This window comes from Pseudaestuariivita sp., assembly GCF_052825805.1.
In genome coordinates, this window is the sequence record NZ_JBRBVB010000001.1 from 56,223 (window position 1) to 110,635 (window position 54,413).

Below are 54,413 nucleotides of genomic sequence, written 5' to 3' on the forward strand. Positions count from 1 at the left end.
TGTCCGCGGCAAGCCAATTGTCGAACCGGTCGCGTACGGCGCCCTCGACCAGACGCTGCGCCTCCACGGTGGCGAGGCGGTCCTTGGTCTGGCCGACAAATTCAGGCTCGCGGATGAAGCACGACACCAGCGCGCAGCCGCCCGTCAACAGGTCGTCGCGCGTGATCTGCGCCGCCTTGCGGTTGTTGGCCAGCTCGCCATACGCCTTGATCCCCTTGAGGATCGCCGCCCAAAAGCCCGCCACATGCGTGCCGCCTTCGGGCGTCGGCACGGTGTTGCAATAGGACTGGATGAAGCCGTCGCGCGCGGGCGTCCAGTTGATCGCCCACTCGACCTTGCCCGGCACGCCGAACTTTTCTTGAAACTCGACCGTGCCGTTGAACGGCGCATCGGCATATGTGCTGGCGCCGCCCAGCGTCTCGACCAGATAGTCGCTGAGCCCGCCGGGAAAGTGGAACGTCGCCTCCGTCGGGGTCTCGCCATCTTCGATGGCCGATTTCCAGCGGATCTCGACACCGGAAAAGAGGTACGCCTTGGATCGCACCATCTTGAGCAGGCGGGCCGGCTTGAAGCGGTGTTTGCCAAAGATCTGATCGTCCGCGTGGAACGTGACGCGCGTGCCTTTCCAGTTGTTCGCCGCGCCCACCTTTTCGACGCCGCCTAAGGGGTGACCGCGGGAGAATCGCTGCTCGAACGCCTGCCGGTCACGGGCGACCTGCACCACCATGGAGTCCGAAAGCGCGTTGACAACCGACGCACCCACGCCGTGCAGACCGCCGGAGGTCTGGTACGCCTTGCCCGAGAACTTCCCGCCTGCGTGCAAGGTGCAGAGGATGACTTCGAGAGCGGATTTGCCGGGAAATTTTGGGTGCGGGTCGATCGGGATGCCGCGCCCGTTGTCGCGGACGGTCACGGCGTAATCGGCGTGCAGCTCGACCTCGATCCGGGTCGCGTGACCGGCGACGGCCTCGTCCATCGAGTTGTCGAGGATCTCGGCCACCATGTGGTGCAGCGCGCGCTCGTCGGTGCCGCCGATGTACATGCCCGGGCGCTTGCGGACGGGCTCGAGCCCTTCGAGCACTTCGATGGAGGACGCGTCGTAACCCGTGGGCTCGGCCGCGGTCAAAAGATCGTTGGCCATGTCTGCTGCTCTGTTTTGTTGGCTGGCACGATCATGCCACGGAGGCGCGTACGACGGAAGGGTGGATGCGCCATAGAAAAAGGCCCCGCCTTCGGGACAGAAGGGCGGGGCCTGAAACTAAATCCGGACGGGAGAGACCGGAATAGACACGGAGGGTCCGAGAACCGGGTGAAGGCGCGGCATCGTGGGACTGAAGCACCGCGCCGGAGGGATGGCCCGGCTCTCTTGGAGGGATACGAGTTCGACCCTCCGTGTGAATATGCAACTCGGTTGACCTAAGAAAGGTTCCCGAAAAACGCACTTTTTAATATTTAGCGTTTTCAAGGGGGTAGGGGTTTTGTTGGCGGTATCTGAACCTTTCCGCAAAAAATCTGCGGGAAAAATCGCCTCTGGTTCCCCCTCAGCGCACCAAAATGGCGCGAAAATCGTTCACGTTTGTCCCCGTAGGTCCGGGCGCGTGCAGCGCGTCCACGGCGGCAAAGGCGGAATAGGCGTCGTTGCGCGCAAGCGATCCGGCTGGATCGACCCCAGCGGCGCGCATACGGGCGCAGGTTGCGCCGTCGGCAAAGGCGCCCGCGTTGTCTTCGGAGCCGTCGATCCCGTCGGTATCGGCCGAGATGGCGCTGATGCCGGGCACGCCATCGATTTCGGCGGCAAAGCTGAGCAGGAATTCGGAGTTGCGCCCGCCACGTCCGCCCGAGCCACGCAGTGTCACCGTCGTCTCGCCGCCCGACAGCAGTAGTACGGGGCGCGCGAAGGGGCGGTCCTTGGCGGCGATCTCGCGGGCGATGGCGGCGTGCATCTTGCCGATGTCGCGCGCCTCTCCCTCGATGGCGTCTGACAGGATGACGGCTGGCACGCCTTCGGCGCGCGCGAGGGCGGCAGCCGCTTCGAGCGACTGAGAGGCCGAAGCAATTACCTTGACCTCGTGCGCGGCAAACACGGTGTCGTCCCGGTGTGGCGGCAGGTTCGCCTCCGAGGCGATGACCTGCGCAATGACATCCGGCAGGTCGAGCCCCCACGCCTCCACCGCGGCGCGCGCCTCGGCGCGGGTGCGGGTATCGGGCACGGTCGGGCCTGATGCGACTTGCGCCGGATCGTCGCCGGGCACGTCGGAGACCACAAGCGAGACCACCCGTGCCGGGTGGGCAAGCGCCGCCAGACGTCCACCCTTGAGCGTGGAGACCTGGTTGCGCACGAGGTTCATCACCCCGATGGGCGCGCCGGAGGCCAAAAGTGCCTCATTCAGCGCCACCTCGTCCGCCAGCGTCAACCCGTCGCAGGGCGCCGGCAGCAGCGCCGAGCCGCCCCCGCAGACAAGCGCAACCACCAGATCGTCTTTCGTCAGACCGGTCACGGCCTGCCTCAAGGCATCCGCCGCGGCCAGTCCCGCCGCGTCCGGCACGGGGTGCGCGGCCTCCATCACCTTGGCCGCGCGCGTGGCGCAGGCGTAGCCGTACCGCGTCACCACCACGCCCTCGAGCGGGCCGTCCCACAGCTCTTCGAACGCGGCAGCGAGCTGCGCTGCGCCTTTGCCGGCACCGATCACCACCGTCCGCCCCTTGGGCGGGTCCGGCAGATGCGCCGCCAGCGCACGCTTGGGGTCTGCGGCAGCGACGGCTGCGTCAAAGAGGCGGGTCAGGAAGTCTTGGTTCAGGAAGTCTTGGCTCATGGGCGCGGTCTACAGCCCCGCGCGAGCCGGGTCCATGGCACTTAGACCAAGTGGCCTTAAATCAGGGTCGCGTCTGGCCCTATTCGGGGTCTCAATTTCCACGTGATATAAGCCGTCTTGCATCGCACGCAGTTTGAGTCGGTGTGTGCAAAAGGTGGGCCCGGCTCAGGCCCGAACATATGAAAGGGTTTCCCAATGGACGGCGTTCTGAACGAAAACGACATCTCCCATGTGGTCGAAGCCGACCGCGCGCATGTCTGGCATCACCTGATCCAGCACAAGCCCTTCGAGACGAACGACCCGCGCATCATCATCGAGGGCAAGGGGATGCGCGTCTGGGACCAGAAGGGCAAGGAGCACCTCGACGCCGTCTCGGGCGGGGTCTGGACGGTGAACGTGGGTTACGGCCGCGAGTCGATTGCCAAGGCGGTCTATGACCAGCTTCTAAAGCTCAACTACTTTGCAGGCTCCGCAGGCTCGATCCCGGGCGCGCTCTTCTCCGAAAAGCTACTGGACAAGATGCCGGGCATGTCCCGTGTCTATTACTGCAACTCCGGCTCGGAGGCGAACGAGAAGGCGTTCAAGATGGTCCGCCAGATCGCGCACAAGCGCTATGGCGGGAAGAAGCACAAGATCCTCTACCGTCACCGCGACTACCACGGCACCACGATCAGCTGCCTTTCGGCAGGCGGTCAGGAAGAGCGCAACGCGCAGTACGGCCCCTACACGCCCGGGTTCGTCGAGGTGCCGCATTGCCTCGAGTACCGCGCGCAGCCCGAGTTCGACGGCGGCAATTACGGCGAATGGGCGGCCAACCAGATCGAGAAGGTGATACTCCGCGAGGGGCCTGACACGGTCGGCGCGCTTTGCCTTGAGCCGGTGACGGCGGGTGGCGGTGTGATCACACCGCCCGAGGGCTACTGGGAGCGCGTGCAGGAGATCTGCACCAAGTACGACATCCTGCTGCACATCGACGAGGTTGTCTGCGGCGTGGGCCGGACAGGTGTGTGGTTCGGCTACCAGAACTACGGCGTGAAGCCCGACATGGTGACGATGGCCAAGGGCGTGGCCTCGGGCTACGCGGCGATTGCCTGCCTCGTGACCACCGAAGAGGTCTTTGACATGTTCAAGGACGACGCGGCGGACCCGATGAACTACTTCCGCGACATCTCGACCTTCGGCGGCTGCACGGCAGGCCCGGCGGCGGCGCTCGAGAACATGCGGATCATCGAGGACGAGGACCTTCTGGGCAACACGCTCGCCATGGGTGAGCGGATGATGGGCAACCTGAACGCGCTGGCGGAAAAGCACGCGGTGATCGGGGATGTGCGCGGCAAGGGGCTCTTCCTTGGCGCCGAGCTCGTCGCGTCGCGCCAGACCCGCGAACCTGCCGACGAGAAGAAGGTGCAGGCCGTTGTCGCCGACTGCATGGCGCAGGGCATCATCATCGGGGCGACCAACCGCTCGGTGCCGGGCTTCAACAACACGCTGTGCTTCTCGCCCGCGCTGATCGCCACGGCGGATGACATCGACCAGATCACCGACAGTGTGGACCAAGCGCTCACCCGCGTTTTCGGGTAAGCGCTGCTAGACAGAGTGCCTTAACGAGTGACCGGCCCGGACGTAGAGCGTCCGGGCTTTTTTGTTGCCTTGTGAAAACTATGACAAGCCTTTCGAGATCATTTGCTTAAAGCAAGTCTCCCGCCTGACGGGCACCGTCAGGCCGCGCCGACCCGCCCCCATGGGGCGGCGCGATTGCGCCACCCCTTGGGTCGGCGCGTGAACTTCTGTTTCTGCAAAAGCATCTAAATGGCCGCCCTAAACCGGGTTCGGAACCGGCTCACCCCTCGCAAAGGCGGCCACATTGGCAACCGCCATCTTGCCCATGTCCACACGGACCTCGAGCGCGGCGGTGCCGAGATGTGGCAGGAGAACGACGTTCTCCATCGCCACCAGAGCGTCCGGCACCGAAGGCTCGTGTTCGTAGACGTCAAGCCCGGCGCCCGCGATCTCACCCGCCTGCAAGGCGCCGATCAGCGCAGCCTCGTCCACCACATCCCCCCGCGCGATGTTCACGAAAAAGGCCGAGGGCTGCATCGCAGCAAAAACAGGCGCGCCGATGATGTGACGGGTGGCAGCCCCGCCCGGGACGGCGGCGACCAGCACGTCGACAGCTGCGGCGCAGTCCGTCAGGACGCCGTGCTGGGTCGTTTCGAACGGCAGGTGTTTTGGCGTGCGGCTGAAGTAGTGCACCGACATCCCAAACCCGTGGTGGCAGCGTGCCGCGATGGCCTGACCGATCCGGCCCATGCCGACGATGCCCACGGCTTTGCCCGTCAGGTGCATCCCCAGCATCTGCGTCGGGTGCCAGCCCGGCCAGGCGCCGGCGCGCACCATGCGCTCGCCTTCACCTGCCCGCCGCGCGGCCATGAGCATCAGCGTCATGGCGATGTCGGCGGTCGCATCGGTGACCGCGCCAGGCGTGTTGGTGACGGTGATCCCCGCCCCCTTGGCCGCGCCCACGTCGATGTGGTTGAACCCCACGCCAAAGTTCGCAAGCAGCTTGCAGCGCGGCTCAGGGACTGAGGCGATGAGCTCCGCCGAGTAAAGATCCCCCAGCGTCGGAATGACCATGTCGAAGTCGCTCAACGACCGGCGCATTTCGTCCTCGGACATCGGTGCCGTCTCGGCGCGCACCTCGACCTCGATCCCGTCTGGCACCGCCGCGACGGCCGCTTCCGGCAAGGGCCGGCAGATCAACAGTTTCATGTCAGTGTAGTCTCCCCCCGTTCGGCAGGTCCTTGTCGGGTGTCGCGAGGACGATCCCGCCTGCCTCGTCGGAGAAACCTAGGACAAGCACTTCGGATTTCACCGGGCCGATCTGGCGGGGCGGGAAATTCACCACGCCCATCACCTGTTTGCCCACCAGCGTCTTGGGCGCGTAATGCGCGGTGATCTGCGCGGAGCTTTTCTTCTCCCCGATCTCGGGACCAAAATCGATCCAGAGCTTGATCGCCGGCTTGCGCGCCTCGGGGAAGGGCTCGGCCCGGACGATGGTGCCGACGCGGATGTCGACGGCGAGGAAGTCGTCGAAGGTGATCTCAGCCATTTTGCAGTTCTCTGGAGCGATTGGTGGCGGCTTGCACGGTGCGGCGCATGAGGTCGGGGAGCTCCTCCATCAGCACCTCGAGCCCGGCCTGGGTGGTGCCGTTGGGGGAGGTCACGTTGATGCGGAGTTGCTCGGCGTTCTCGTCCGACTGGATCGACAGCGCCCCTGCCCCGGCAACGGTGTGCTGGGCGAGGGTCGTGGCGAGCTCCGGCCCTAGGCCCGCTGCCTCCCCCGCTGCCGCAAGCGTCTCGATCATGTGAAAGACGTAGGCCGGCCCAGAGCCTGACACGCCCGTGACCGCGTCCATCTGGTCTTCACTTGTGAGGCGCACGACGGCGCCGATGGCCTGCATCAGCGCGTCCGTCGCGTCCAGATGCGCCTCGGTCGCCGCGTCATTGCGCACGAGCGCAGTGATTCCCTGCGCAACGGCGGCCGGCGTGTTCGGCATGGCGCGCACGACGGGCGTGTCTTGGCCGAGGATGGCGGCGTAGTTGGCTATCGTCGTGCCCGCTGCCACGCTGACAAAGAGCGTCCCGCCGCCGGCGTAGCCTTGTAAGGTGGGCAGTGCCGTCGCCATCATCTGAGGTTTCACCGCGAGGAGGGCTACCGCCGGCGCCTCCGGCAGCGCTTGGTTGATATGCACGCCCGTGCCTTTGAGCCAGTCCGAGGGGTTCGGGTCGACCACATGCACGGCGCTTGCCGGAAGGCCGCCCTTGAGCCAGCCCGCAAGCATGGCAGAGCCCATCTTCCCACAGCCCAAAAGCACGATGCCGCGCTCGGTGATACGCTCGAATATGTCCATGTAGCCGCCCCCACCTTGTGCCGGGGTGAGCCTAGTGGCTTTGCGCGTGGAACGGAATCGCTTTCACGCTTCCAAGACGCTCTCAGGCGCGCCCGTAAGCCTCGGTCATCGCGATCTCGATGGCTTGCTGCGGAGACTGATCTCCCCAGGTCACAAGCTGGAGCGCCGGATAGTAGCGCTCGGCGCTCATCACGGCGGCGTTGATCATCGTGTCGATCTGGTCGGCGCTCGGGAATTGTTCGTCCCCTGCGACGAGGCCATAGCGAAAGACCATCAGCTTTTGCTCCTCCCACCAGGTGAAGGCCCCGCACCAGCAGCGGTCGTTCACGAGGTTCAAGAGCTCGTAGAGCCCGGGAAGCTTGTCCGCGGGTGGCTCCATGTCGAAGGTGCAGACGAGCCGCAGGGTCTGGTCAAAGGCCGACCAGGCCAAAGTGACCGAGTACGTCCGCCACTGACCCTCGACCGCCATGGCGATCTGGTCGTCGCCGATCCGGTCAAAATCCCAGTCGTGATGCGACGCGAGCGTCTCCACGATGTCGATGGGATGCGTGTCTTCGTCGTAAAACTGCTCTGAAAGCGCCATGCCGCCACCTCTTTATGTGTTGGCGCTCGGGCTATGGCAGCGCCCGGCGCGTGGTGCCTGCTCGGTGCGGGGGTTTTTTGTGCCTGTCCTCCCGCCTGGGTGAGCGTGCACGGTGGGGGAGTCGGCTGTAAAGCGAATTCTTGGGGAAAACCGCTAGAAGCTGTGGATATTCATGGAAGCGTCACAAGAGATAGGCGCGTTTTTGCTTGATGGGGCGTGGCGGCACTGGCAAAGCTGACGCGTTCTCAGGGCGGGGTGGAAGTCCCCACCGGCGGTAGGTCTTCGTTTGAGGACAAGCCCGCGAGCGGCTTTTCGTTTTGCGAAAAGTGCCAGCAGATCAGGTGCGCCGCGCGCGGCAAGTCCTGAGCCGACGGTTAAAGTCCGGATGGAAGAGACGATGCGCAGCCGCGTGCGCCCTTTCGGGGGTGCGCGATGGTCTGCGTTTCAATGCCTTGGGTGACGTGTCGAACCTAAAGGAGAAGAGCCATGACACACACCCTCACCACCCCCCGCTACGCCTTTGTCAAAGCCGGCTGGCACGCGGACATTGTGGACCAGGCCCTGGCCGGGTTCTGCGAGATCATACCCGTGGCGCAGGTCGATGTCTTTGACGTGCCGGGCGCGTTCGAGCTGCCGCTCATGTCGCGTGATCTGGCTGCCACCGGGCGTTACGCCGCCGTGGCCGCCGCCGCGCTGGTCGTGGATAGCGGCATCTACCGACACGAGTTCGTGGCGCAAGCTGTGGTCGATGGCCTCATGCGCGCGGGGCTCGACACGGGGGTGCCGGTGCTTTCGGTCTCCCTCACGCCGCATGCCTATCAGGACACGCCGCATCATCGGGAAGTGTTTGGGAAGCACTTCGTTCTGAAGGGGCGTGAGGCGGCAGAGGCGGCGTTGCAGATTGCTATAAGCCGTCGGGCCTTGGCGGCTTAGGGCTCGCCAACTAGCATCGGTTTTCGTTCCGCTGCAATCAAAGCACCCGCCTGACAGGCACTGTCAGGCCGCGCCGACCCGCCCCCGTCAAACCAAAGGTTTGCCTTCGGCAAAACGGGCGGCGCGATGCGCCACCCCTCGGGTCGGCGCGTGAACTTTTGTTTCTCTATTTGAACGTCGAAGGCCAGCAGCTTAACCCGCTACTTCTTCCCCTCAAGCGCTTCGATCCGCGCCAGAAGCGCCGCGTTCTCCTCGCGGGCTTTCTGCGCCATCGTGCGCACGGCGTCGAACTCTTCACGGGTGACGAAGTCGCGGTCTGCGAGCCACCGGTCGATCATCGAATTCATGGCGGTCTCGGCCTCGGTCTTGGCCCCCTGCGCGACGCCCATGGCGTTGGTCATCAGCTGCGAGATGTCGTCAAAGACTTTGTTGCGGGTCTGCATGGCTCACTCCGTGGCGTTTGACATGTATATGGTGCGCAAGGCTTTGCCGCGCAAGGTTGACCATCCCAGCCGCGCCTTGCATGAGGGGCGCCATGCAGGCCGCGATCCCGTTCCCGTCCATCTCGCCCGAGATCTTTTCGGTCACGCTTTTTGGCGTCGAATTCGCCCTGCGCTGGTACGCGATGGCCTATATCGTCGGCATCGGGGTCGGCTGGTGGATCGCAAGGCGCGCGGTGCAGAACGCGGGCCTGTGGCCGGCGGGGAAGCCCCCCATCGACAAGGCCGCGCTTGAGGACCTGGTGACCTACATCATCCTCGGTGTGATCGTCGGGGGGAGGCTGGGGTATGTCTTCTTTTACCAGCCCGCCTACTACCTGAGCGACCCGCTCGAGATCCCCGCGATCTGGCAGGGCGGCATGGCCTTTCACGGCGGCTTTCTCGGGGTGGGCGCGGCGCTCTGGCTGTTCTCGCGCAAGCATGGCGCGCCGCTGGGTCAGGTTTGCGACATCCTAGCGGTCGCAACGCCTCCGGCGCTGCTGCTGGGGAGGAGTGCCAACTTCATCAACGCCGAGCTTTGGGGGCGTCCGACGGACCTGCCCTGGGGCGTGATCTTTCCCGGTGAGGCGGCGCAAGCCTGTGGGCAGGTCGCGGGGCTCTGCGCAAGGCATCCGTCGCAGCTCTATGAAGCGCTTCTTGAAGGGCTCATCCTCGGGCTTGTCCTCCTGTGGCTCGCCTTTCGGCGGCAGGCGTTCTTTCGCACGGGCCTCCTCACGGGCGTGTTTTTCGCCGGCTACGGCGCCGCAAGGTTTGCGGTGGAGTTCGTGCGCCAGCCCGACGCGCAGTTCGTGACCGACGGCAATCCGCTTGGACTGGCGTGGCATGTCGGGGGATACGGCCTGACGATGGGACAGCTCTTGTCGCTGCCGATGACCCTCGTTGGTCTTTGGCTGATCGCACGAGCGCGGCGGGCATGAGCCTCAAGGACAAGCTTTTGCGCCAGATCGCGGCAGACGGGCCGATGCCGCTCAACCGTTACATGGCCGCGTGCCTGGGCGATCCCGAGCATGGGTACTACGCGACGCGCCAGCCGCTAGGACAGGACTTCGTCACCGCGCCGGAGGTGAGCCAGATGTTCGGCGAGCTTTTGGCGTTGGTGCTGGCGCAGGCGTGGACCGAGCAAGGGACACTGAAGCGGATCCTCCTCGCCGAGCTGGGACCGGGACGCGGGACGCTCATGGCGGACATGCTGCGCGTGATCCGGCACGTGCCGGGGATGGCGGAGGCGGTGGAGGTGCATCTGGTCGAGACTTCGCCCGTGCTGCGCGCCGAGCAAAAGACCCGGTTGCCGGAGGCGACATGGCATGACAGTGTCGAGAGCTTACCCGAAGGGCCGCTCTATCTCGTCGCCAACGAGTTCTTTGACGCCCTTCCCATCCGCCAGTTCCAGCGTACCGACGACGCCTGGCGCGAAGTGCACGTGGGCGCAAACGGCGACGCACTTGCGTTCGGCCTTGGCGCCCCTGCCCCGATCGCCGCACTCGCGCACCGGCTCGAGGACTCCCGCCCCGGTGACATCGTAGAGACCTGCGCGCCGGCTATGGCGATCACCGAACAAGTAGCGGACCGCATCGCGCAGCACGGCGGCGGCGCACTCTATATAGACTATGGCGACTGGCGCTCCGTCGGGGACACCTTTCAGGCAGTCAAGGCACACAAACCGGTGGACCCGTTGAAGGCGCCGGGCAAAGCGGACCTGACGGCGCATGTGGATTTTGAACCGCTGGCGGAAGCGGCCAAGGCGCAGGGCCTCTGGCACTCGCGCCTGACACCGCAAGGCATCTTCCTCGAGCGGCTCGGGATCACCCAGCGCGCGCAGGCGCTCGCGAAGGGGATGGACGAGGACGCTCTGCAAACGCACATCGCTGCGCACCGCCGCTTGATCCACCCCGAGGAGATGGGCACGCTCTTCAAGGTGCTCTCCTTTGCGCAAGAGCCAATGCCGGGATTTGCAGATGACTAGCCTCTCGCCCATCACGTCAGACCTTTTGAACGGGACCAAACACGGGTTCTTCACCCGAGAGGGTGGCGTGTCGACGGGGATCTTCGCCTCGCTCAACTGCGGGCTGGGATCGGGCGACGACCGTGAAGCGCTAAAAGAGAACCGCGCACGCGTGGCAACTTGGATGGGTGTGGAGGCACACGCCCTCCAGTCCGTGCATCAAATCCACTCGGCGCGCGTGCATGCCATCACCCATCCTACGTACGCGCGCCCGGAAGGGGACGCGATGGTCACTGCGACGCCGGGGATCGCTCTGGGGATTTTGACCGCCGACTGCCAGCCCGTGCTCTTTGCCGATGAAGAGGCAGGGGTGGTCGGTGCCGCGCATGCCGGGTGGAAAGGCGCTTTGGGCGGAGTGCTCGAGGCGACGGTCGAGGCGATGGTGGGGCTTGGCGCCACACGCGAGGCGATCAAGGCGGTGATCGGTCCCAGCATCGGGCAGGCGAGCTACGAGGTCGGGCCGGAGTTCATGGAGCAATTCCTAGACGAGGACCCGGAGACGGCGCGCTACTTTGCGCAAGGACAAGGTGACCGGCTGCTTTTCGATCTGCCGGGCTTTGGTCTCAGCCGCTTGCGCGCGGCTGGCATCGCGGAAGCCGAGTGGACGCGCCACGACACCTATGCCGATCCAGAGCGATTCTTCTCCTACCGCCGCTCTGTGCACCGCAAAGAGGGCGATTACGGGCGGCTGATGGCCTGCATCCGGGTCTGATCCGGGCGAGATTGTGGCACGGGCCGGGCAAGCCGCGCCCATTTCCGTCACCGAAGGGCCGATCGCGCTGCCGCGCAATCGTCGGTACGAAAAATTAAGGTTAATTTCCAGTGCGTTAACCAAAGTGGGCAAGCTTGCCCCATTTCAGCCCCGCGCCTTGCGCGCTTTTTTGGAAAACTTGCATCGAATGCCAAAAGCTGGCCGCAAACCAATTCCATATTGGCCTCAGTCAGGAACACACCCGAGCACACGGGCAACAGAACGGAACTCAGGTCATGAAACTCAGCACCCGCTACATCAAATCGGCCATCGCAACCGCAGCCGACACCAAGACAGCTCTTCCTTGGGAGCGCGGTGCGCGTCGGGCGTCCTTCATCGCGGCTCGCAAAGCGACCAAACTGAAGTCCGCCTGAGGGCTTCTCCTCTCACAGCTTTCGGGCGCCGGTAAGGCGCTTGGCCACTCCGGGCACGCCTCGGAGTGGCTTTTGCGTTTTTTGGGCGCCGGGGTCTTTGACTTGATACCTGAGCCGTCGACCTTTCCCCCTACACATTCGGAACAGACGAGCACGCGCCGGCCCGAGGGGTGGCGGATCGCGCCGCCCCATGGGGGCGGGTCGGCGCGGCCTGACGGTGCCCGTCAGGCGGGTGCTTTGAATCGAGCGTGTGTATATCAGGTCAAAGGTCGCTTACTTCGGGTTTTATTTGTTGGCGCATCACTTAGCGCCCCAAACCAATCCCGAATCAGAATGTGGCGAACTCGTTTCGCCCCTGCGCACAATTTAGGTTTGCCGCAAATTTTAGGCGAAGTGCTCCGGCCAATCAGGTCGGAATTTTGACACAGATGTGCAAAACCGCGATTTTTGTACTCATCAAATCGCAACGAAGGTAACGGTCCTTCTGTCGTTGTCGGTGGGGGCCGGCGCGGATGTGACTACCCCAGAAAGGGGGGATCGCATGGCACACCTCGATACTCGGACACCCGAGCCCGGCACCGCGCGTGCCCTTGTTCCCATTCCGCAGGCCCAACCGGGTCCGTTTGCTCGGCAGGGACGGCTTCCTCAAAGCGCCCAGCCTCTCATGCGCAAGTATGAGGTGGCCTCCCTGCTGCCCAACCTCTCGGTCAAGACCTCACACCATATCGCGCCGGCGACGCCGCTCTTTACCGATACGGCGTCGGCCTTTGCGCATGGCACGCTGATCGACACGATTTCGGGGCCGGTGGCGGTCGAGGACCTGATCCCCGGCGATCATGTCGAGGTGCAGGGCGGAGACCCGGCGGCGATCCTCTGGATCGGCTCGACAATGATGGCGCCGAACCGCCCCGACCTGGATGGCGCGCTGTCGCAGCTGGTGCGGATCATGCCCGACACGTTTGGACTGGCGCGCCCGATGCGCAACCTGCTGCTCGGGCCCGGGGCGCGGGTCCTGCAACCCCAGCATGGCGCGGAGGGTGCAGCGCTGGTGAACATCCGCGACACGATGGACGGGATGAGCGTGATCGAGGTCACGCCCCCCTCGCCCGTACGGCTGTATCACATCGCGACCAAGCGGCATGCGGTCATCCACGCCGACGGGATCGCGGTGGAGACCTACCATCCCGGCCGGTTCAACGGAGAGGGGCTCGGGATCAACACGCGCTCGCTCTTCTTATCGATGTTCCCGCATATCACGGGCTTTGCCGACTTTGGCTCGCTTGCCTATCCGCGTAAGCTCGGAGAGGACGATCTGCACGCGGCGTGAGTGTGGCTGCTTTGATCTGATGCAATGAAAGCAGTAGTTCACGCGCCGTCCCGCGGGGTGGCGCATCGCGCCTCCCGTTTTGCCCAAGGCAAACCTTCGGTTTGACGGGGGCGGGTCATGCCAGAGGCATGCCTTTGGCATGACGCGGCCTAACCGTGCCGGTCAGGCGGGCGCTTTGAATTAAGCGCACGAATTTGGAAAAGCGGCTCGCCGCCTCACGCCGGCTGACTGAGCCTTTCCTCGAGCACATCGAACGGCACGCCGGGCGCGTCCTTGGCGCCGCGGATCACGAGCGACGTCTTGACCGACCCGACATTGTCGGCGGTCAAAAGCTCGGACGTCAGAAAGGTCTGGAAGGTCGAGAGGTCCGGCGCCACGCATTTGAGGATGAAGTCCACCTCGCCGTTCAACATGTGGCACTCGCGCACAAGCGGCCAGGAACGGCAGCGCTCCTCAAAGGCGCTCAGATCGGCCTCGGCCTGCCGCTGCAGACCGACCATGGCGAAGACCTGCACTTCGAACCCCAACGCGCGCGGATCGACATCGGCGTGGTAGCCGCGGATGAAACCCTGCTCCTCCAATGTGCGCACCCGGCGCAGACAGGGCGGCGCGGAGATTCCGACACGCTTGGCCAGTTCGACATTGGTCATCCGGCCATCGTCCTGCAACTCGGCGAGAATCCGGCGATCGATCTCGTCCAGCCGGTGATTTGACATAAGATACTCCTCCGCAGGCGGCCGCAGCACTCGGCCAACGCGACATTTTATTACGCAATAAAGCAACAATAGTTCAAGCCGGACACATTCAAGATAACAAACAAAAAGGCGCGCCTGGGACAGACACGCCGATTTGTGCTGAAATAAAGTGCTGAGGCGCGTCCGAGGGGAGCCGGCGGCGGCCTGACACGGGCATAACGCAGACAGGCAACCGTTTTATGACAACGCAGATGTGAGACGACGCGGCGGCAGAGCGCCTTTTCCCGGGCGCGGCAAGCGCGTATATGAGCCGCGTTGCCACCCAGCCCCAAAGGACAGCGCCATGGCCGAGACAAAATCCACGAAAGTGCTCATCATCGGCTCGGGGCCCGCCGGCTACACCGCCGGGGTCTATGCCAGCCGCGCGATGCTGAAGCCGGTGCTCGTGCAGGGGATCGAGCCTGGCGGCCAGCTGACGACGACCACCGAGGTGGAGAACTGGCCGGGCGACACCGAGGTGCAGGGCCCCGACCTGATGATCCGCATGCAGGAACATGCCAAGGCGATGGGCTGCGAGATCATCGGCGACATCATCACCTCCGTCGATTTTTCCAAACGCCCGTTTGTGTGTCAGTCCGACAGCGGCATGGTTTACGTTGCCGACGCGATCATCCTGGCCCCCGGCGCGCGCGCCAAATGGTTGGGCCTTCCGAGCGAGGAAAAGTTCAAGGGCTTCGGCGTCTCTGCTTGCGCGACCTGCGATGGCTTCTTTTACCGGGGGCAGGAGATCGTCGTCGTGGGCGGCGGGAACACGGCCGTCGAAGAGGCACTGTTCCTCACGAACTTCGCCTCCAAGGTCACGCTGATCCACCGCCGCGACGAGCTGCGCGCGGAAAAGATCCTTCAGGACCGCCTTTTCAAGAACCCCAAGATCGAGCCTCTCTGGTTCCACGAGATCGAGGAGGTTTACGGCACCGACGCGCCCCTGGGCGTCGAGGGGGTGAAGGCGAAGCACACCAAGACGGGCGAGATCACCGACATCCCGTGCAAAGGCTTCTTCGTCGCGATCGGGCACGCCCCCTCGAACGAACTGGTCAAGGACGTGCTTGAAACGCACATGGGCGGTTACGTGGTGACCAAACCGGACAGCACCGAAACCTCGATCCCCGGCGTTTTTGCCGCGGGCGACATCACGGACTGGCAATACCGCCAGGCGATTACCAGCGCCGGGATGGGATGTCAGGCGGCTTTGGAAGTCGAGCGGTTCCTCGCAGAGCACGGCGAGGCTGAGCGCGAGACGGTCACCGAGCCTTTGGGATACGGCGCGGAACCTGCGTAACTGGTCTTGAATTTTCCGCATAAGCTGAAATCAAAGCGCCCGCCTAACGGGAACCGTTAGGCCGCGCCGACCCGCCCCCATGGGGCGGCGCGATACGCCAGCCCGCGGGACGCCGCGTAAAATTCTGTTTCGGAGATATCAGGCTGAAATTCGCCTGTGTAACCGGTCCTAAATCAGCCATATTGTTGCGAGATTGGAAAAAGCGCCGCGGATCGGCGCTTTTTTGTTGCCGATCACAACAAGCTCCAAAGTTTGTTCTTTTCTGAACACAATTGCCATGCAATACGTTCACACGTGAACAAACCCTGAGTCGCACCTGATGCCCACTGCCGTCGCAGATACCCTGACGCCCGAAGAGGACCAGCGCTTTCGCCTGCTGCGGCAGATCGATCTTGCGCCGGATGCCTCTCAGCGCGCAACCGCGGGCGCGCTCGGCATCTCGCTCGGGCGCTTCAACGCGCTTTTGCGCGGAGCGGTCGACGCAGGATTTGTCAAAGTCTCCGGCAGCGACAGCACCGACAAGCGCCAACGCTTTGCCTATGTGATCACATCCAAAGGCGCCGCCGAAAAGGCGCGCCTCGCCGCCGGGTTTCTCGCCCGCAAACGCGCCGAATACGACGCACTTCACGCCGAGCTGACCGGCACCTCGAGCAGTCTGACCAGTACCCCAAGCAGGACCCTTCCGATGCAAAATACCCTCGCCCCGATCCCGGAGCTTTACGTCTCTTACGACTCTGCGCAAAAGCTCAAGATGGAAGCGGCTGACCTCGTCAGCTGGGACCTCACACCGCGCCAGATTTGCGATCTGGAGCTGCTGATGAACGGCGGATTCAACCCGCTCAAAGGGTTCCTCGGTCAAGAAGATTACGACAGCGTGGTCGAAACCATGCGCCTCAAGGACGGCTCGCTCTGGCCGATGCCGATCACTCTGGATGTGTCCGAAGAGTTCGCATCCAAGCTGAGCGAGGGGCAGGACATCGCGCTCCGCGACCAGGAGGGTGTGATCCTCGCCACCATGACCGTCACCGACAATTGGGTGCCGAACAAGGCGCGCGAGGCCGAAAAGGTATTCGGCGCCGACGACAGCGCGCACCCGGCGGTCAACTACCTGCACAATCAGGCAGGCGCCGTCTATCTCGGCGGTCCGGTTGTGGGCATCCAGCAGCCGGTGCACTACGATTTCCGCGCGCGCAGGGAGACCCCGAACGAGCTGCGCGCGTACTTTCGCAAGCTGGGCTGGCGCAAGGTCGTGGCCTTCCAGACCCGCAACCCGCTGCACCGCGCCCACCAGGAACTGACCTTCCGCGCCGCCCGTGAGGCGCAGGCGAACCTCCTGATCCACCCGGTCGTGGGCATGACCAAGCCCGGCGACGTCGATCACTTCACCCGCGTGCGCTGCTACGAGGCGGTGCTCGACAAGTACCCGAACTCCACCACGCATATGTCGCTGCTGAACCTTGCGATGCGCATGGCAGGTCCGCGCGAGGCGGTCTGGCACGGCCTGATCCGCGCCAACCACGGCTGCACGCACTTCATCGTCGGCCGCGACCACGCGGGTCCCGGCAAGAACTCGGCGGGTGAGGACTTTTACGGGCCCTACGACGCGCAGGACCTCTTCCGCGAGCACCAGGACGAGATCGGCATCGAGATGGTCGACTTCAAACACATGGTCTACGTGCAGGAGCGCGCGCAATACGAGCCCGCCGACGAGATCAAGGACAAGGACGACGTCACGATCCTCAACATCTCCGGCACCGAGCTGCGCCGCCGTCTGGCCGAGGGTCTGGAAATCCCCGAATGGTTCTCCTTCCCCGAGGTGGTCAAGGAGCTGCGCAAGACCAAGCCGCCGCGCTCCAAGCAGGGCTTTACCGTTTTCTTCACCGGCTTCTCCGGCTCTGGCAAATCGACGATCGCCAACGCGCTGATGGTCAAGCTGATGGAGATGGGCGGGCGTCCGGTCACGCTGCTCGACGGTGACATCGTGCGCAAGAACCTCTCGTCCGAGCTGGGCTTTTCGAAAGAGCACCGCGATCTGAACATCCGCCGGATCGGCTATGTCGCGAGCGAGATCACCAAGAACGGCGGCATCGCCATCTGCGCGCCAATCGCGCCTTACGCCACCACCCGCCGGGCCGTGCGTGAGGATGTCGAGGCGTTCGGGGCCTTTGTCGAGGTGCACGTCGCGACCTCCATCGAGGAGTGCGAGCGCCGCGACCGCAAGGGCCTCTACAAGCTGGCGCGCGAGGGTAAGATCAAGGAATTCACCGGGATTTCAGACCCCTACGATGTGCCGCAGAACCCCGAGCTGAGCGTCGAGACCGAGAACGTGGACGTCGACAACTGCGCGCATCAGGTGATCCTCAAGCTCGAATCGATGGGCCTGATTGCCGCCGAGTAGGCGCGTGCCGACGGTCTGTCTCGCAACGATTCCCGCACGCGCTCCGATCCTGGAGCGCGTGCTTTTGTCTTTGCTGCGGCAGAGCCTCGCGCCCGATCAGATCATCGTCAGCTGGTGCCGCAGGTACCGGCGGTTTCCCGGCACATTCGACGCGCCGCGCGTCCCTGACGGTATCACGCTGTTCGAGACAAAAGACCTCGGACCGCTCACAAAACTCGCGCCCCTTCCCACCCTCACCGGCACGGTGGTCTGGTGCGACGACGATTGCCTCTACAGCCCCCGCTGGCTCGAGACGCTCTGCGCAGCACGCGGCGAGATCGCGGCGGCGTCTTGTTTTGACGTGGAACGGCTCAAGCGTTTGGGGCCGGGGCTGGTGGCGCAGGGCTTTGCCGGTGTGCGTGCGCCGGTGGAGGCGTTGGCGGATGTGCTGGATGCGCCGGATGAGGCGATCTGGGCGGATGACGTGTGGATCAGTGGTGCGATGGCCGCAAAGGGGTACGAGGTGAGCGCGGTGCCGGAAGCGCGAGCCAAGGTGACGCCGCTTAAAGGCGACGCCGCTTTACAGGACTTGGGTCGCAAGGACGCCAATCAAGCGGCGGCGGAAGCGGTTTCAGCGCAGTTCGGGATTTGGCCGCCGGCGCCGTAAGGTGGGCAAGTGCCCACCCTACACCTGCGGCGTGACCCCTCCGAGCACGGTGCGAAAGACATCCGTGTCGACATTTCCGCCCGACAGGATCACCGCGACCTTCTTGCTGGCCAGCGCCTCTTTGTCCTTCAAAGCCGCCGCGAGCGCCGCGGCCCCTGCCCCTTCGGCGACGTTGTGCGTGGTCTCAAAGAGTATCCGCATGGCCGCGGCCACCTCATCCTCGCTCACCTCGGCAATCCGCGACGCGCCGGTGCGGTAGATGGCAAACGCCTCCGCCGACGGCACGCGCACGGCCATTCCGTCGGCAAAGCTGCGCGCGGCGTTGGTCTCGACCACCCGCCCGGCCTCGACGGAGAGCTTGGCGGCGTTGGCGTTCTCGGCGACCACGCCGACGATCTCGGCCTTGGCCCCGACCGCGTCCCGCGCCGCAATCGTCCCGCAAATGCCCGAGCCGAGCCCGATCGGCACGTAGACCACATCGAGGTCCGGGTGCGCCTCGAAAAGCTCAAGCCCGTAGGTCCCGACGCCCGCGACCAGCTGCGGGTGGAACGACGGCACGAAATAGAGCCCCTCCGCCTCCGCAACGCGGTGCGCCTCGATCCGGGCCTCGTCGAAATCGTCGCCATGCTCGACCAGCTCGGCACCAAAAGCCGCCATGGCCGCGTTCTTTTCCACGGAATTGCCGCGCGGGACAAAGACCTTGCAGGCCAGACCCGCCTGCGTCGCCGCGAGCGCCTGGCTTTGACCGTGATTGCCGCGCGTCGCGGTCACGATGCCGCGCACGTCCGGGTGCGCGTCCTTGAGCCAGCGCATAAACGTCACGCCGCCGCGCACCTTGAAGGCGCCGGTGGGGGCGTGGTTCTCGTGCTTGACGATGAGGTCGGTGCCAAGCTGCCGGCTCAGCAACGGCCAATTGCGCGCAGGCGTGGGCGGCACCACGGTCTGCACCAGCGCGTGCGCGCGTTCGAGGTCACGAAGAGCGATCATGGCGTGAGGAAACCCGATCCCAGCACCAAGGTCAAAGCATCAGATCGCCGGACATCAGCACATGGCCCTGGCCTGCGACCCTGACCCCGGTAATGGCGTTTGGTGGGCCCAGCACCTCGACCCGCGCTTGGCCCGGACGGCCCATGTCGTGACCTTGCTCGGCCGTGTAGGTGGGGCTGTCGATCAAACTGTGGTGCCAAAGGTAGGCCGCCGCCGCGCCGGTGGCGGACCCGGTGAAGGGATCCTCGGGCGGGCTTGGCGGCAGCATCAGGAGTCTCCCGAACGTATCCCCGGCCTCTGTCGCGCCCTCGCGCGTGATGAGGTAGGGCTCGCACATGTCCGCCGCGCCACCGGCAAAGTCGCGGGCATAGGCGTCGGCCAGATCAAGCTGCAGCCTTGCGCGCTGAATCGTCGCCCGGTCTTTGACCAGCGTGATGCAGAACGGCAGCCCGGTGGAGGTGAACTGCGGCGGATGCAGGATATCGCCCGGAGCAAGGCCCACCAGCGCAGCGACCCGGTCCGCGGGGACGGTGTCCCCGAACTCCGGCGCCACCTGCGTCATCACGATCCAGCCCTGGTCGAGTGTGATCTTGACCAGCCCCGCGCCCGTCTCGAGCGTGCAGTCGCCGGTCAGAACGCCCCGGTGCAAGCATGCGGCGACGGTCGCGATGGTCGGGTGCCCGGCAAAGGGGATTTCGCGCGAGGCGAGGAAATAGCGGACCTTGAGGTCCGCGACATCCGAGGCTTCGGTGAAGGTACACTCGACCAGCGAGGTTTCCCGGACAAAGGCCATGCAGGTCTCGGCGTCCAGCGCGGCAGCATCGTGCACCACCGCGCAGCCGTTCCCGCCAAAGGCGCGTTCTGAAAAGGCGTCTACCCAGTCGACTTGGTACGGCATGGCGTGTCCTCCTAGTCCGGAGGAAAGCAGGCCGGCGTGTCCACGTCCAGAAGGAGGACAATGACGTTTCGTGATACGTCTGATTGCAAGGGCGTATGGGTAAAGAGGTCCCGGGTCAGGCCCGGGACGCGAGGTGCAAGCGCCGACGCTCAGTGCACCGTGACAGGCGCCATGTCGTTTTGGCGAGCCAACACGAAGGCCAGCTGACGGTCCTTGACCAGCGCCAGCCGCTCGCCGCTGGCGTTGTGAACCGCGTAGATCGTCTTGGCGCCCATGGCTTGCGGGCGGATCTCGGCGGGCAGCTCGGCCACCTCGACGGGGCGCACATAGACAAGCGCATCCTCTTCGAACTGAGCGAAATCAACAGCTTGGTTCATCTTACACCCCTTTCTTGATCTGTATCGTTTGCACGATGGTCTCGGGCTTGGCCTTGGTCAGGTCGACGTGAAGCAGGCCGTTCTCCATCACCGCGTCTCCGACCTCAACGCCGTCGGCGAGCACAAAGCTCCGCTGGAACTGGCGCGCCGCAATGCCGCGGTGGAGAAAGACGCGGTCCGCGCCGTCATCCCCCTGCCGTCCGCGGATGACCAACTGCCGGTCTTCGACCGTGATCGCGAGGTCTTCCTCGGCAAAGCCTGCCACCGCCAGCGTGATGCGGTAGGAAAAATCCGAAGTCTGTTCGATATTGTAGGGCGGATAGCCCTCATTGCCGGTCTTGGCACTGCGTTCCAGCAGGCGCTCCAGCTGCTCGAACCCGAGCAAGTGGGGATGGGTCCCCAGGGTCAACTTTGTCATCGACACGTCCTCAAAAGATCAAGCGACAGTCCAGAAAGGCCCCGTCAGGCGACCTCCCTGACACAAAATATGGGACGCCCTTGGGTCCGCTGCAAGGGTGCATGAGGGCTTAACGGCAGCGGCGCGAGGCGGTATGCTCAATACGTGAGCGGGCCATGGGCGGGTCATCATCAGGACAGCCGCCCGGGCAAAGGAGTGAGCATGAACGCGCCCTCAGACCTGTCGATGAAGAGCGATGACGTCCTGCGGGTCGAACTCGAGGTCCTGCGTGAGGAGCACCGGGACCTCGACGAGGCGATCCGCGCGCTGCAGGACATGGGGCGCGACCAGCTGACGATCCAGCGGCTCAAGAAGAAGAAGCTGCGTCTGAAAGACCGCATCGCGCTGATCGAAGACCGCCTGACCCCGGACATCATCGCGTAGGACACTTCGCGTTGCGCCCCGCCTTGGTGCGCCTATAAAGCGTCACGGACGCAATCCCGGCAGGAGATACACATGACACCACCAGTCGGGATCATCATGGGCTCGCAATCGGACTGGCCGACCATGAAGGGCGCGGCAGAGGTGCTGGACGAGCTGGGCGTCGCCTACGAGGCGCGCATCGTCTCGGCGCATCGCACCCCGGACCGGCTGTGGGACTACGGACGCGGCGCCGCGGACCGGGGCCTCAAGGTGATCATCGCGGGCGCAGGCGGCGCGGCGCATCTCCCCGGCATGATGGCGTCCAAGACGCGCATTCCAGTGATTGGCGTGCCTGTGCAGACCAAGGCTTTGTCTGGCGTCGATTCGCTCTACTCCATCGTGCAGATGCCGCGCGGGTTTCCGGTGGCGACCATGGCGATCGGCGCGGCAGGTGCCGTGAACGCCGGGTTGATGGCGGCGCAGATGCTCGCGGTCGAAGACGCAGGTCTCGCGGCCAAGGTCGATGCCTGGCGCGCGGCGCTCTCGGCCTCCATCCCCGAGGTGCCGGTCGATGAGTGACGCGCTGGCGCCCGGTTCGGTCATCGGCATCCTCGGCGGCGGTCAGCTGGGGCGTATGCTCTCGGTCGCGGCAAGCCGACTGGGCTACAAGACGTGCATCTACGAGCCCGGCGGCGACTGCCCTGCGAGCCATGTGGCGAATTTCCACTTCAAGGCGGGCTACGACGACACGGAAAAGCTCGAGCAGTTTGCCAAGGCCGTCGACGTCGTCACCTACGAGTTCGAGAATATCCCGACAGACGCCCTCGACGTGATCGAGGCATTGGTGCCGATCCGCCCCGGCCGGGAGGCGCTCCGCGTGAGCCAGGATCGGCTGACGGAAAAGAACTTCCTGCAGGGGCTGGGTCTCAAGACCGCGCCTTATGCCGATGTGCCGGACGAGGCGTCCTTGACCAAGGCGCTCGAAGAAATCGGCGCCCCCGCGATCCTCAAGACCCGCCGCTTTGGTTATGACGGCAAGGGGCAGGCCCGGATCAAAGAGACTTCCGAAGCCGCCCAAGCCTTCGCCGACATGGCTGGCGCGCCCGCGATCCTCGAAGGGTTTGTGGATTTCGACCGCGAGGTCTCCGTCATCGCAGCCCGCGGAACCCAAGGCGACGTCGCCTGTTTCGACCCCGGCGAGAACGTCCACGAGGGCGGCATCCTGCGGACCACCACCGTCCCCGCCACGCTGAGCGCGTCCCAACGCACGGATGCTGTGCTGCTCGCTGCGCAAATCCTGAACGCGCTCGATTATGTGGGCGTCATGGGTGTGGAACTCTTTGTGACAAAGGACGGCCTCGTTGTGAACGAGATCGCCCCGCGCGTGCACAATTCGGGCCACTGGACGCAGAACGGGTGCCTCGTCGACCAATTTGAGCAGCACGTTCGCGCGGTCGCGGGCCTTCCTTTGGCGGATGGCGCAAGACATGCGGACGTCGTGATGGAGAACCTGATCGGCGCCGACATGGACCGTCTACCTGCGCTGATCGCGGACCCCAAAGTGGCGGTGCACCTCTATGGCAAGGCAGAGGTGAAGCCGGGCCGCAAGATGGGACATGTGAACCGGCTGGCATAAGCGCTTGATTTGCCCCGCACCGGGCGGCAGGCTCAGGCCATGACCCCTGCCCTTTCCGCCCGTATCGACGCGCTGCGCGAGGACCTGATCGCGCTGACCCAGGACCTGATCCGCATCCCGACGCTCAACCCTCCGGGTCATGCATACCTGGAGATTTGCGAGTACCTCGACCATCGGCTGAAGGGGGCGGGCTTTGCCACGCAGATGATCCGCGCCAACGGCACGCCGGGCGATTCTGACAAGTACCCACGCTGGAACATCGTTGCACGCCGCGAGGGGCGGCATCCGGGGCAGACCGTGCACTTCAACTCGCACCATGACGTGGTGGCGGTAGGCGAAGGCTGGACGATGGACCCGTTCACCGCGCCGCTCATCGACGGAAAGGTCTACGGGCGGGGCGCCTGCGACATGAAGGGCGGGCTCGCCGCGTCGATCATCGCCGCCGAGGCTTTCATCGCCGAGCACCCGGACTTTGCCGGCGCCATCGAGATCAGCGCGACGGCGGATGAGGAATCGGGCGGCTACGGCGGGGTCGCCTACCTTGCCGAGCACGGGCACTATGCCCATGTCGATCACGTCATCATCCCCGAGCCCCTGGGCCACGACCGCATCTGCCTTGGCCATCGCGGCGGCTGGTGGGCAGAAATCGAGACGAAGGGCGAGATCGCCCATGGCTCGATGCCGTTCCTCGGGGATTGCGCGGTGCGTCACATGGGGGCGGTGCTGTCGGAGTTCGAGGACAAGCTCTTTCCCGCGATGGCGCGGCGCACCACGGACATGCCGGTGGTGCCGGAGGGCGCGCGCTCCTCGACGATGAATATCAACGCGATCCACGGCGGGCAGCGCGAGCAGGAGCCGGACTTTGACGGCCTGCCTGCGCATAACGTGCCCGACCGCTGCCGCATCCAGATCGACCGGCGGTATCTGGCGGAAGAAAGCTATGATGGCGTGCGGGGGGAGATCGAGGGTCTGCTCGACGGGCTCAAGGCTTCGCGGGCCAAGTTCGACTACACGCTCGAGGAGCTGAACCACGTCGCGCCCTCGATGACCGACCGTGCCGCGCCGGTCGTCACGACGGTGCACCGCGCGATCGAGGACGTGCTGGGCCGCGCGCCGGACTACGTGGCCTCGCCCGGGACCTACGACCAGAAGCACATCGACCGGATCGGGAAGCTGCAGAACTGCATCGCCTACGGGCCGGGCGTGCTGGAGCTGGCGCACAAGCCCGACGAGTGGGTGGGTGTCGACGACATGGTGGACAGCGCCAAGGTCATGGCGCACGCGCTCAGGCAATTGTTGCTCGGGCGTTGATTGATGCGCACTGGGGGCCAGCCCCCAGACCCCCGGGATACTTCTCGCCAGAAGAAGCTTGCGGTCGCTTAGAAGGGGTCGGCTGTTGCGAGGGCGAGGCCGTCGCCGATGGCGGTCAGGGCCGCGCCGCGGTGGAGATGAGCGTTTGGGCAGAGGGCTGTCATTGCGGTCTCGACGACGGACATGAGGCTGGAGCCGCCGACGAAGATGAGATGGGTGACGTTGTCTGTAGTGTGACCGGCGCGGGTGATCGTGGCGTAGGCCTCTTCGGTGAGGCGGGTGCCTTGGTCGGCGAGACTGGCGGCGAGGGCGGCGGTGGTGAGGGGGACAGTCAGGCCCTTTTCGAACATGCCCATGTCGACCTGGCTGTCTTTGGTGTTGGCGGCGATCTTGGCGGCTTCGACGGCGAAGGCGAGGTCGTGGCCGAGTTCCTCTTCGATGGCTTGCGCGAGGCGGGTGAGTTTGGCGGGCTCCACGGCGTGGCGGGCGAGGTCTTGGGCTTGGCGGAGCGTGTCCTTGGTGTAGAGAAACGGAATCTTGGCCCACGTGGCGAGGTCGGCAAAGACCGCGTTGGGCGCTAGGTGCGTGGCATCGCCAAAGCTGTGACGGACATCGGTGCCTTTGCCGAGCTGAGGCATGACGTGGTCGAGGGAGACGAGCCGGTCGAAATCGGTGCCTCCGAGGCGGATGCCCCCGGTGGAGAGGATGTCGACGTTGCTCCCGTCACCGGTGAAGAGCGTGAAGTCGGACGTGCCGCCGCCGATGTCGACGATGAGGCCGAGGGCATCCGAGCCTAGGACTGCGGCGTTGGCGCGGGCGGCGGCGACGGGTTCGGGCACGAAGCGGACGTCTTTGAAGCCAGCAGCGGCGTAGCAGGCACGGAGGTCCTCTTGGGCCTTCGCGTCGCGGGTGGGATCGCCGGAGTGGAAGTGGACGGGGCGTCCAGACACAGCGCGGTCAAAGGTTTGACCCGTCTGCGCCTCGGCCTGCGTCTTGAGGTGGCGCAGGAAGTGTCCGATGATGTCGACGAAGGTCAGCCGCTGACCCATCAGACCGCGCTTTTCATGCATCAAAGATGTGCCGAGGATCGACTTGAGCGCGCGCATGTAGCGGCCGTAGCTGCCGTCGAAGAGCTCTTGGTTGGCGGCGCGTCCGTAGCGCACGGCGCGGGCGTCGAAGTCGAAGAAGACCGCTGTGGGCAGGGTCGTCTCCGCCCCTTCGACGGGGAGGAGCGTGGGCATCCCGTCCCGCATCAGGCCAACGGCGGTGTTGGACGTGCCGAAATCGACGCCGAGGACGCTGCCGGGCATGGGGTCTCTCCGAAAATGGTGGGAGGCGAGCCGTAACGTCGCCCGGGTCCAAGGGCAAGGGCTGCTGGTCATGCGCCGCGTCAGCCGGTATCCTGCGGCCAGCCAACAAGGGAGACACCTCATGCGCCAATTGCGTTCCTGGGTTCTGGCCACCTCCGCAACTGCCCTTTTGGCGGGCGCGGCGTGGGCCAAGGACGACATCACCGTGGGCCTTCAGCTGGAGCCGCCGCACATGGACCCGACCTCTGCCGCGGCGGGGGCGATCGACCAGGTGCTTTATTCGAACGTCTTCGAAGGGCTGACGCGCTTCATGGAGGACGGGAGCGTCGTTCCGGGGCTCGCCGCAAGCTGGGAGATCAGCGAGGATGGGTTGAGCTACACCTTTGCGCTGCGCGAAGGGGTCACCTTCCACGACGGGACGACGATGGATGCCGAGGACGTGAAGTTCTCCCTCGACCGGGCGCGGGCGGAAGACTCGACCAACGCGCAGAAGGCGCTCTTTGCCGGGATCGCGGATGTGACGGTGAATGGCCCGACCAGCGTGACGGTGACATTGTCTGAGCCGAACGGCAATTTCCTCTTCAACCTTGCCTGGGGGGACGCGGTGATCGTGGCGCCCGAGAGCATCGAGGGGATCAAGCAGCAGCCCGTCGGGACCGGGCCCTTCCAGTTTGCCAACTGGGTGCAAGGCGACCGGGTCGAGCTGAACGCCTATGACGGGTACTGGGGCGACAAGCCGGCGCTGCAATCGGCGACGTTCAAGTTCATCTCGGACCCGACAGCCGCCTTTGCCGCGATGATGGCCGAGGACATCGACGCCTTCTCAGGCTTTCCCGCGCCCGAGAACTTGCCGCAGTTCGATGCGGATCCGCAGTTCCAGGTGCTGATCGGCTCGACCGAGGGGGAGACGATCCTCAGCACCAACAACAAGCAGCCTCCGTTCGACAACGTGCTGGTGCGGCGCGCGCTGGCGCATGCGATCGACCGGCAGGCGATCATCGACGGGGCGATGTTCGGCTACGGCACGCCGATCGGCACGCACTTTGCGCCGCACAACCCGGCCTACGTCGATCTGACCGCCGGGTCGGCCTATGACCCGGACCGGGCGCGCGCTTTGCTCGCGGAGGCCGGCATGGGCGACGGGTTCGAGACGACGCTGCACCTGCCGCCGCCTTCCTACGCCCGTCGGGGCGGGGAGATCATCGCGGCGCAGCTCGCCGAGGTTGGGATCGAGGCGGAGATCATCAACGTCGAGTGGGCGCAGTGGCTGGAGACGGTGTTTCGCGGCAAGAACTTTGGCCTGACCATCGTCAGCCACACGGAGCCTTTCGACATCGGGATCTACGCACGGCCGGAGTATTACTTTCAGTACGACGACGCAGACTTCCAGGCGATGTACGCAGCTCTGAATGCCGAGACCGACCCCGACGCGCGGACCGCGATGCTGGGCGACTTGCAGACAAAGATCGCGGGTGATGCGGTCAACGGCTACCTCTTCCAGCTGGCCTCGCTGGGTGTGGCCAATGCCAAGGTGCAGGGCATGTGGGCGAACGCGCCGACGCAGGCGGTGGACCTGACCGGTGTGAGCTGGGCGGACTAAGCCGCACCTCTAACTGGACACAAAAAGTAACCGGACACAAAAAAGGCGCCGCTCTCCCGGGCGGCGCCTTCTCTATGCAGGGATCCGGTATCGGCCTCAGACGGGTCCCGCCTCCGCCACGCGGCGCGGGTCGTCCAGAAAGAGCGCCCAGCGCAGGGTCTTGATCCCGAAGTGCAGCACCAGAACGAGCGTACACACCAGCGCCAAAACAGCACTCAGTGCGAATAAGTAGTGCAACGCAACCTCGGGCAAGAACCCCAGACCGCCGGTCAGCACATACGCGCAAAGCCCGACGGTTGCGGTCAAACACCCAAACACCTTTACCATGAACAGACCCCGGAAACTCGTCACCACACGAGGACACTGTTCCCGTTTCGCGGGCGGGAGTGGAGGGGAAAAAATGCGCGAGAATTCCCCTTTAGTGGGGTGGGGCGTAGACCAAGCGCCTAAATCAAAGCACCCGCCTGACAGGCACTGTCAGGCCGCGTCATGCATATGGCATGCTTCCAGCATGACCCGCCCCCGTCAAACCGTAAGTTTGCCTTCGGCAAAACGGGCGGCGCGATTGCGCCACCCCGCGGGACGACGCGTGAACTTCTGTTCTTCATCTTTGAGACGCCGTGCTTCATTCAGCTATTCAGGTCGTCCGTTGCCGGACCTTTCACCCTCAATCCATGAGAGTCCCTAAAGCCTCCCCACAAACCGGCAACAAAACCTTTCCCGCTGGCACTGACCCGCGCCGCGCCTTACGCTCGCGGCATGGCCCGCTACGCGCTCAAACGATTGCTGTCTTTGCTGATCAGCCTTGCGGTCGCGTCGGTCGTCATCTTCCTCGTGATCGAAGTGGCGCCGGGCGATCCGGCCTCCTTCATGCTGGGGATCAACGCGCAGCCCGAGACTTTGGCCGCGCTCCGAGCAGAGCTCGGCCTCGATCAGGGCAAGCTCGCCCGCTACTGGACCTGGGTGAGCGGGCTGGTGCAGGGCGATTTCGGCACCTCTTACACCTACCGTTCGCCCGTGGCGGAGATGATTGCGGACCGGCTCTGGGTGTCGCTGCCGCTGGCGCTTTATGCGCTCGTCCTATCGACGGCGATCGCGTTCCCTGTGGGCATCTATGCCGCCGCGCGCCGGGGGAAGGCGGGAGACGTCGCGGTCATGGGCGCCACCCAGCTCGGCGTTGCGATCCCGAACTTCTGGTTCGCGATGATCCTCGTGCTCATCTTTGCCATCAACCTGCGCTGGTTCAGCGCGGGCGGGTTCCCGGGGTGGGAGGCGGGGCTTGGCGCCGGGATCAAGGCGCTGACGCTGCCCGCCATCGCCTTGGCCCTGCCGCAAGCCGCGATCCTTGCCCGCGTGATGCGTTCGTCGCTGCTCGACCGGCTGGGTGAGGACTTCATGCGGACCGCCCGGGCCAAGGGGTTGAGCCGCCGCCAAGCCCTCATCCGGCACGGGCTGAGGAACGCGCTGATCCCGGTGCTTACGATCATCGGGCTGCAATTCTCGTTCCTATTGGCAGGCGCGATTATCATCGAGCAGGTCTTCTTTCTGCCGGGGCTGGGACGGCTCGTCTTCCAGGCGATCTCCCAGCGCGATCTGATCGTGGTCGAAAGCGTCGTGATGTTGCTCGTCTTTGCGGTGATCGTGGTGAATTTCCTCGTCGATCTGGCCTATGCCGCCGTCGATCCCCGCCTGAGGGCGCGCACATGAGCCGCACGCTTTGGCTTGGTGCGGCGCTCACGGCGCTCTTTGTCGGCGCGGCTTTGCTGAGCTTTGTCTGGACCCCGCACGATCACACGGCGATGGCGATTGCGCAGCGACTGAAACCTGTCGGGACCGAAGCGCACCTTCTTGGCACCGATCACTTTGGCCGGGACATCCTGTCGATGATCATGGTCGGTGCGCGCACGTCGATTGCCGTGGCGCTTGTGGCTGTGGGGATCGGTATGGCACTTGGCGTGCCTTTAGGGCTGGCTGCAGCAGCGGCGCGGGGAGGCTGGCTCGACGAGATCATCATGCGCGGGAACGACCTGATTTTTGCCTTCCCCTCGCTGGTCATCGCGATCCTCATCACGGCGGTCTTTGGCCCGGGCGCGGTAAACGCGATCATCGCCATCGGCATCTTCAACATCCCCGTCTTTGCCCGTGTGGCGCGTGGCGCGGCGCTGAGCCTGTGGGCACGCGAGTTCATCCTCGCCGCCCGCGTCGCCGGAAAGAGCACCGCGCGCATCAGCGCCGAGCACATCCTGCCGAACATCCTGAACCTTCTGATCGTGCAAGGCACCATCCAGTTTTCGCTCGGTATCCTCGCCGAAGCGGGCCTCAGCTACGTCGGCCTTGGCGCGCAGCCACCGACGCCCTCCTGGGGACGAATGCTGGCGGACGCCCAGACGATGGTCAGCTTCGCGCCCCATCTCGCGCTCGTGCCCGGATTTGCGATCATCCTGACGGTGCTGGGGCTGAACCTTCTGGGCGATGGTCTGCGCGATGCGCTTGATCCCCGGCTGAGGCGTGCGCGATGACGCTGCAATTGCGCAACCTCTCCGTGGCGATCCATGACACGCCCATCCTGCGCGACGTCGCGCTTGAGATCGCTCTGGGCGAGATCTGCGCGATCACCGGTGAAAGCGGCTCAGGCAAGTCCATGACCGCGCTTGCCGTGATGCAGCTTTTGCCACATGGGGCGGAGGTTTCAGGCACCATCCACCTCAGCGAGACCGAGATCACCGCACAAAGCGAGGCGCAGATGTGCCAGCTGCGCGGCAACGAGATCGGGATGATCTTCCAGGAGCCAATGACTGCACTCAACCCGGTGATGTCCATCGGGGATCAAGTCGCCGAGACGCTTCTGGTGCACGGCAAGGCCACCCCCGAGGCGGCCCGCCAGCGGGCCGAAGAGGTTCTCGCCCGGGTTGGTCTCACCTTGCCGCTCACGCGCTTCCCGCACGAGCTGTCGGGCGGTCAAAGACAACGCGTCGGGATCGCCATGGCCATCGCCCTGCGCCCCAAGCTGCTGATCGCGGACGAGCCGACCACGGCGCTCGACGTAACGACGCAGGCGCAAATACTGGACCTGCTCACCCAACTTGTCCGCGAGGACGGGATGGCGCTGATGATGATCACCCATGACCTTGCCGTCGTGTCGGACATGGCCGACCGGATCGCCGTCATGCAGCACGGCCAGATCGTGGAGACCGCGCCCACGCAGACCCTGCTCGCCGAGATGCAGCACCCCTACACGCGCGCGCTCTTTACTGCCTCCTCGCACCGCGCGAGCCTGCCGCCCGCGGACCCCGGCCCGCCGGTGCTCGAAGCCAATGCCGTCACCCGAGCCTATCCGCTGCCCCGTGAACTCTTCCGGCCCCGCAAGCATCACATCGCGGTCAAGGACGTCTCCTTCACCATCGGCGCCGGAGAGCGCGTCGGCCTCGTCGGCGAATCCGGCTGCGGGAAGTCCACGCTCACCCGCGCCCTTCTTGGCCTCGAACGGCTGCAAAGCGGCAGCATCGCCGCCTTTGGTCAGCCCGTCGGCCCGGATATGCCCGCCGTGCACCGCGCCAAGGTGCAGGTGGTGTTTCAGGACCCGTACGGCTCCTTCAACCCGCGCCACCGCGTGGCCCGGCTGGTCACCGAACCCTTCCACCTTCTCCCTGACCCGCCCCAAGGCGCAGCGCGAAACGCAGCCATTGACCAGGCGCTCGAGGCCGTCGGCCTCTCCCCCAGCGACGCGGACAAGTACATCCACGAGTTCTCCGGCGGCCAGCGCCAGCGCATCGCCATCGCCCGCGCGCTCATCAACGCGCCCGAGCTCATCGTCTTCGACGAAGCCGTCTCTGCCCTCGACGTGCAAGTCCGCGCTCAGATCCTCGACCTGATCGCACGGCTCACGCGGGAGCGTGGCATGGCCTACCTCTTCATCTCGCACGACCTCAGCGTGGTGCGCGGGATCACCGACCGCGTGATGGTGATGAAGGACGGCGCCATCGTCGAAGACGGCCCCACCGCGCAGGTCCTCGAAACCCCCGCGCATCCCTACACGCAGACCCTGCTCGCCGCCGCGCCGGTACTGCCAGAGATGGAGGCGCTCAATGGGTAGCTCTCAGAAAACATCCGCCCCGGACCTGATCCGGGGCCTCGTAACAAACGGTACAAAGGTCCCGGGCCAAGCCCGGGGCGGGGGCCGCGAATGATAGCGCTTGTACCCTGGACAGACGCGCCATCGCTTGGCGACGCGTTCCACACGTACATGACCGAGATCGCGGTCACCACCACGCACGCTGACGCTTTGGACTGGGCCCAGTGCTGTATAGAGGAACCGGGCCGGTGGGCGTGGCAGGTCAAAAGCGCCGGAAAAACGGTTGGCTTCGCCCTCGTCAGGCGAGACAACCCCGGCCACATGGACTTCTCCGAATTTTGCATCGAAGCGCCCTTCCGAGGCCAAGGCATCGGGCGCGACGCCGCCCACGCCGTCCTCGCCAAATACGCAGGCCCCTGGTCCCTCGGCGCCCTCCCAAGACCGCTCGCGTTCTGGCGGCGCACGCTCGCCAGCTGCCCGGGTCTCACAAACCTGACCGAGCGCCCCTCCCCGCTCGCACATCAGGCCGCGCAATTCACATTTACGATGAAGGAGTCGTCGCCGTGACAGACACTCTCACCGACCTCTGGTTCGACCCGTCCCTGTGCCTGATCGGTGGTACATGGCGCCCCACGGAAAAGACCCTCCCGCTCGAAAACCCGTCCGACGGCAGCACCATCGGCGTGATCGCCCGCGGCACCTCAGACGACATCGACGCCGCCGTGACCGCCGCGCACGAGGCGCAGCCCGCCTGGGCCGCCATGCCCGCGTTCGAGCGCGGACGCATCCTGACGCGGCTCGGCCAGCTGGTGCTGGAGAAAGTCGACACGCTCGCAAGGATCGAGGCGCAGGACGTCGGCAAACCCCTCAGCCAGGCGCGCGCCGATGCTGTCGCCCTCGCACGCTACTGCGAGTTCTACGGCGGCGCGGCGGACAAGATCCACGGCGAGACGATCCCGTACCTGGGTGGCTACACCGTCTACACCCTCCGCGAGCCACACGGCGTGACCGGCCACATCGTGCCCTGGAACTACCCGATGCAGATCATCGGACGCTCCGTCGGCGCGGCGCTCACCATGGGCAATGCCTGCGTGCTCAAACCCGCCGAAGACGCTTGCCTGACAGCGCTCGCCTTTGCCCACCTCGCCGCCGAAGCCGGCCTGCCGGACGGCGTGCTCAACGTGGTCCCCGGCCTCGGCGCCGAAGCGGGCGCCGCCCTCGCAGGCCACCCCGGCATCCAGCACGTCAGCTTCACCGGATCGGTCGCCACAGGCGCCGCAGTGCAACAAGCCGCCGGTGCCAACGTCGTCCCGGTCACGCTCGAGCTTGGCGGCAAGTCCCCTCAGCTGGTCTTCGAGGACGCCGACCTCGACGCCGCCCTGCCTTTCCTCGTGAACGCGGGTATCCAGAACGCTGGACAGACCTGCTCGGCCTCCTCCCGCATCCTCGTCGCGCGCGCCCTGTTCGACGAGGTCACCGCCCGCATGGCCGACGCTTACCAAGCGCTCACCGTCGGCCCGGCGATGGAGGATCACCGCCTCGGCCCGCTCATCTCCGCCACTCAGAAAAAGCGCGTCTCGGCCATGCTCGAACAGGACACCGGCCTCACCTGCATAGCCAATGGCCAGATCGTAGACGGCGCGCCCGCCACCGGCCACTACATCGCACCGCGCCTCTACACCGGCACCGACCCGAGCCACGAGCTCGCCCAGGCCGAGATCTTCGGCCCCGTGCAAGTGCTCCTCCCCTTCGACACCGAAGAGGAGGCCGTGAGGATCGCCAAAGGCACCGACTACGGCCTCGTCGCCTCCGTCTGGACGCGCGACGGCGCACGCCAGATGCGCCTCGCCAAGGCGCTCGAGGCAGGCCAGGTCTTTATCAACAACTACGGCGCAGGCGGCGGGGTAGAGCTGCCTTTCGGAGGCGTCGGCAAATCTGGCCACGGACGCGAAAAAGGCTTCGAGGCGCTCTACGGCTTCTCCTCCCTAAAGACAGTGGCGGCCCTGCACGGATAGAAGAACACAGATCCAAGGGTCTGTTTCTACCCACGCCTCTCTCGACAGCACCCGCCACGCTGATCAAGATGCCACGACCCGAGCAAGGAGCCGCGCCATGACCTTCCCCGACCGCTTCGCCGGCAAGACCGCCGTCATCACCGGAGGCGCCTCCGGCATCGGCGCCGGCATCGCCTCCCGGCTCACCGCCGAAGGCGCCAAGGTCATCGTCTGGGACCTGCAAGGGGGCGGCCGCCAGATCGACGTGACCGACGCGGACGCCGTCAGCGCCGCCATGGAAGAGGACGCGCCCGACATCCTCGTCTGCTCCGCCGGGATCACCGGACCGAACGTCACCACCTGGGACTACCCGGTCGAGGACTGGCTCAAGGTCTACGCCCTCAACGTGCACGGGCTCTTCTATTGCAACCGCGCCGCCGCCCCGCTTATGGCCGCCAAGGGACACGGACGCATCGTCAACATGGCCTCCGTCGCCGGCAAGGAGGGCAACCCAAACGCCTCCGCCTATTCCTCCTCCAAGGCCGCCGTGATCGGCCTGACCAAGTCCCTCGGCAAGGAGCTCGCCACCACCGGCGTCACCGTGAACGCCGTCGCACCCGCCGCCGTCGCCACGGCGATATTCGACCAGATGAGCGAGGAGCACATCGCCTACATGAAGTCCAAGATCCCGATGAACCGCTTCGGCACAATCGACGAGATCACCGCAATGGTCTGCTGGCTGGCCTCAGACGAGGCGTCCTTCACCACCGGCTGCTGCTTTGACCAGTCGGGCGGCCGGGCAACCTACTGATCGGAAGGGAGACCATGCGCCTCGCCAACAGGACCGCCATCGTCACCGGCGCCGCCTCCGGCTTTGGCGCGGGCATTGCCCGCAAACTCGCCGCCGAGGGCGCAACCGTGATGGTGGCCGACATCAACGACGGCGCCGCCATCGCCTCCGAAATCGGCGGGATCCCGCAGCAGATCGACGTCAGCCAATCGGACAGCGTCAAGGCGATGATCGACGCCGCCATGACCGAATGGGGACGGATCGACATCCTCGTCAACAACGCCGGCGTCACGCACATGCCCGCGCCCCTGACCGAAGTCTCCGAGGACGACTTCGACCGCGTCATGGCCGTCAATTGCAAATCGGTCTACCTCACCGCCACCCACGCCGTCCCGCACATGACCCGCGGCGCGGCGATCCTCAACGTCGCCTCCACCGCCGGCGTCTCGCCGCGGCCCCGCCTCAACTGGTACAACGCCTCCAAAGGCTGGATGATCACCGCCACCCGCACCATGGCGGTCGAGCTCGCCCCAGACGGCATCCGCGTCAACGCGCTCAACCCGGTCGCCGGCGAAACCCCCCTCCTCAAAAGCTTCATGGGCGAGGACACACCCGAGACCCGCGCCAGGTTCCTCTCCACCATCCCCCTGGGACGCTTCTCGACGCCCGAAGACATGGGCAACGCCGCGGCCTTCCTCTGCTCGGACGAGGCGTCGATGATCACCGGCGTCTGCATGGAAGTCGACGGCGGACGCTGCATATGAACCCGGCAATGCGCACGCGCTCCAGCTTCATCTTCCCGGATAAACTCCCCCCGGAGGGCCGGCCTGCCACACGCGCCCCTCGCCCGACATGACACCCGGCCCCCGCAACCTCATCACCGACGTACCCGGCCTCAAGGTCGGCAATGCCGAAGACGCACGGATCAAGACGGGCACAACCGTGCTCACCGCCGACGCGCCTTTCCTCGCTTCCGTGCACGTCATGGGCGGAGCGCCGGGAACGCGCGAAACCGACCTTCTCGCTCCGGACAAAACCGTCGAGGACATCGACGCGCTTGTGCTCTCCGGCGGGTCTGCCTTTGGCCTCGACGCGGCGCAAGGCGTGGTAGACGGACTGCGCGCACAAGGCTGCGGGTTCGCCGTCGGCCCTGTCACCGTGCCCATCGTCCCGGCCGCCATCCTCTTTGACCTCATCAACGGTGGGGAAAAGGACCGGGACACCTCCCCCTACGCCCCCCTCGGACGCGCAGCTCTCGAAGCAGCCTCCGAAGACTTCTCCCTCGGCAGCACCGGCGCAGGCACGGGAGCACTCACAGCCATGTGCAAAGGCGGCCTCGGAAGCGCATCGATGGTCCTCCCGTGTGGCACAACCGTCGGCGCACTTGTCGCCGTCAATGCACTTGGCGCGGTCACGATGCCCGGCGACCGCCACTTCTGGGCGGCTCCCTTCGAGCAAGGTTCAGAATTCGGCGGTCACGGCTTTGGACACGAAACGGGCTACGGCTTCCCCCAACCCTCACGACGCGTCGCGGCCATGGGTCTTGGCACCCCCGAACAGGCCAACACGACCATCGCCATCGTCGCCACAGACGCCACGCTCACCAAGGCCGGCGCGCAACGAATGGCAGTCGCGGCGCATGACGGGATGGCCCGCGCCATCGTGCCGGCGCACACGCCCCACGATGGCGACCTCGTCTTCGCCGTTTCGACACGCGCGCGTCCAGCAGAGCAAACCGACCCGGCCCTCCTCGGCCATGTCGCGAGCCTCTGCCTCGCCCGTGCGATAGCACGCGGCGTCTACGAGGCTACCCCAGCCCCGAACGACCTGCTGCCGACCTACCAGGCGCTGAACTCGTAGGGTGGGTAACTGCCCACCTTACCTCACGCGCCTTCGTGGAAGTAATTGTAGATCGTTTCCGCCAGAGCGCCTGATACCCCGTCCACCGCCTTGAGGTCCGTGAGATTGGCGCGGCTCACCGCCTTGGCCGACCCGAAATGCGCCAGGAGCGCGCGTTTGCGGGAGGCGCCGACGCCGGGGATTTCGTCCAAAGGCGTCTTAGACACGGCCTTCGCCCGCTTCGCGCGGTGGGTGCCAATCGCAAACCGGTGCGCCTCGTCCCGCAAACGCTGCACGAAATAGAGGACCGGATCGTTGTGCTTGAGCGCAAAAGGACGGCTGCCCGGGCGGTAGAACTCTTCCTTGCCCGCATCGCGGTCGAGGCCCTTGGCCACGCCCACAAACGGCACGTCCTCGACGCCCAGATCACCCAGGATTTCGCCCACGGCAGAGACCTGCCCCGCGCCACCGTCGATCAGCAAGAGGTCCGGCCACTCGCCCTTCTCCCGGTCTGGGTCCTCCTTGAGGAGCCTCTTGAAGCGCCGCTCCAGCACCTCCTTCATCATGCCGAAGTCATCACCCGGCGTGAGGTCCTTCCCCTTGATGTTGAACTTGCGGTAGCTCGATTTGAGGAACCCGTCCGGCCCCGCCACGATCATCGCGCCCACTGCGTTGGTGCCCTGGATGTGTGAGTTGTCGAACACCTCCACCCGCTGCGGCGGACCATCGAGGTCAAAGGCCTCGGCGAGCCCGCGCAAGAGCTTGGTCTGGGTCGCTGTCTCCGCCATCTTTCGCGCGAGGCTTTCACGGGCGTTGCGCATGGCGGAGCTCACCAGCTCCGCCTTCTCACCCCGCTGCGGCACCAGTATCTCGACCTTGCGCCCCAGTTTACCCGTCAAAGCCTCCGCCATCAGGTCCACGTTCTCAATCCCATGCGACAGGAGCAGCTGCTTTGGCGGCTCCTTGGTGTCATAGAACTGCCCGATGAACGCCTCGAGCGTCTCGGCCTCGCTCACGTGCTCCCCCACGCGCGGGTAGAAATCGCGGTTGCCCCAGTTCTGGTGCGCCCGGATAAAGAAGACCTGAACACACGCCTGCCCCTTGTCGAGGTGCAGCGCGATCACGTCCGCCTCGGACACGCCCTTGGGGTTGATCCCCTGCGCCGTCTGCACCGAGGTCATCGCGCGGATGCGGTCCCGTAGGGCGGCGGCGCGCTCGAACTCCATCGCCTCGGACGCCTCCTGCATCTGAGTCGCGAGCATGGCCTGCACTTCGGTCGACTTGCCCTGCAGGAACCGTTCGGCATCCTTCACGCTGGCGGCGTAATCCTTCTCACTGATCTTGCCGACACACGGCGCGCTGCAGCGTTTGATCTGGTAGAGGAGACACGGCCGGGTGCGCGCCTCAAACTGCGAATCCGAGCAATTGCGCAGCAAAAATACCTTTTGCAGCTGGTTGAGTGACCGGTTCACGGCACCCGCGCTGGCAAAGGGACCGTAGTAAGCGCCCTTCTCCTTCTTCGCGCCGCGGTGCTTTTTGATCTGCGGGAAGGCGTGGTCTTTGGCCACCAGCACATTCGGAAAGGATTTGTCGTCACGCAGCAGCACGTTGTAGCGCGGCTTGAGCTGCTTGATCAGGTTCTGCTCGAGCAGCAGCGCCTCGGTCTCGGTCCGCGTCGTCAGGAACATCATCTGCGCGGTCTCGCGGATCATCCGCCCGATGCGCGGGCTGTGACCATGGCCGCGCGCATAATTCGACACCCGCGCCTTGAGATTGCGGGCCTTCCCGACGTAGAGCACGCGCGCCTGCGAATCGAGCATCCGGTAGACCCCGGGCGAGCCGTCGAGGGTGCGCACGTAGTCCTGGATCAGCGCCGCGCCGGTCAGTGGTGATTCGGTCTCGCTCATAGTCGATTCGCCTTGATGGCTGCTCCGCGACCGCAGGTTAATCAAGACTTAACAAATCCACCATTCATGTGGACAAGTCTGACGATAACTTATGGGCAGGCGGAAAATTTCGTTGTTTTCGGCTGGCTTGATCAGATTGCCTACTTTTTGAGCATAACTGCAAGCACTTGATTTCAAATCTTATTTTTCCAGACTTGCCACAGACTACTGAAAACACACGGCTTTTTGTAACAGGTCTGTGAAGTGCGCGGCCCGGGTGCACAACTCACCGTGGTGCTCACTCAACACCCAGCACATCCGGGGTTTGCCACGCAAGGTGCTGGCCGCCGTCGACGCACAAAAGCTGGCCAGTCACACCCGGTGCGTTCAGGAAATAATCCAGCGCGCCGGTGATGTCTTCCTGATTCGCACCGCGTTGCAAAACCGTCGCCGCGCGCTGCCGCGCAAAGTGGCTTTCGGTCTGCCGTGCGCCCTGCAAGGTGGGCCCGGGGCCGATGGCGTTTACGCGGACGCGCGGTGCCAGCGCCTGCGCCGCGGTCTGGGTGAACGCCCAGAGCCCCATCTTGGCGATCGTGTAGGTCATGAATTCCGGCGTCAGTTTGCGCACGCGCTGATCGATCATGTTGATGACAAGCCCCGTCGCGATTGGCTCGCCGATGTCGTCCACTGCATCCTCGGTCAAATGCGCCGCCATGGCCTGCGTCAGCACGAATGGCGCGCGCAGGTTCGACTCCAAATGCCGGTCCCAACTCTCCCGCGTCGCGCTCGCCAGCGTGTCGTATTCAAAGATCGAGGCGTTGTTGATGAGGCACGTGATCGGCCCGCCCAGCGCCTCCATCGCGGCAGGGACAAGCGCCTCGGTCTGCGTCTCATCGAGGAGGTCCGCCTGCAAAGGGACGCCGACCCGCTCCATGGCGCTCAGCTCGGCACAGACCTCTTTTGCGGCATCCGCCGACGACGCATAATGCACCGCGACGTCATACCCGCGCGCGCCAAGGTGCAGCGCCATGGCGCGGCCCAGCCGCTTTCCCGCTCCGGTCACAAGTGCGCGCATCGCTCCCTCCGTCAGTGCAGCACCATCCACACATAGGTCAGGTACATGACGGTCAAGGCAGCCCCCCACACGCGGGTGATGTCCTGCTTGAGGAAGACAAACGGGATCAGCAGCAGCGAGGCGCCGAGCATCACCCAGAGGTCGAACCGCAGGAACTCGGGATCGACCGGGATCGGCCCGATGAGCGAGGCGACCCCGATGATCGCCAAAAGGTTGAACATGTTCGAGCCGATCACGTTGCCCAGCGCCACATCCGCCTGCCGGCGCAGCGCCGCCATCACGGTCGTTGCCAGCTCCGGCAGCGACGTGCCGACCGCGACAAGCGTCAGGCCAATGGCCGTCTCGCTGACCCCGAAGTCGAGCGCGATGATCGAGGCGTTGCGCACCAAAAGCTCCGCCCCCAAAGGCAATCCGATCAGGCCAAGCACGAGGTACAGCGCGATCTTCTTGCCGCTCAGCGACGGGTCTGCGCCTTCGAGCTCTTCATCGTCCGCCTCCTTGTGGCGCATCGCGGCGCGCGCGGCCGAGACGAGGTAGACCCCCAAACCCGCCAGCAGGATCAGCCCCGTCCACCAGACAAAGACGCCCGTGAAACAGAGCGCGATAAAGAGCACCGTCGCCGCCAGCATCTGTAGGAACGACTTGCGCGTGTCGGTGCCGCTGGTGTGCATCACCGCCATCATCGCCGGCAGTCCCAGCACGAGCAGCACGTTGGCCGTGTTCGAGCCGACCACGTTGCCCATCGCGATGCCCGGCGCGTCTTCGATCACCGCGCTGATGGCGATCAAAAGCTCGGGCGCCGAGGTGCCGAATGCCACGATGGTCAGGCTGACGATCAGGGCGGGAATGCCGATCCTGAGGCTGAGGTTCACCGCACCTTTGACCAACGCATCGCCCGCGAACACGAGCAGCACGAGGCCAAGCCCCGACAGCAACCACGGCAACATGAAACCCTACCCTTTCTTGGAGCAGGGGCACGGACCCTTGCCGATCTTGAACCGTCCGCACTTGCGGCACTTGGCGCTGGCGAGGCGCTTGTGACCGGGGACCTTGAGCTTGCCGAACATGGCCAGCACCGCCATCCCGATCAGGAAGAATGTGACGATCTTGACGACCATCGGATCAGAGCCCGAACCGGGCGTAGGCCGCGCGCTCTTCGATGCCGGCAACAGCGTCAGAGACGAGCGAGGCGCCAAAGCGGCTGAGCAGCCCCTTGCGCTGGCCGTAGCGGCGGAAGGTGACCTTTTCGCCGAATTTGCTGCGCATCACGTCCTCGAGGTGGCCGATGCCGTCGATCAGACCCAGTTCCTTGGCCGTCTGGCCCGCCCAGAACTCCCCTGTAAAGAGCCGCGGATCGTCGGCCAGCCGCGCGCCACGCGAAGATTTCACGTGGTCGATAAAGATACCGTGCATCTCTTCGAGAAGCGCGTTCAGGCGGGCGACGTCCGACGGGTCCTCGGGTTTGAAGGGGTCGAGCTGCGACTTGCTCTCCCCGGCGGTGTAGACGCGCCGTTCGATCCCGTTGCGCTGGATGAAGTCGTGCACACCGAAAGTGGCCGAGATCACACCGATGGACCCCACGACAGAGGCGCGGTCGGCGTGGATCTCATCCGCTGCGCAGGCCAGCCAGTAGCCGCCCGAGGCCGCGACGTCCTCCACAAAGGCGTAGACGGGGACCTCGTGCTTGTCCGCCATCCGCCGGATGCGCGACGCGATCAGCGCCGATTGCACGGGCGAGCCGCCCGGCGAGTTGATCTCGAGCGCCACGGCTTTTGGCTTGCCGCGCTTGAACGCCTTGGACAGGCTCGCGGCCACGGCGCGGTCGCTCAGCGCGCCTCGTGAGCCGGATGCGATCACACCTTGCAGGCGCACGACGGCGACGCACGGCTCGGACTTCATGAACGGGATGAAACGTTTCATGGAGGGGCATGTAGAGGGGCGCCGATGCGCAAACAAGTCAAGCGCCCGGGATAATTCCGCGCCGCAGCACCCAAGGCGCTTTAATGAGACCAGTTAGCGATAACGGAGTGTTGGACAGCGTTGCGGCGGCGTATTTCCTATCCCGCCCCGGCATTGAGCCGGGGCCTCATCGGTGTGTCCCGGAGGTCCCGGATCAAGTCCGGGACGGACATTGCATGCGAAAACCCTCAGTCCCGAAGCCGCCACCCCGTCCGAAAGATCACATACACGAGCACCATGCAGAGCGCCGTGAACCCGGCAATCGCCATCAGGCTGATCCCCACCGGCACGTCCGAAATCCCGTAGAACGACCAGCGGAAGCCGGACACGAGATACACCACCGGGTTGAACATCGAGATCGTCTGCCACACCGGCGGCAGCATCGAGATCGAGTAGAACGAGCCACCAAGGAACACCAAAGGCGTCACAATCAGCAAAGGCACCAGCTGGAGCTGCTCAAAGTTCTTGGCCCAGATGCCGATGATGAAGCCAAAGAGCGAAAAGCTCGTACAGGTCAGGATCAGAAAGGCGATCATTGCCGGCACGTTCTGGATTTGCAGATCGACAAAAAACGCCGCCGTGCCGAGGATCACAACCCCGATAAACAGCGCCTTGGTCGCCGCCGCCCCGGCAAAGCCGATGACAATCTCGAGAAAGTTGATGGGCGCTGTGAGGTACTCGTAGATGGTGCCCGAGAACTTTGGAAAGAAGATCGCAAAGGACGCGTTCGAAATGCCCTGCGTCATCACGCTCAGCATGATGAGGCCCGGCACGATAAACGCGCCGTAACTGACCCCGTCGACCTCCTGGATGCGGCTGCCGATGGCGGTGCCGAACACCACGAAGTAGAGCGAGGTCGAGAGCACCGGCGAGATGAAGGACTGCGCCAGCGTGCGGAAAAACCGCATCATTTCCTTGACATAAATGGCCCTGATGGCGTGCAGGTTCATGCCGCGTCCTCCTTGACCAGACCGACAAAGATATCCTCGAGACTCGATTGCGTGGTGCTCAGATCCTTAAGCGCGATCCCCTCGGTCGAGAGCGCCGACAACAATCGCGTAATCCCCGTCCGCTCCCCCGTCGTGTCATAGGTGTAGCTCAGCGTGCAGCCGCCATCCGACAGCACCAGATTGTCGCGCTTGAGCGCCTCCGGCATCGCCTCCAAGGGCTTTTGCAGCGCGATCCGCAGCTCCTTCTGCGCCATCCGGCGCATCAGCGCGTCTTTCTCTTCAACGAGCAGGATCTCACCCTTGCGGATCACCCCCACACGGTCGGCAATCGCCTCGGCCTCTTCGATGTAGTGCGTGGTCAGGATGATCGTCACACCTTCGGCCTTGAGCTGGGCGACGGTCTCCCACATGTCCTTGCGCAGATCGACGTCCACCCCCGCGGTCGGCTCGTCGAGGAAGAGCACCCGCGGCTCGTGGCTCAGCGCCTTGGCGATCAGCACGCGGCGCTTCATCCCGCCGGACAGGTCCTTGGTGCGGGCGTCCTTCTTGTCCCAGAGGCTGAGCTGGCGCAGGACCTTCTCGATATAGGCGTCATTCCTGCCCTTCCCGTAAAGGCCACGGGTCAGCACGACCGAATTCCAGACCGTCTCGAACGGCTCGAGCGCGATCTCCTGCGGGACAAGACCGATCAGCGACCGCGCGGCGCGGAACTCTGTCCCGATGTCATGCCCACCTACGGTGATCGACCCCGATGTCGGACGGGTGATCCCGCAAATGGTGGAGATCAGCGTCGTCTTTCCCGCCCCGTTTGGCCCGAGCAGCGCGAGGATCTCGCCCTCCTCGATCCCCAGCGTGACGCCTTTGAGCGCCTGAAAGCCACCCTCGTACGTCTTGCGCAGATCGCGCACGTCCACAAATGTCGTCATCTTCGGCCTCGGTGCGCACGCGGCGCTGTCATCTCAAGAATGCGTCATCTAGCGCTTGTGCAGCCACGATCCAACAGCCGATCTCGCACAGGTGCGTTGCGCGCTGGCGCACAGAACATGTCTGGATGGCCCGCCTCTGGATAGACCGGCAAGGCCCGGCGTCAGCCGCCCCGCACCGCGTCGATCATGCGCTGCACGTTGTCCGGGTCCGCATCCGGCGTGATCCCGTGACCGAGGTTAAAGATGTGCGGCCCGCCCGAGAACGCCTCGACGATTGCGCGCGTCTCATCGACCAGCGCCTGCCCACCCGTCACCATATGCGACGACGCCAGGTTCCCCTGCACACAGCCCGTACTCTGCACATGCTCCGCCGCCCAGGTCGCCGACACCGAGTTGTCGAGCGCCACGCAATCGACGCCGGTCTTGTCGTGAAAGCCCACATAGCCCTCGCCGGCCTCGCGCGGGAACCCGATCACCGGAATGCCCGGATGCCGCTCCTTGATCGCAGCCGTGATCTTGCGGCACGGCTCCACAGCGTATTTCTCGAAATCCGCGCCCTTGAGCGAGCCCGCCCAGCTGTCAAAGACCTTCACAACCTCCGCGCCCGCTTCGATCTGCTTGCTCAGGTAGTGGATCGTGCCTTCGGTGAGCCGGTCGAGGATCCCCTCGAAGACCTCCCGATTCTCCGCCTTCAGCGCATGCGCCGGGCCCTGATCCTTGGTGCCCTGGCCCGCGATCATGTAGGTCGCCACCGTCCAGGGCGCGCCCGCAAAGCCGATCAGCGTCGTCTCGCGCGGCAGCTCGCGGCTGAGGATGCGCACGGTCTCGTAGACCGGGCTCAACACCTCGTCGATCTCCTCGACCGGCTTGAGCTTAGCCAGCTCTTCAGGCGACGTGATGGTCGAGAGCCTTGGCCCCTCCCCCGTCACGAACCACAGGTCCGCCCCCAACGCCTGCGGGAGCAGCAAGATGTCTGCAAAGAGAATCGCCGCATCGAACCCATAGCGCCGGATCGGCTGCAGCGTCACCTCGGCGGCGAGCTCGGGGTTGTAGCAGAGCGACAGGAAGTCCCCCGCCTCCGCCCGCGTCGCGCGGTACTCCGGCAGGTACCGCCCCGCCTGCCGCATCATCCAGATCGGCGGCACACTTTGTGTCTCGCCCGCAAGCGCTCTCAGTATCGTCTTGGTCATCACAGCTCCGTCCATGGCGCTAGCTTGCACTCCCGACTTGTCAAGTCAACCTGACACCTTTACGGCTGAGCACATGACACTGCCTTCCAAGACCCAGCCGCTCAAGATCGGCACCCGCGGCTCGCCCCTCGCCCTGGCGCAAGCCCACGAGACACGTCGCCGCCTCGCCACTGCGCACGACTTGCCCGAAGAGGCCTTCGAGATCGTCGTGATCAAGACGACAGGCGACCGCGTGCTCGATCGCCCGCTCAAGGAGATCGGCGGCAAGGGTCTCTTCACCAAAGAGATCGAGGAAGCGATGCTCAGCGGCGATATCCACATCGCCGTGCACTCGATGAAGGACATGCCTGTCGCCCAGCCAGACGGGTTGGTGCTCGACTGTTACTTGCCACGCGAGGACCCGCGCGACGCCTTCGTTAGCCACAGCTTTGCCGGGCTCGCAGACTTGCCGAAGGACGCCGTGCTCGGCACGTCCTCGCTCCGCCGCCGGGCACAGCTTTTGCACCGCCGTCCGGGCCAACCCATCGTCGAATTCCGCGGCAACGTGCAGACCCGCATGAAGAAACTCGAGGACAAGGTGGCTGACTGCACTTTCCTCGCCATGGCCGGCCTCAGCCGTCTTGGCCTTCTGGACCAAATCCCGGCCACCGCCATCGAAACCGAGGACATGCTGCCCGCCGTCGCCCAGGGCGCAATCGGCATCGAACGCCGCGAGGACGACGACGCAACCGCCGCCCTCCTCTCCGCGATCCACGACATGCCCACGGGTCAGCGCCTCGCCGCGGAACGCGCCTTCCTCGCCGCCCTCGACGGCTCTTGCGAGACCCCCATCGCGGGCCTTGCCACCCTCGACGGAGACACACTCACCATGCGCGGTGAAATCCTGCGCACGGACGGCAGCGAAAGCCTCAGCGGCACCCGCACCGGCCCCATCGCCAACGGCCCCGCCATGGGACAGGCCCTCGCCGAAGAGCTGACCTCCCAAACCACCGATGACTTCTTCGACTGGAAAACCGCCTAAGACACCAGAGCCCCAAGTTCTTCTGGCCAGAAATATCCCGGGGTCTGGGGCAGAGCCCCAGTCCTGCCCTATAAGCCCGGAATGACCTTCCCCGGGTTCATGATCCCCTGCGGGTCAAGCGCCTCTTTCACCGACCGCATCACTTGCAACGCCACGGGGTCCTTCCTCCGCGCCATCGACGCGAGCTTCGTCAGCCCGATCCCGTGTTCTGCCGAAAAGGACCCGCCCAGCTCCAGGGCCACGTCCTCCACAGCTTCCGTCACTGCATCGTAAAGCGCCGCGTCCTTTTCAGGGATGTACGCAGTGTAATGCACGTTCCCGTCGCCGAGATGCGCGACAACCATCTCCGAGGCGCGCGGCTCTAGAGCCGCAAGACGAGGGGTCATCCTTTCAAGGAACACCGACACCTTTTCTAAAGGCAAAGACACGTCGTTGTTCACAAAAGGCGGCGTCGCAAAGGTGATCTCGGCCGCATCCTCGCGGCGCTCCCACATCTCCGCCCGCTGCGCTTCATTCTGCGCGACCACGGCGTCGAGCACCGCGCCCTCCTCGAGCAGATCGCCGAGCAATTCCTCAAGCCGTGAGACCACAGGTACGGCCCCGTTCTCATCCGGCGCGGCATCACTCGGAGCCGTGGCCCCAACCTCCACCAGCAAGTTCACGTCATACGTCTCTGGAAACGGCGCGCGTTTGCCAGTGATGCTCGCATGCCGCTCGATATAGACGCGCGGCATGTACTCGAAAGCCTCCACCGCGCCGCCCGTCTCGACTTGCAGGCGATTGAGCAGACCCAGAGCTTGATCGAGCGACGGGACCGCGACCATCGCGGTGGCATAGGCGGCAGGCTGCGGCACCAGCTTGAGCACCGCCGCCGTGACAATCCCCAAAGTCCCCTCGGCGCCCACGATCAGGTTGCGCAGGTTGTAGCCGGAGTTGTCCTTGTGCAGCTCGGACATCAGGTCCATCACCTCGCCCGACGGCAGTACCACCTCGACGCCCAGGCAGAGGTCGCGCATGTTGCCGTACTTCAAAACGTTCGAGCCACCCGCGTTGGTGCCAAGGAGCCCCCCGATCATCGCCGAGCCCCGCGCGCCCAGCGTGAGAGGGAACATCAGGTCGTGTTCTGCGGCGGCGTCATGCAGGGTCGACAAGATCACACCCGCGCCGACAATCGCGATCCGCGCGTCGGGCTTCACGGCGTGGATCGTGTTCAAACGGTCGACCGAGAGCATCACGACCCCGTCACCCGATGCGCCCCCCGTGAGGCCGGTGTTGCCGGAGACAGGCACGATGGGCGTGCCGGACGCGGCGCAGGCTTTGACGACGGCAGCGACTTCTTCGGTCGAGCCCGGGCGCACCACGCAGAGCGGTGCAGAGGCAAAGGCTTTTGGCCAGTCATGCTCCCACGGCGCGGCGTCCTTGCCCGCCAGCACGTAGCTTTCCCCAACGATGGCCCGCAGTTCAGCGATCATGCCCAAATCCTCCCGTCCACTCCCGAGCGCCAATGAGGCACAGCGGGCGCGCGGGCGCAAGATCGCGGGCCTACGGGCGCGGCACGCCGAACGTGAGGGACGCCCAATGGGTGACCCAGACCGGGCCATCGTCTTCGGGCTCGACAGGTTCGATCACAACAGCGTCGGCGAGGTACTCGGTGCCCGGCTCCACCGGGAGAAGCGCAACCCCGTCCGCGTCGGTGGTGTGGAGGGTCACGGTGACTTCGTCCGCCCCCCCATCGCTCGCGAAAAGCTCGACCTGCGCGTTGGCACGGGGCGCGCCGTCAAGCAGCACCTTGACCGGCAGGCCATCGCTCAGATCGTCGGTATAGGGGTTGGCGAGCGCCACAATCTCGGTTTTGAGCCCGACCTCCTGGTCCGACCCGGCACCGTCACCGACGGCGATCAGCGATTTGGCATGGCGCACGTAACGCTCCTTGAAGCGGTCGGTCGAAAGGCCCCGCTCGAGATGCGCATCGAGGACCCATGCGAAGTCCTTGTGCCGCGCGAACTTCTCGAACTTTTCGAACTTGGTATAGGTCAGCGACAGGTTCTTGGAGACGTAGACCACCGTCACCAGCCCCTCGGCATCGGCGGTGTCCTGCAGCGCGGGGCGGTCGCCCATGCGGCCGGCCACGGGGCGCGAGGTGTCCCCTTGCACCAGATCGAAGCGCACGAAATCGCGGGGCAGGTAGGAATAGGCTGGCCCGTCCAGATCCTCGCCCACGCGGATATCCGCCACCACCTCGGCGCCTGCCGGCACCCGGTATTGCACCGGAGAGATCCAAAGCTCGTGCGCGGCCGCGCTTCCCGCTGCCATCGCCATCCAAACCGCAATTGCCACACCGCGCATCACACCCTCCCACGCTCGATACGCCGGAGGGTAGCGAGGATCGGCGCAGGCTCAAGGGGCGGCGTCACACAGAGGCGTGATCAGCGCCTCCGCACTGCCGTCAGCCGCGCTCGTCCTTGTAGCGCGCCTCCAGGTACTTGCCGAACTCGCCCACGCGCATTTTGTAACGCTTGTTGAGGTTCGATTTTGCCAGCTTGAGCGATTGCAGCAGCAGCCGGGCGGAGAGGTTGTTCGCCGTCACCGTCACCTCCGTCGCCATACGGGTCTGCGTGCGCGAGAGCTCGACGAGCTCGATCCCGCCCTCGCCGCCGAGGCCCGACGAATCGGAGGTGAACCAGAGCGTGTTCGGTGCATCAAAGCGCTCGAGCGTCAGGTCCGCCTCGCGCGGCTTGCCGCGGAACGAGAAATCCATATGCCAGCACGTGCCGGCCTGCGGCTCTTCACCGTCGCGGCTGACCTTGATGCCGCGCTTCTTGGCGGCCTTCTCGAGCCCTTCGAAATCCGAGAGCATCGCGAACACCGCGTCGATGGGCGCGTCGATGTCCTCTTTGGCGGAAAATTTCATGGCCCTCTGCTCCTGTCTTGCGCAGTTTGTTCGGCGCGCAGGATACTATGGCGCCCGAGCGGTGCCAAACGCTTTGCCGTGCGGGGCGGGCCAAGGTCAGTCGAGTGTGTCCGCCAGCCAATTCTTGAGCAGGAAATGCGCGATGGAGCCAGCCCGGGCCGGGCGCAGCATCGGGTTGCTGCCGTCGAAGGAGGCCAGCATATCCTCGCGCGTCACCCAAAGCGCGTCATCGAGCTCGATCGGGTCGAGGGTGATCGCGGTGTCCAGCGCCTCCCCATGGCATCCGAACATCAGCGAGGCGGGAAAGGGCCAGGGCTGGCTTGCCAGATACGACACCGCGCCCACCGGCACGCCGGCCTCCTCGAAGACCTCGCGGCGCACGGCGGCCTCGAGCGTCTCGCCCGGTTCGACAAAACCGGCGAGCAGCGAATACATGCCCTCGGGCCAATGCGGCGAGCGCCCCACCAGCACCGAATTGCCGTGCGTGATGAGCATGATGACCACCGGATCGGTGCGCGGGAAATGATGCGCCCCGCAGGAGGCGCATTGCCGCTGCCATCCGCCCTGGGAGGCGTGCGTGGCCGCGCCGCAGCGCGCACAGAACCCGTGCGTCTGGTGCCACTCCAGTACGCCCTTGCCTATTGCCGCCAGCTCCGCATCGCGGATAGAGAGGTGGGTCATTTGGGCGCGGAGTTCGGCAAAGGCGCTGCCAGCGGGCAGATCGGGGTGCACCTGGCGGGACGCGTCGACAAAGGCGCCGACGGTGGCGGTCTCCTCGTCCGGCTCCCAACAGCAGAGGCTCACGGCAAAGGTCGGCACGCCCTCGTCCTTGCCAAGGAAGACCCACGGTCCGGCATCGCTGAGCGCCGGATGGTTTGCAGGTACGCGGGTCAGGCGGTCGGCCGTCTCCCCGTCCATCAGCGGCTTGCCGCGCCAGAACGCCAGCGCAACCGCGCCTTCTTCCGCGCGCAGGGTGTCGGCCTTGCCACGCAGCTCCGCCGCCCGGTCGAGGCCCGACCCGCCAAAGGTCACCGTTTCCGCGTGTTTCATGCCCCGCGCCTCCCCCAAGCCCGCTGAGCGCGACTCTAAGCATTGCACGGGGCACTGCACAAGGCCCGCCGCTGGGTCCGGCCTTGCGCAAATGCTCGTCAAGATACACGCATAGGTTGCGTCCAATGCGCAGGATGCTAGTTTGTCGTTCGGAGTTTACAGAATCTCTGTAGCCTGCGGGAGGGAACACATTTTGAGGACCTACCCATGTCTGCCACCAAGCATCCTGCCAAACACCACCTCTCGCGCCGCGCCTTTCTCGCGAGCACCGCTGCCGGTGCCTCGTTGATCGCGCTGCACCCTTACTCGGTCTCTGCCGCCGCGAACCAGGCGCACCTGCGGATCATGGAGACGACGGATCTGCACGTGCATGTCTTTCCCTACGATTATTACTCGGACAAGCCGCGCGACACGGTTGGCCTCAGCCGCACGGCGTCGATCATCGACGATATCCGGGCGGAGGCGACGAACACGCTCTTGGTGGACAACGGCGACTTTCTGCAGGGCAACCCGATGGGTGACTACATCGCCTACGAGCGCGGGATGAAGGAGGGCGACAGCCACCCGATCATCACCGCCATGAACACCGTCGGTTATGACGCCGCGACCGTCGGGAACCACGAGTTCAACTACGGCATCGACTTTTTGATGAAGTCGGCGGCCGGGGCAGACTTCCCCATCGTGCTGGCCAACGTGGCGACCGAGAAGGGTGCGAGCCCGTCGCAGGACAAAACGCTCTTCAAGCCCTATGTGATCCTCGACCGGATGGTGAAGGACGGTGCCGGTGAGAGCCATGCGATCAAGGTCGGGATCATCGGGTTTACCCCTCCACAGATCATGAACTGGGACCGCAAGCACCTCGAAGGCAACGTCGAGGCACGGGATATCCTCGAGACCGCGCGCGCCTATATCCCCGAGATGCAGGAGGCAGGCGCTGACGTCATCATCGCGCTCAGCCACTCCGGCATCGGCTCGGCGCAAGAGACGGACGGGATGGAGAATGCTTCGGTTCCGCTCGCAGGTCTCGACGGGATCGACGCGATCATGACGGGGCACTCGCACCTCGTCTTCCCCTCGCCCCGGTACGCCGACTTCGCGGGCGTCGATGTGGACGCGGGCACGATCAACGGCACGCCCGCCGCGATGGGCGGGTTCTGGGGGTCTCACCTCGGTGTGATCGATCTGATGCTCGAGAAAGAGGGCGGCGCGTGGCGCGTGGTCTCCACCATGTCCGAGGCGCGCCCGATCTCGAAACGGAACGAGGACCGCTCGATCACCGCGCTTGTCGAGGACAGCCAGCCGGTGCTCGACGCCGTGCAACAGGACCACGACGAGACGCTCGCCTATGTGCGCCGCGCGGTGGGCAAGACCTCCGCGCCTTTGCATTCGTACTTTGCGCTGGTGGCCGATGACCCGTCCGTGCAGATCGTCTCGATCGCGCAGAAGTGGTACGTGGGCGAGTTGCTCAAGGGAACCGAGTATGCGGGTCTCCCGCTCCTTTCGGCGGCTGCGCCGTTCAAGGCTGGCGGTCGCGGCGGACCTGAGTATTACACCGACGTGCCGGCGGGGGATGTGGCGATCAAGAACGTCGCGGACCTCTACCTTTACCCCAACACCGTGCGCGCGGTGAAGGTGACAGGTGCGCAGCTCAAAGGCTGGCTCGAGCGCTCCGCGGGCATGTTCAACCAGGTGGAGCCCGGCGCAACCGACACTGCACTGCTCAACCCGTCCTTTCCGTCCTACAATTTCGACGTGATCGACGGGGTCACATACGAGATCGACCTGAGCCAGCCCTCGCGCTTCGACGCCTCGGGCGATGAGGTGAACCCAGACGCCAGCCGCATTGTGAACCTGACTTACGAAGGCGCGCCGGTGACGGACGACATGGAGTTCGTCATCGCCACCAACAACTACCGCGCCAGCGGCGGCGGCCGCTTTCCGGGCGCGAAAGGCGACACGATCATCTCCGAAGCGCCCGACACGAACCGCGACGTCATCGTGCGCTACATTGTCGAGCAAGGCACGATCAACCCGTCGGCAGACGGCAACTGGCGGTTCAAGCCGATGCCCGGCACGTCCGTCCTCTTCGAGACCGGGCCCGCCGCACGTGGCTACATCAGCGACGTCAAGGGCATGACGATCGAGGATGCCGGCGCCGGCGCGGACGGCTTCGCCCAGTTCCGCATCGCGCTTTAGGCGTCTTTTGAAGTCCAGCAGGGGCACCTCGACAGGCGGGGTGCCCCATGCTCTAACCGCGCGCGCAACATGGAGGCGTCGCGATGCGCGGTTTGATCTTTATCCTGGTGGTACTGGGTCTTTTGGCGGGCGCCGCCTATGCCACCAAGCCGACCAAGCAGGACGGTGAGAGGGCGCTCAAGGATCAGCTGCTCCTCGCGCTCGCCAAGGAAGAGCTGAAACGCAAGACGATGGGACAACAATTGGCCCTGACCCTGTGCCGAACGTCTCCCGAGGAATGCTACAAGCTGGTGCGCGGCGAGATCGACACGGACTTCACCGACCAGACGCTCTACGTGCGCTACGACGTCGAAGGCTTCGACCACCGGGCGACCTGCTATGGCGCCTTTACCCAGTTCTTCTGCCCCGGCGGGCTGGTGAGGGAATGACCCCCAAGGCCATCATATTCGACCTCGACGGCACGCTCGTGGACAGCGAACGGCCCGGGCAGGTATCAGGGCTCGAGGCGTTTCACGCGATGGGTGTGCCGGCGGACGCTGAATTCATGCTCAGCCTCGTGGGCAAGGACGGTGTGGCCGGCCGCGCGTTGGTGCGCGAGAAGTTTGGGGAGGTCGACTTTGCCGAGCTCGACAGGCTCTGGACGCAGGCCAACCGTGCCAATCTGGAGCATCTGCAGGCGATGCCCGGAGCTCTGAAGGTCCTGACCGCGCTCAAGGCACACGGCCTGCCCGTTGCGGTTGCCACGTCTTCGCAGCGGCCCGGAGCAACGGCGAAGCTGGCCAAGGTCGGCCTCACGGCGCTCGTTGGACTGGTGATCACCCGTGATGACGTCGAGAACGCCAAGCCACATCCAGAGCCCTACCTGAAGGCAGCGGCTGCGCTTGGTGTCGACCCACAGACATGCCTGGCCGTCGAGGATACGCCAACAGGGGTCGCTGCGGCCCTGGCCGCCGGGTGCCGCGTGCTGCATGTGCCGGACTTGCTGCCTGCCGTGGACAGCCCCGCGCATCTGGTCGCGTCGACGTTGGCGGAGGGCGTAGCCAAGTTGACCGGGCTGGACTTGCGCGCAGGCGGCGTTGCGCCTAAGTAGACCTCGAGGGGTTGGCGCGGGCAAGCGCCTCGCCAACCTGGTCAGGACCGGAAGGTAGCAGCCACAACGAGCCCCGCTTGGGTCGATGTCCAGCCTCTCACCTTTGCAAACGCCGCTCCGTTCGGGGCGGTGTTTTGCGTTTCAGGCTTTGGAAGTGTCGCGCGTTTGGCGCCCTGGCAGCTTTGCGGACCGCGGTTTGTCGGGACGTCGCCGCGCAGTCGCTAGCGACGGGCCGGCAGCGTTTCACTTTCTGCTCACCAGTTTTCGGCGGTACCCACCTTACTGGTAAGGTGGGCACTGCCGTCGATAGTCCGTCAAGTCCTGTCCGGGCTCTGAACGTCGCCCCGACCAGACCCCGAAAACGCCCAGTCCATCTGTGCCTGCGTCTCCACGGCACACGGCCGCACGGTCCTGAGACGGTGCAGCGCGTCCGGTCCGGTTTCGCCATGCTCGACCATCAGCCGGGTCACGATCATCCCGGAGCGCCCGCACCCGCCGTGGCAATGCACCAGCACCCGCCCGCCCTGCGCAAGCGTCTGGTGCAGATGACGCGACAGCGCCGGCCAGCCGGTTGCATCCCGCGGCGCCCCGAAATCGGGCAGCGGCATATGCCACCATCGCACGCCTGCCGCATCGAGGTCACTGGCAAGGCCCGAGGCCCCGCGAAGCGCCATCTCCGAGCGCGTGGTCATCGACACGACGTCGCGCGGACCCCATTCAACCACCGCCTTCAGGTCTGCCGCGTACGCGCCCCACCGCCCGGGCAGCGCAGACACCGCGATCTCTCCGGCGCCAAGCGGCACGGCATGGATGGCAAAGCTCACAGCCTGTCGGCGCCGAACGTGTCGCAGCTGGCGATCTGACCGCTCTCGAAGCCCCGCGCAAACCAGCGTGCCCGCTGCTCGGACGTGCCGTGGGTAAAAGTATGCGGCTGCGGTACACGCCCGGCACGCTTTTGCAGGTGGTCGTCGCCGATCATGCGCGCAGCGTTCAGCGCCTCCTCGATATCGCCCGGCTCCAGCACGCCCTCGACCGCACGCGCCCACACGCCGGACAGGCAGTCCGCCTGCAGCTCCAGTCGCACCGTCGCGGCATTGGCCTCCGCCGTGCTGACCTGCCGCCGGTAGGCATTGACCTGCCCGAGGATTCCCAGCTCGTTCTGGATGTGGTGCGCGACCTCGTGGGCGACCACGTAGGCGGCGGCAAAATCGCCCCGCGCGCCCAACTGACGCGCCATCGTCGCAAAGAACGCCGTGTCGAGATACGCCTTTTCATCCGCCGGGCAGTAGAACGGACCGGTCGCGCCCGAGGCATTGCCGCATGGTGAGCGCGTCACGCCCGAAAAGAGAACCAGTGTCGGCGGATCGTAGGCTTGCCCGGCCTGCGCCGGCAGAACCTCAGCCCAGACATCCTCGGTGGACGCCAGCACACGGGAGGTGAAATCGGCCATCTCTTGCTCGGCGGCGCTGAGTTCGCGCGGCGCGCTGCGCTCTTGAGGCACGCCCCCGCCCTGCAGCAAGGGGGTGACGTCAATGCCGGTGAAATACCCAATGGCAAGCACGATCAGCAGGCCCACGGTGCCAAGTCCGCCCGCGCGCACGCCGCGGCCACCCGACCGCCGCCTGTCCTCGATGTTTCGGCTGCGCCGCAGTCCCCGCAATCGCATGGCTCGTCTCCTCTGGCCCCTGGATCGCCCCGCTCCAGTCCCGCCGCTGGCACGTCGCCAACGCGAGCGTCACCCTACGCCAGGGTGCCGGTCCGTGGGAAGGCTCCTTGGAGGGCAAGCCGACGTTTCGCCGCTGCCTTTGGCGCGAGACATGGCGGATGCCTCCAACAACACCCACGTTCCCGCCGCTAACCGCACAGACCGTGCGGATCGCAAGATGGCCCTTACCACCGAGCGGACCTCCGCCAGCTGAATGCGCACCGCAGCCGCACTCATCTAGATCGCCACCGCGCTCACCCCGACCACACTTGGCGTCGACGCCGTGCCATGTCTGCTCCAGCGCCCATTGCCGCGCCTGCGCCCGGCCTGTACCGTTCCCACGATCCTAACCCACCCCGAGGCTCCCATGACCGACGCGCCCGCCTACCAGGTGCTCGCCCGCAAGTACCGGCCCGAAACCTTTGCCGACCTCGTCGGACAGGACGCGATGGTGCGCACGCTCAAGAACGCGTTCGAGGCGGACCGCATCGCGCAGGCCTTTGTGATGACCGGCATCCGCGGCACCGGCAAAACCACGACCGCCCGCA

The 54,413-nt window shown here is 65.2% G+C and carries 56 protein-coding genes, 1 other RNA gene and 1 riboswitch (2 of these 58 cut by a window edge); of the genes, 29 read left to right on the forward strand and 28 right to left on the reverse strand.

Going from position 1 to position 54,413, the window contains the following annotated elements:
- Both parE and ACU0B3_RS00270 read right to left on the reverse strand, forming a co-directional pair.
- Window positions 1–1,141, reverse strand: partial view of a DNA topoisomerase IV subunit B gene (gene parE / locus ACU0B3_RS00265; protein ID WP_446258797.1) — the 5' portion only. Its footprint begins 818 nt before the window's first position; only the first 1,141 of its 1,959 coding nucleotides appear in the window; the start codon lies at window positions 1,139–1,141; its stop codon lies beyond the left edge, outside the window.
- Between the two features lie 400 nt (window positions 1,142–1,541).
- Entirely contained in the window at window positions 1,542–2,813 is a 1,272-nt protein-coding gene (locus ACU0B3_RS00270; RefSeq protein ID WP_446258798.1) for a glycerate kinase type-2 family protein, read from the reverse strand.
- 195 nt (window positions 2,814–3,008) lie between these two features.
- On the opposite strand from ACU0B3_RS00270, the gene ACU0B3_RS00275 reads away from it, so the two are divergent.
- Window positions 3,009–4,394: an aminotransferase family protein gene (locus ACU0B3_RS00275; RefSeq protein WP_446258799.1), complete on the forward strand. Its 1,386-nt coding sequence runs from the start codon at window positions 3,009–3,011 to the stop codon at window positions 4,392–4,394.
- Window positions 4,395–4,631: 237 nt separating this feature from the next.
- Here the strand turns inward: ACU0B3_RS00275 and ACU0B3_RS00280 are convergent, their stop codons facing one another.
- The 4 genes from ACU0B3_RS00280 to ACU0B3_RS00295 form a co-directional block, all read right to left on the reverse strand.
- Window positions 4,632–5,582, reverse strand: coding sequence for a 2-hydroxyacid dehydrogenase (locus ACU0B3_RS00280; RefSeq protein WP_446258800.1), 951 nt, complete (start codon window positions 5,580–5,582; stop codon window positions 4,632–4,634).
- 1 nt (window position 5,583) lies between these two features.
- Complete coding sequence (locus tag ACU0B3_RS00285) at window positions 5,584–5,922, reverse strand: tRNA-binding protein (protein WP_446258801.1); 339 nt, start codon at window positions 5,920–5,922, stop codon at window positions 5,584–5,586.
- Window positions 5,915–6,724: a pyrroline-5-carboxylate reductase gene (proC, locus tag ACU0B3_RS00290; RefSeq protein ID WP_446258802.1), complete on the reverse strand. Its 810-nt coding sequence runs from the start codon at window positions 6,722–6,724 to the stop codon at window positions 5,915–5,917. The genes ACU0B3_RS00285 and proC overlap by 8 nt, the downstream gene beginning before the upstream one ends.
- Window positions 6,725–6,806: 82 nt before the next feature.
- Window positions 6,807–7,307 (reverse strand): YbjN domain-containing protein, encoded by a 501-nt coding sequence (locus ACU0B3_RS00295; RefSeq protein WP_446258803.1) that lies wholly within the window; start codon window positions 7,305–7,307, stop codon window positions 6,807–6,809.
- A 237-nt stretch (window positions 7,308–7,544) separates the two neighbouring features.
- Window positions 7,545–7,707, forward strand: a riboswitch (FMN riboswitch).
- Window positions 7,708–7,793: 86 nt separating this feature from the next.
- Here ACU0B3_RS00295 and ACU0B3_RS00300 point away from each other — a divergent pair.
- A complete protein-coding gene (locus ACU0B3_RS00300) occupies window positions 7,794–8,240 on the forward strand; it encodes a 6,7-dimethyl-8-ribityllumazine synthase (protein WP_446258804.1) in 447 nt (148 codons plus the stop codon).
- Between the two features lie 200 nt (window positions 8,241–8,440).
- Here the strand turns inward: ACU0B3_RS00300 and ACU0B3_RS00305 are convergent, their stop codons facing one another.
- Window positions 8,441–8,683: an accessory factor UbiK family protein gene (locus tag ACU0B3_RS00305; protein WP_446258805.1), complete on the reverse strand. Its 243-nt coding sequence runs from the start codon at window positions 8,681–8,683 to the stop codon at window positions 8,441–8,443.
- 92 nt (window positions 8,684–8,775) lie between these two features.
- Between ACU0B3_RS00305 and lgt the strand changes: the two genes are divergently transcribed.
- From lgt to ACU0B3_RS00330, 5 genes are all read left to right on the forward strand, one after another.
- Window positions 8,776–9,657, forward strand: a complete 882-nt coding sequence (lgt, locus tag ACU0B3_RS00310) for a prolipoprotein diacylglyceryl transferase (RefSeq protein ID WP_446258806.1) — start codon at window positions 8,776–8,778, stop codon at window positions 9,655–9,657.
- Window positions 9,654–10,703: a class I SAM-dependent methyltransferase gene (locus ACU0B3_RS00315; RefSeq protein ID WP_446258807.1), complete on the forward strand. Its 1,050-nt coding sequence runs from the start codon at window positions 9,654–9,656 to the stop codon at window positions 10,701–10,703. The genes lgt and ACU0B3_RS00315 overlap by 4 nt, the downstream gene beginning before the upstream one ends.
- Window positions 10,696–11,454, forward strand: coding sequence for a peptidoglycan editing factor PgeF (gene pgeF, locus ACU0B3_RS00320; RefSeq protein WP_446258808.1), 759 nt, complete (start codon window positions 10,696–10,698; stop codon window positions 11,452–11,454). Before ACU0B3_RS00315 ends, pgeF begins: the two co-directional genes overlap by 8 nt.
- A 275-nt stretch (window positions 11,455–11,729) precedes the next feature.
- Complete coding sequence (locus tag ACU0B3_RS00325; RefSeq protein WP_446258809.1) at window positions 11,730–11,867, forward strand: hypothetical protein; 138 nt, start codon at window positions 11,730–11,732, stop codon at window positions 11,865–11,867.
- Window positions 11,868–12,531: 664 nt separating this feature from the next.
- Window positions 12,532–13,194: a Hint domain-containing protein gene (locus ACU0B3_RS00330; RefSeq protein WP_446258810.1), complete on the forward strand. Its 663-nt coding sequence runs from the start codon at window positions 12,532–12,534 to the stop codon at window positions 13,192–13,194.
- A 215-nt stretch (window positions 13,195–13,409) separates the two neighbouring features.
- Here ACU0B3_RS00330 and ACU0B3_RS00335 read toward each other — a convergent pair whose 3' ends face one another.
- Complete coding sequence (locus ACU0B3_RS00335) at window positions 13,410–13,910, reverse strand: Lrp/AsnC family transcriptional regulator (protein ID WP_446258811.1); 501 nt, start codon at window positions 13,908–13,910, stop codon at window positions 13,410–13,412.
- A 322-nt stretch (window positions 13,911–14,232) separates the two neighbouring features.
- Between ACU0B3_RS00335 and trxB the strand changes: the two genes are divergently transcribed.
- The 3 genes from trxB to ACU0B3_RS00350 all read left to right on the forward strand — a co-directional run bounded on the left by trxB (window position 14,233) and on the right by ACU0B3_RS00350 (window position 18,272).
- Window positions 14,233–15,228, forward strand: coding sequence for a thioredoxin-disulfide reductase (gene trxB, locus ACU0B3_RS00340; protein WP_446258812.1), 996 nt, complete (start codon window positions 14,233–14,235; stop codon window positions 15,226–15,228).
- A 319-nt stretch (window positions 15,229–15,547) separates the two neighbouring features.
- Window positions 15,548–17,626 carry a bifunctional sulfate adenylyltransferase/adenylylsulfate kinase gene (locus ACU0B3_RS00345; RefSeq protein ID WP_446258813.1) on the forward strand — a complete coding sequence of 693 codons (2,079 nt, stop codon included), beginning with the start codon at window positions 15,548–15,550 and terminating at the stop codon, window positions 17,624–17,626.
- A gap of 4 nt (window positions 17,627–17,630) precedes the next feature.
- Window positions 17,631–18,272, forward strand: coding sequence for a glycosyltransferase family 2 protein (locus ACU0B3_RS00350; protein WP_446258814.1), 642 nt, complete (start codon window positions 17,631–17,633; stop codon window positions 18,270–18,272).
- A gap of 18 nt (window positions 18,273–18,290) precedes the next feature.
- Here the strand turns inward: ACU0B3_RS00350 and ACU0B3_RS00355 are convergent, their stop codons facing one another.
- The 4 genes from ACU0B3_RS00355 to ACU0B3_RS00370 form a co-directional block, all read right to left on the reverse strand.
- Window positions 18,291–19,259, reverse strand: a complete 969-nt coding sequence (locus ACU0B3_RS00355; RefSeq protein WP_446258815.1) for a threonine dehydratase — start codon at window positions 19,257–19,259, stop codon at window positions 18,291–18,293.
- Window positions 19,260–19,290: 31 nt separating this feature from the next.
- Window positions 19,291–20,157, reverse strand: coding sequence for a PhzF family phenazine biosynthesis protein (locus ACU0B3_RS00360; protein ID WP_446258816.1), 867 nt, complete (start codon window positions 20,155–20,157; stop codon window positions 19,291–19,293).
- Between the two features lie 149 nt (window positions 20,158–20,306).
- The gene (locus tag ACU0B3_RS00365; RefSeq protein ID WP_446258817.1) at window positions 20,307–20,534 is read right to left on the reverse strand and encodes a DUF1150 family protein; all 228 of its coding nucleotides are present in this window, start codon (window positions 20,532–20,534) and stop codon (window positions 20,307–20,309) included.
- Window position 20,535: 1 nt separating this feature from the next.
- Window positions 20,536–20,952, reverse strand: coding sequence for an Hsp20 family protein (locus ACU0B3_RS00370; protein WP_446258818.1), 417 nt, complete (start codon window positions 20,950–20,952; stop codon window positions 20,536–20,538).
- A gap of 201 nt (window positions 20,953–21,153) precedes the next feature.
- On the opposite strand from ACU0B3_RS00370, the gene ACU0B3_RS00375 reads away from it, so the two are divergent.
- The 4 genes from ACU0B3_RS00375 to ACU0B3_RS00390 all read left to right on the forward strand — a co-directional run bounded on the left by ACU0B3_RS00375 (window position 21,154) and on the right by ACU0B3_RS00390 (window position 24,301).
- Window positions 21,154–21,375: a YdcH family protein gene (locus tag ACU0B3_RS00375; RefSeq protein WP_446258819.1), complete on the forward strand. Its 222-nt coding sequence runs from the start codon at window positions 21,154–21,156 to the stop codon at window positions 21,373–21,375.
- Window positions 21,376–21,447: 72 nt separating this feature from the next.
- A complete protein-coding gene (purE, locus tag ACU0B3_RS00380; RefSeq protein WP_446258820.1) occupies window positions 21,448–21,933 on the forward strand; it encodes a 5-(carboxyamino)imidazole ribonucleotide mutase in 486 nt (161 codons plus the stop codon).
- Window positions 21,926–22,990, forward strand: coding sequence for a 5-(carboxyamino)imidazole ribonucleotide synthase (locus ACU0B3_RS00385; protein WP_446258821.1), 1,065 nt, complete (start codon window positions 21,926–21,928; stop codon window positions 22,988–22,990). The genes purE and ACU0B3_RS00385 overlap by 8 nt, the downstream gene beginning before the upstream one ends.
- A gap of 39 nt (window positions 22,991–23,029) precedes the next feature.
- A complete protein-coding gene (locus ACU0B3_RS00390; protein WP_446258822.1) occupies window positions 23,030–24,301 on the forward strand; it encodes an acetylornithine deacetylase/succinyl-diaminopimelate desuccinylase family protein in 1,272 nt (423 codons plus the stop codon).
- 68 nt (window positions 24,302–24,369) lie between these two features.
- Here the strand turns inward: ACU0B3_RS00390 and ACU0B3_RS00395 are convergent, their stop codons facing one another.
- On the reverse strand, window positions 24,370–25,611 hold the full coding sequence (locus ACU0B3_RS00395) for an Hsp70 family protein (protein WP_446258823.1): 1,242 nt from the start codon (window positions 25,609–25,611) through the stop codon (window positions 24,370–24,372).
- A 121-nt stretch (window positions 25,612–25,732) separates the two neighbouring features.
- Between ACU0B3_RS00395 and ACU0B3_RS00400 the strand changes: the two genes are divergently transcribed.
- Window positions 25,733–27,211, forward strand: coding sequence for an ABC transporter substrate-binding protein (locus tag ACU0B3_RS00400; protein ID WP_446258824.1), 1,479 nt, complete (start codon window positions 25,733–25,735; stop codon window positions 27,209–27,211).
- Between the two features lie 96 nt (window positions 27,212–27,307).
- Here the strand turns inward: ACU0B3_RS00400 and ACU0B3_RS00405 are convergent, their stop codons facing one another.
- Entirely contained in the window at window positions 27,308–27,517 is a 210-nt protein-coding gene (locus tag ACU0B3_RS00405; RefSeq protein ID WP_446258825.1) for a hypothetical protein, read from the reverse strand.
- A gap of 453 nt (window positions 27,518–27,970) precedes the next feature.
- Here ACU0B3_RS00405 and ACU0B3_RS00410 point away from each other — a divergent pair, with 453 nt between their 5' ends.
- The 8 genes from ACU0B3_RS00410 (at window position 27,971) to ACU0B3_RS00445 (ending at window position 35,927) form a co-directional block, all read left to right on the forward strand.
- Window positions 27,971–28,918 (forward strand): ABC transporter permease, encoded by a 948-nt coding sequence (locus ACU0B3_RS00410; RefSeq protein WP_446258826.1) that lies wholly within the window; start codon window positions 27,971–27,973, stop codon window positions 28,916–28,918.
- Window positions 28,915–29,730, forward strand: a complete 816-nt coding sequence (locus ACU0B3_RS00415) for an ABC transporter permease (protein ID WP_446258827.1) — start codon at window positions 28,915–28,917, stop codon at window positions 29,728–29,730. Before ACU0B3_RS00410 ends, ACU0B3_RS00415 begins: the two co-directional genes overlap by 4 nt.
- Entirely contained in the window at window positions 29,727–31,304 is a 1,578-nt protein-coding gene (locus ACU0B3_RS00420; protein ID WP_446258828.1) for an ABC transporter ATP-binding protein, read from the forward strand. The genes ACU0B3_RS00415 and ACU0B3_RS00420 overlap by 4 nt, the downstream gene beginning before the upstream one ends.
- Before the next feature lie 150 nt (window positions 31,305–31,454).
- The gene (locus ACU0B3_RS00425) at window positions 31,455–31,850 is read left to right on the forward strand and encodes a GNAT family N-acetyltransferase (protein WP_446258829.1); all 396 of its coding nucleotides are present in this window, start codon (window positions 31,455–31,457) and stop codon (window positions 31,848–31,850) included.
- A complete protein-coding gene (locus tag ACU0B3_RS00430) occupies window positions 31,847–33,298 on the forward strand; it encodes an aldehyde dehydrogenase family protein (protein WP_446258830.1) in 1,452 nt (483 codons plus the stop codon). Before ACU0B3_RS00425 ends, ACU0B3_RS00430 begins: the two co-directional genes overlap by 4 nt.
- A 97-nt stretch (window positions 33,299–33,395) precedes the next feature.
- Window positions 33,396–34,088 (forward strand): SDR family NAD(P)-dependent oxidoreductase, encoded by a 693-nt coding sequence (locus ACU0B3_RS00435; protein WP_446258831.1) that lies wholly within the window; start codon window positions 33,396–33,398, stop codon window positions 34,086–34,088.
- Between the two features lie 14 nt (window positions 34,089–34,102).
- Window positions 34,103–34,831, forward strand: coding sequence for a glucose 1-dehydrogenase (locus tag ACU0B3_RS00440; protein WP_446258832.1), 729 nt, complete (start codon window positions 34,103–34,105; stop codon window positions 34,829–34,831).
- 88 nt (window positions 34,832–34,919) lie between these two features.
- A complete protein-coding gene (locus ACU0B3_RS00445; protein ID WP_446258833.1) occupies window positions 34,920–35,927 on the forward strand; it encodes a P1 family peptidase in 1,008 nt (335 codons plus the stop codon).
- 23 nt (window positions 35,928–35,950) lie between these two features.
- Here ACU0B3_RS00445 and uvrC read toward each other — a convergent pair whose 3' ends face one another.
- The 8 genes from uvrC to hemE all read right to left on the reverse strand — a co-directional run bounded on the left by uvrC (window position 35,951) and on the right by hemE (window position 43,892).
- Complete coding sequence (gene uvrC, locus ACU0B3_RS00450; protein WP_446258834.1) at window positions 35,951–37,813, reverse strand: excinuclease ABC subunit UvrC; 1,863 nt, start codon at window positions 37,811–37,813, stop codon at window positions 35,951–35,953.
- 277 nt (window positions 37,814–38,090) lie between these two features.
- Window positions 38,091–38,867 (reverse strand): SDR family oxidoreductase, encoded by a 777-nt coding sequence (locus ACU0B3_RS00455; RefSeq protein ID WP_446258835.1) that lies wholly within the window; start codon window positions 38,865–38,867, stop codon window positions 38,091–38,093.
- An 11-nt stretch (window positions 38,868–38,878) separates the two neighbouring features.
- Window positions 38,879–39,814: a calcium/sodium antiporter gene (locus ACU0B3_RS00460; RefSeq protein WP_446258836.1), complete on the reverse strand. Its 936-nt coding sequence runs from the start codon at window positions 39,812–39,814 to the stop codon at window positions 38,879–38,881.
- Window positions 39,815–39,820: 6 nt separating this feature from the next.
- Entirely contained in the window at window positions 39,821–39,985 is a 165-nt protein-coding gene (locus tag ACU0B3_RS00465) for a hypothetical protein (RefSeq protein ID WP_446258837.1), read from the reverse strand.
- Between the two features lie 4 nt (window positions 39,986–39,989).
- The gene (locus ACU0B3_RS00470; RefSeq protein ID WP_446258838.1) at window positions 39,990–40,787 is read right to left on the reverse strand and encodes a S49 family peptidase; all 798 of its coding nucleotides are present in this window, start codon (window positions 40,785–40,787) and stop codon (window positions 39,990–39,992) included.
- A gap of 227 nt (window positions 40,788–41,014) precedes the next feature.
- Complete coding sequence (locus tag ACU0B3_RS00475; protein WP_446258839.1) at window positions 41,015–41,776, reverse strand: ABC transporter permease; 762 nt, start codon at window positions 41,774–41,776, stop codon at window positions 41,015–41,017.
- Window positions 41,773–42,702: an ABC transporter ATP-binding protein gene (locus ACU0B3_RS00480; protein ID WP_446258840.1), complete on the reverse strand. Its 930-nt coding sequence runs from the start codon at window positions 42,700–42,702 to the stop codon at window positions 41,773–41,775. The genes ACU0B3_RS00475 and ACU0B3_RS00480 overlap by 4 nt, the downstream gene beginning before the upstream one ends.
- 161 nt (window positions 42,703–42,863) lie before the next feature.
- Window positions 42,864–43,892, reverse strand: coding sequence for a uroporphyrinogen decarboxylase (gene hemE / locus ACU0B3_RS00485; RefSeq protein ID WP_446258841.1), 1,029 nt, complete (start codon window positions 43,890–43,892; stop codon window positions 42,864–42,866).
- A gap of 73 nt (window positions 43,893–43,965) precedes the next feature.
- Between hemE and hemC the strand changes: the two genes are divergently transcribed.
- Window positions 43,966–44,913 carry a hydroxymethylbilane synthase gene (gene hemC, locus ACU0B3_RS00490; protein WP_446258842.1) on the forward strand — a complete coding sequence of 316 codons (948 nt, stop codon included), beginning with the start codon at window positions 43,966–43,968 and terminating at the stop codon, window positions 44,911–44,913.
- A 68-nt stretch (window positions 44,914–44,981) separates the two neighbouring features.
- Here hemC and ACU0B3_RS00495 read toward each other — a convergent pair whose 3' ends face one another.
- The 4 genes from ACU0B3_RS00495 to nudC form a co-directional block, all read right to left on the reverse strand.
- Window positions 44,982–46,385, reverse strand: coding sequence for an FAD-binding oxidoreductase (locus ACU0B3_RS00495; protein WP_446258843.1), 1,404 nt, complete (start codon window positions 46,383–46,385; stop codon window positions 44,982–44,984).
- A 70-nt stretch (window positions 46,386–46,455) separates the two neighbouring features.
- Window positions 46,456–47,259: a DUF4198 domain-containing protein gene (locus ACU0B3_RS00500; RefSeq protein ID WP_446258844.1), complete on the reverse strand. Its 804-nt coding sequence runs from the start codon at window positions 47,257–47,259 to the stop codon at window positions 46,456–46,458.
- 100 nt (window positions 47,260–47,359) lie between these two features.
- Complete coding sequence (locus tag ACU0B3_RS00505; protein ID WP_446258845.1) at window positions 47,360–47,824, reverse strand: SRPBCC family protein; 465 nt, start codon at window positions 47,822–47,824, stop codon at window positions 47,360–47,362.
- A 96-nt stretch (window positions 47,825–47,920) separates the two neighbouring features.
- Window positions 47,921–48,874, reverse strand: coding sequence for an NAD(+) diphosphatase (gene nudC / locus ACU0B3_RS00510; protein WP_446258846.1), 954 nt, complete (start codon window positions 48,872–48,874; stop codon window positions 47,921–47,923).
- 207 nt (window positions 48,875–49,081) lie between these two features.
- On the opposite strand from nudC, the gene ACU0B3_RS00515 reads away from it, so the two are divergent.
- From ACU0B3_RS00515 to ffs, 4 genes are all read left to right on the forward strand, one after another.
- Window positions 49,082–51,070: a bifunctional 2',3'-cyclic-nucleotide 2'-phosphodiesterase/3'-nucleotidase gene (locus ACU0B3_RS00515; protein WP_446258847.1), complete on the forward strand. Its 1,989-nt coding sequence runs from the start codon at window positions 49,082–49,084 to the stop codon at window positions 51,068–51,070.
- A gap of 83 nt (window positions 51,071–51,153) precedes the next feature.
- Window positions 51,154–51,498: a hypothetical protein gene (locus ACU0B3_RS00520; RefSeq protein ID WP_446258848.1), complete on the forward strand. Its 345-nt coding sequence runs from the start codon at window positions 51,154–51,156 to the stop codon at window positions 51,496–51,498.
- A complete protein-coding gene (locus tag ACU0B3_RS00525) occupies window positions 51,495–52,160 on the forward strand; it encodes an HAD family hydrolase (protein ID WP_446258849.1) in 666 nt (221 codons plus the stop codon). The genes ACU0B3_RS00520 and ACU0B3_RS00525 overlap by 4 nt, the downstream gene beginning before the upstream one ends.
- 4 nt (window positions 52,161–52,164) lie before the next feature.
- Window positions 52,165–52,263: signal recognition particle sRNA small type (ffs, locus tag ACU0B3_RS00530), an RNA gene on the forward strand.
- A 211-nt stretch (window positions 52,264–52,474) separates the two neighbouring features.
- Here ffs and ACU0B3_RS00535 read toward each other — a convergent pair.
- Together ACU0B3_RS00535 and ypfJ are read right to left on the reverse strand one after the other, a co-directional pair.
- Window positions 52,475–52,984 carry a protein-tyrosine phosphatase family protein gene (locus ACU0B3_RS00535; RefSeq protein ID WP_446258850.1) on the reverse strand — a complete coding sequence of 170 codons (510 nt, stop codon included), beginning with the start codon at window positions 52,982–52,984 and terminating at the stop codon, window positions 52,475–52,477.
- Window positions 52,981–53,826: a KPN_02809 family neutral zinc metallopeptidase gene (ypfJ, locus tag ACU0B3_RS00540; protein ID WP_446258851.1), complete on the reverse strand. Its 846-nt coding sequence runs from the start codon at window positions 53,824–53,826 to the stop codon at window positions 52,981–52,983. Before ypfJ ends, ACU0B3_RS00535 begins: the two co-directional genes overlap by 4 nt.
- A gap of 406 nt (window positions 53,827–54,232) precedes the next feature.
- Here ypfJ and ACU0B3_RS00545 point away from each other — a divergent pair, with 406 nt between their 5' ends.
- Window positions 54,233–54,413, forward strand: partial view of a DNA polymerase III subunit gamma/tau gene (locus tag ACU0B3_RS00545; RefSeq protein ID WP_446258852.1) — the 5' end (the start) only. The gene runs 1,562 nt beyond the window's last position; the window shows 181 of its 1,743 coding nt (coding positions 1–181); the start codon lies at window positions 54,233–54,235; its stop codon lies beyond the right edge, outside the window.

What these genes read in the sequence shown, in the direction of transcription:
- ACU0B3_RS00415 (WP_446258827.1), top strand. Translation starts at nt 28,915, where the DNA reads ATGAGCCGCACGCTTTGGCTTGGTGCGGCGCTCACGGCGCTCTTTGTC.
- ACU0B3_RS00445 (WP_446258833.1), top strand. Translation starts at nt 34,920, where the DNA reads ATGACACCCGGCCCCCGCAACCTCATCACCGACGTACCCGGCCTCAAG.
- ACU0B3_RS00300 (WP_446258804.1), top strand. Translation starts at nt 7,794, where the DNA reads ATGACACACACCCTCACCACCCCCCGCTACGCCTTTGTCAAAGCCGGC.
- purE (WP_446258820.1), top strand. Translation starts at nt 21,448, where the DNA reads ATGACACCACCAGTCGGGATCATCATGGGCTCGCAATCGGACTGGCCG.
- ACU0B3_RS00385 (WP_446258821.1), top strand. Translation starts at nt 21,926, where the DNA reads ATGAGTGACGCGCTGGCGCCCGGTTCGGTCATCGGCATCCTCGGCGGC.
- hemE (WP_446258841.1), bottom strand. Translation starts at nt 43,892, where the DNA reads ATGACCAAGACGATACTGAGAGCGCTTGCGGGCGAGACACAAAGTGTG.
- ACU0B3_RS00505 (WP_446258845.1), bottom strand. Translation starts at nt 47,824, where the DNA reads ATGAAATTTTCCGCCAAAGAGGACATCGACGCGCCCATCGACGCGGTG.
- pgeF (WP_446258808.1), top strand. Translation starts at nt 10,696, where the DNA reads ATGACTAGCCTCTCGCCCATCACGTCAGACCTTTTGAACGGGACCAAA.
- ACU0B3_RS00365 (WP_446258817.1), bottom strand. Translation starts at nt 20,534, where the DNA reads ATGAACCAAGCTGTTGATTTCGCTCAGTTCGAAGAGGATGCGCTTGTC.
- ACU0B3_RS00440 (WP_446258832.1), top strand. Translation starts at nt 34,103, where the DNA reads ATGCGCCTCGCCAACAGGACCGCCATCGTCACCGGCGCCGCCTCCGGC.
- ACU0B3_RS00275 (WP_446258799.1), top strand. Translation starts at nt 3,009, where the DNA reads ATGGACGGCGTTCTGAACGAAAACGACATCTCCCATGTGGTCGAAGCC.
- ACU0B3_RS00325 (WP_446258809.1), top strand. Translation starts at nt 11,730, where the DNA reads ATGAAACTCAGCACCCGCTACATCAAATCGGCCATCGCAACCGCAGCC.
- ACU0B3_RS00295 (WP_446258803.1), bottom strand. Translation starts at nt 7,307, where the DNA reads ATGGCGCTTTCAGAGCAGTTTTACGACGAAGACACGCATCCCATCGAC.
- ACU0B3_RS00525 (WP_446258849.1), top strand. Translation starts at nt 51,495, where the DNA reads ATGACCCCCAAGGCCATCATATTCGACCTCGACGGCACGCTCGTGGAC.
- ACU0B3_RS00315 (WP_446258807.1), top strand. Translation starts at nt 9,654, where the DNA reads ATGAGCCTCAAGGACAAGCTTTTGCGCCAGATCGCGGCAGACGGGCCG.
- ACU0B3_RS00460 (WP_446258836.1), bottom strand. Translation starts at nt 39,814, where the DNA reads ATGTTGCCGTGGTTGCTGTCGGGGCTTGGCCTCGTGCTGCTCGTGTTC.
- ACU0B3_RS00330 (WP_446258810.1), top strand. Translation starts at nt 12,532, where the DNA reads ATGCGCAAGTATGAGGTGGCCTCCCTGCTGCCCAACCTCTCGGTCAAG.
- ACU0B3_RS00425 (WP_446258829.1), top strand. Translation starts at nt 31,455, where the DNA reads ATGACCGAGATCGCGGTCACCACCACGCACGCTGACGCTTTGGACTGG.
- ACU0B3_RS00410 (WP_446258826.1), top strand. Translation starts at nt 27,971, where the DNA reads ATGGCCCGCTACGCGCTCAAACGATTGCTGTCTTTGCTGATCAGCCTT.
- hemC (WP_446258842.1), top strand. Translation starts at nt 43,966, where the DNA reads ATGACACTGCCTTCCAAGACCCAGCCGCTCAAGATCGGCACCCGCGGC.
- ACU0B3_RS00305 (WP_446258805.1), bottom strand. Translation starts at nt 8,683, where the DNA reads ATGCAGACCCGCAACAAAGTCTTTGACGACATCTCGCAGCTGATGACC.
- ACU0B3_RS00435 (WP_446258831.1), top strand. Translation starts at nt 33,396, where the DNA reads ATGACCTTCCCCGACCGCTTCGCCGGCAAGACCGCCGTCATCACCGGA.
- ACU0B3_RS00480 (WP_446258840.1), bottom strand. Translation starts at nt 42,702, where the DNA reads ATGACGACATTTGTGGACGTGCGCGATCTGCGCAAGACGTACGAGGGT.
- ypfJ (WP_446258851.1), bottom strand. Translation starts at nt 53,826, where the DNA reads ATGCGATTGCGGGGACTGCGGCGCAGCCGAAACATCGAGGACAGGCGG.
- ACU0B3_RS00420 (WP_446258828.1), top strand. Translation starts at nt 29,727, where the DNA reads ATGACGCTGCAATTGCGCAACCTCTCCGTGGCGATCCATGACACGCCC.
- ACU0B3_RS00400 (WP_446258824.1), top strand. Translation starts at nt 25,733, where the DNA reads ATGCGCCAATTGCGTTCCTGGGTTCTGGCCACCTCCGCAACTGCCCTT.
- ACU0B3_RS00465 (WP_446258837.1), bottom strand. Translation starts at nt 39,985, where the DNA reads ATGGTCGTCAAGATCGTCACATTCTTCCTGATCGGGATGGCGGTGCTG.
- ACU0B3_RS00285 (WP_446258801.1), bottom strand. Translation starts at nt 5,922, where the DNA reads ATGGCTGAGATCACCTTCGACGACTTCCTCGCCGTCGACATCCGCGTC.
- proC (WP_446258802.1), bottom strand. Translation starts at nt 6,724, where the DNA reads ATGGACATATTCGAGCGTATCACCGAGCGCGGCATCGTGCTTTTGGGC.
- ACU0B3_RS00355 (WP_446258815.1), bottom strand. Translation starts at nt 19,259, where the DNA reads ATGATCGCTCTTCGTGACCTCGAACGCGCGCACGCGCTGGTGCAGACC.
- uvrC (WP_446258834.1), bottom strand. Translation starts at nt 37,813, where the DNA reads ATGAGCGAGACCGAATCACCACTGACCGGCGCGGCGCTGATCCAGGAC.
- ACU0B3_RS00370 (WP_446258818.1), bottom strand. Translation starts at nt 20,952, where the DNA reads ATGACAAAGTTGACCCTGGGGACCCATCCCCACTTGCTCGGGTTCGAG.
- ACU0B3_RS00395 (WP_446258823.1), bottom strand. Translation starts at nt 25,611, where the DNA reads ATGCCCGGCAGCGTCCTCGGCGTCGATTTCGGCACGTCCAACACCGCC.
- lgt (WP_446258806.1), top strand. Translation starts at nt 8,776, where the DNA reads ATGCAGGCCGCGATCCCGTTCCCGTCCATCTCGCCCGAGATCTTTTCG.
- ACU0B3_RS00475 (WP_446258839.1), bottom strand. Translation starts at nt 41,776, where the DNA reads ATGAACCTGCACGCCATCAGGGCCATTTATGTCAAGGAAATGATGCGG.
- ACU0B3_RS00345 (WP_446258813.1), top strand. Translation starts at nt 15,548, where the DNA reads ATGCCCACTGCCGTCGCAGATACCCTGACGCCCGAAGAGGACCAGCGC.
- ACU0B3_RS00515 (WP_446258847.1), top strand. Translation starts at nt 49,082, where the DNA reads ATGTCTGCCACCAAGCATCCTGCCAAACACCACCTCTCGCGCCGCGCC.
- ACU0B3_RS00335 (WP_446258811.1), bottom strand. Translation starts at nt 13,910, where the DNA reads ATGTCAAATCACCGGCTGGACGAGATCGATCGCCGGATTCTCGCCGAG.
- ACU0B3_RS00455 (WP_446258835.1), bottom strand. Translation starts at nt 38,867, where the DNA reads ATGCGCGCACTTGTGACCGGAGCGGGAAAGCGGCTGGGCCGCGCCATG.
- ACU0B3_RS00500 (WP_446258844.1), bottom strand. Translation starts at nt 47,259, where the DNA reads ATGCGCGGTGTGGCAATTGCGGTTTGGATGGCGATGGCAGCGGGAAGC.
- ACU0B3_RS00360 (WP_446258816.1), bottom strand. Translation starts at nt 20,157, where the DNA reads ATGCCGTACCAAGTCGACTGGGTAGACGCCTTTTCAGAACGCGCCTTT.
- ACU0B3_RS00280 (WP_446258800.1), bottom strand. Translation starts at nt 5,582, where the DNA reads ATGAAACTGTTGATCTGCCGGCCCTTGCCGGAAGCGGCCGTCGCGGCG.
- ACU0B3_RS00520 (WP_446258848.1), top strand. Translation starts at nt 51,154, where the DNA reads ATGCGCGGTTTGATCTTTATCCTGGTGGTACTGGGTCTTTTGGCGGGC.
- ACU0B3_RS00270 (WP_446258798.1), bottom strand. Translation starts at nt 2,813, where the DNA reads ATGAGCCAAGACTTCCTGAACCAAGACTTCCTGACCCGCCTCTTTGAC.
- trxB (WP_446258812.1), top strand. Translation starts at nt 14,233, where the DNA reads ATGGCCGAGACAAAATCCACGAAAGTGCTCATCATCGGCTCGGGGCCC.
- nudC (WP_446258846.1), bottom strand. Translation starts at nt 48,874, where the DNA reads ATGAAACACGCGGAAACGGTGACCTTTGGCGGGTCGGGCCTCGACCGG.
- ACU0B3_RS00470 (WP_446258838.1), bottom strand. Translation starts at nt 40,787, where the DNA reads ATGAAACGTTTCATCCCGTTCATGAAGTCCGAGCCGTGCGTCGCCGTC.
- ACU0B3_RS00375 (WP_446258819.1), top strand. Translation starts at nt 21,154, where the DNA reads ATGAACGCGCCCTCAGACCTGTCGATGAAGAGCGATGACGTCCTGCGG.
- ACU0B3_RS00495 (WP_446258843.1), bottom strand. Translation starts at nt 46,385, where the DNA reads ATGATCGCTGAACTGCGGGCCATCGTTGGGGAAAGCTACGTGCTGGCG.
- ACU0B3_RS00390 (WP_446258822.1), top strand. Translation starts at nt 23,030, where the DNA reads ATGACCCCTGCCCTTTCCGCCCGTATCGACGCGCTGCGCGAGGACCTG.